The 57,671-nt window shown below is 75.9% G+C and carries 33 protein-coding genes and 2 pseudogenes (2 of these 35 only partly in view); 18 read left to right on the forward strand and 17 right to left on the reverse strand.

Translation table 11 applies throughout. The features are described from left to right. The 3 genes from ACN20G_RS36185 to ACN20G_RS36195 form a co-directional block, all read right to left on the reverse strand. Positions 1-324, reverse strand: partial view of an FAD-binding oxidoreductase gene (locus ACN20G_RS36185; protein ID WP_424217612.1) — the 5' end (the start) only. 1,359 nt of this gene lie to the left of the window's left edge; only the first 324 of its 1,683 coding nucleotides appear in the window; its start codon is at positions 322-324; its stop codon lies beyond the left edge, outside the window. Positions 325-440: 116 nt separating this feature from the next. Beyond that, the gene (locus ACN20G_RS36190; protein WP_424217613.1) at positions 441-2,120 is read right to left on the reverse strand and encodes an FAD-binding oxidoreductase; all 1,680 of its coding nucleotides are present in this window, start codon (positions 2,118-2,120) and stop codon (positions 441-443) included. A gap of 185 nt (positions 2,121-2,305) precedes the next feature. After that, complete coding sequence (locus ACN20G_RS36195) at positions 2,306-2,968, reverse strand: class I SAM-dependent methyltransferase (protein ID WP_424217614.1); 663 nt, start codon at positions 2,966-2,968, stop codon at positions 2,306-2,308. A 227-nt stretch (positions 2,969-3,195) separates the two neighbouring features. Here ACN20G_RS36195 and ACN20G_RS36200 point away from each other — a divergent pair, with 227 nt between their 5' ends. Both ACN20G_RS36200 and ACN20G_RS36205 read left to right on the forward strand, forming a co-directional pair. After that, the gene (locus ACN20G_RS36200; RefSeq protein ID WP_424217615.1) at positions 3,196-3,780 is read left to right on the forward strand and encodes a flavin reductase family protein; all 585 of its coding nucleotides are present in this window, start codon (positions 3,196-3,198) and stop codon (positions 3,778-3,780) included. Between the two features lie 13 nt (positions 3,781-3,793). Continuing rightward, positions 3,794-5,377 (forward strand): 4-hydroxyphenylacetate 3-hydroxylase family protein, encoded by a 1,584-nt coding sequence (locus ACN20G_RS36205; RefSeq protein WP_424217616.1) that lies wholly within the window; start codon positions 3,794-3,796, stop codon positions 5,375-5,377. Positions 5,378-5,548: 171 nt separating this feature from the next. Here the strand turns inward: ACN20G_RS36205 and ACN20G_RS36210 are convergent, their stop codons facing one another. The 4 genes from ACN20G_RS36210 to ACN20G_RS36225 all read right to left on the reverse strand — a co-directional run bounded on the left by ACN20G_RS36210 (position 5,549) and on the right by ACN20G_RS36225 (position 9,898). Next, positions 5,549-6,466, reverse strand: a complete 918-nt coding sequence (locus ACN20G_RS36210) for a bifunctional transcriptional activator/DNA repair enzyme AdaA (protein WP_424217617.1) — start codon at positions 6,464-6,466, stop codon at positions 5,549-5,551. Further along, the gene (locus ACN20G_RS36215) at positions 6,463-7,890 is read right to left on the reverse strand and encodes a class I adenylate-forming enzyme family protein (protein ID WP_424217618.1); all 1,428 of its coding nucleotides are present in this window, start codon (positions 7,888-7,890) and stop codon (positions 6,463-6,465) included. Before ACN20G_RS36215 ends, ACN20G_RS36210 begins: the two co-directional genes overlap by 4 nt. 95 nt (positions 7,891-7,985) lie before the next feature. Continuing rightward, positions 7,986-9,095, reverse strand: coding sequence for a 3-dehydroquinate synthase II family protein (locus ACN20G_RS36220; RefSeq protein WP_424217619.1), 1,110 nt, complete (start codon positions 9,093-9,095; stop codon positions 7,986-7,988). Next, positions 9,092-9,898: a 2-amino-3,7-dideoxy-D-threo-hept-6-ulosonate synthase gene (locus tag ACN20G_RS36225; RefSeq protein ID WP_424217713.1), complete on the reverse strand. Its 807-nt coding sequence runs from the start codon at positions 9,896-9,898 to the stop codon at positions 9,092-9,094. Before ACN20G_RS36225 ends, ACN20G_RS36220 begins: the two co-directional genes overlap by 4 nt. Before the next feature lie 167 nt (positions 9,899-10,065). Here ACN20G_RS36225 and ACN20G_RS36230 point away from each other — a divergent pair, with 167 nt between their 5' ends. Then, positions 10,066-11,634 (forward strand): FAD-dependent monooxygenase, encoded by a 1,569-nt coding sequence (locus ACN20G_RS36230; protein ID WP_424217620.1) that lies wholly within the window; start codon positions 10,066-10,068, stop codon positions 11,632-11,634. A gap of 551 nt (positions 11,635-12,185) precedes the next feature. Here the strand turns inward: ACN20G_RS36230 and ACN20G_RS36235 are convergent. From ACN20G_RS36235 to ACN20G_RS36260, 6 genes and pseudogenes are all read right to left on the reverse strand, one after another. Then, positions 12,186-12,443: pseudogene (locus ACN20G_RS36235) on the reverse strand (Ada metal-binding domain-containing protein); the annotation flags it as partial. Then, positions 12,440-13,186, reverse strand: coding sequence for a 2OG-Fe(II) oxygenase (locus tag ACN20G_RS36240; protein ID WP_424217621.1), 747 nt, complete (start codon positions 13,184-13,186; stop codon positions 12,440-12,442). The pseudogene ACN20G_RS36235 and the gene ACN20G_RS36240, both read right to left, overlap by 4 nt. Positions 13,187-13,280: 94 nt before the next feature. After that, positions 13,281-14,474, reverse strand: a complete 1,194-nt coding sequence (locus tag ACN20G_RS36245) for a methylmalonyl-CoA mutase family protein (RefSeq protein ID WP_424217622.1) — start codon at positions 14,472-14,474, stop codon at positions 13,281-13,283. A gap of 43 nt (positions 14,475-14,517) precedes the next feature. Next, a complete protein-coding gene (locus ACN20G_RS36250; RefSeq protein WP_424217623.1) occupies positions 14,518-14,739 on the reverse strand; it encodes a ferredoxin in 222 nt (73 codons plus the stop codon). After that, entirely contained in the window at positions 14,736-15,965 is a 1,230-nt protein-coding gene (locus ACN20G_RS36255) for a cytochrome P450 (protein ID WP_424217714.1), read from the reverse strand. The genes ACN20G_RS36250 and ACN20G_RS36255 overlap by 4 nt, the downstream gene beginning before the upstream one ends. A 71-nt stretch (positions 15,966-16,036) precedes the next feature. Further along, entirely contained in the window at positions 16,037-17,278 is a 1,242-nt protein-coding gene (locus ACN20G_RS36260) for a cytochrome P450 (RefSeq protein ID WP_424217624.1), read from the reverse strand. Positions 17,279-17,633: 355 nt separating this feature from the next. Between ACN20G_RS36260 and ACN20G_RS36265 the strand changes: the two genes are divergently transcribed. The 10 genes and pseudogenes from ACN20G_RS36265 to ACN20G_RS36310 all read left to right on the forward strand — a co-directional run bounded on the left by ACN20G_RS36265 (position 17,634) and on the right by ACN20G_RS36310 (position 26,810). After that, entirely contained in the window at positions 17,634-18,530 is an 897-nt protein-coding gene (locus tag ACN20G_RS36265) for a proline iminopeptidase-family hydrolase (RefSeq protein WP_424217625.1), read from the forward strand. 46 nt (positions 18,531-18,576) lie between these two features. Next, on the forward strand, positions 18,577-19,524 hold the full coding sequence (locus ACN20G_RS36270) for an ACP S-malonyltransferase (RefSeq protein ID WP_424217626.1): 948 nt from the start codon (positions 18,577-18,579) through the stop codon (positions 19,522-19,524). 61 nt (positions 19,525-19,585) lie between these two features. Further along, positions 19,586-19,837: a phosphopantetheine-binding protein gene (locus tag ACN20G_RS36275; protein WP_424217627.1), complete on the forward strand. Its 252-nt coding sequence runs from the start codon at positions 19,586-19,588 to the stop codon at positions 19,835-19,837. A gap of 4 nt (positions 19,838-19,841) precedes the next feature. Beyond that, positions 19,842-21,467, forward strand: coding sequence for an AMP-binding protein (locus tag ACN20G_RS36280; RefSeq protein ID WP_424217628.1), 1,626 nt, complete (start codon positions 19,842-19,844; stop codon positions 21,465-21,467). A 98-nt stretch (positions 21,468-21,565) separates the two neighbouring features. Continuing rightward, on the forward strand, positions 21,566-23,053 hold the full coding sequence (locus ACN20G_RS36285; protein WP_424217715.1) for an AMP-binding protein: 1,488 nt from the start codon (positions 21,566-21,568) through the stop codon (positions 23,051-23,053). Beyond that, positions 23,050-24,351 (forward strand): type III PLP-dependent enzyme, encoded by a 1,302-nt coding sequence (locus ACN20G_RS36290; protein ID WP_424217629.1) that lies wholly within the window; start codon positions 23,050-23,052, stop codon positions 24,349-24,351. The genes ACN20G_RS36285 and ACN20G_RS36290 overlap by 4 nt, the downstream gene beginning before the upstream one ends. Then, the gene (locus ACN20G_RS36295) at positions 24,348-24,779 is read left to right on the forward strand and encodes a cobalamin B12-binding domain-containing protein (RefSeq protein ID WP_424217630.1); all 432 of its coding nucleotides are present in this window, start codon (positions 24,348-24,350) and stop codon (positions 24,777-24,779) included. Before ACN20G_RS36290 ends, ACN20G_RS36295 begins: the two co-directional genes overlap by 4 nt. After that, on the forward strand, positions 24,776-26,029 hold the full coding sequence (locus ACN20G_RS36300) for a methylaspartate mutase (RefSeq protein WP_424217631.1): 1,254 nt from the start codon (positions 24,776-24,778) through the stop codon (positions 26,027-26,029). Before ACN20G_RS36295 ends, ACN20G_RS36300 begins: the two co-directional genes overlap by 4 nt. 108 nt (positions 26,030-26,137) lie before the next feature. Further along, positions 26,138-26,449 (forward strand): annotated as a pseudogene (locus ACN20G_RS36305) (PIG-L deacetylase family protein); the annotation flags it as partial. Between the two features lie 46 nt (positions 26,450-26,495). Next, positions 26,496-26,810 carry a hypothetical protein gene (locus tag ACN20G_RS36310; protein WP_424217632.1) on the forward strand — a complete coding sequence of 105 codons (315 nt, stop codon included), beginning with the start codon at positions 26,496-26,498 and terminating at the stop codon, positions 26,808-26,810. Here ACN20G_RS36310 and ACN20G_RS36315 read toward each other — a convergent pair. From ACN20G_RS36315 to ACN20G_RS36325, 3 genes are all read right to left on the reverse strand, one after another. Next, positions 26,800-28,506 (reverse strand): proline--tRNA ligase, encoded by a 1,707-nt coding sequence (locus tag ACN20G_RS36315; protein ID WP_424217633.1) that lies wholly within the window; start codon positions 28,504-28,506, stop codon positions 26,800-26,802. The two genes, ACN20G_RS36310 and ACN20G_RS36315, sit on opposite strands and share 11 nt — an antisense overlap. A 132-nt stretch (positions 28,507-28,638) precedes the next feature. After that, entirely contained in the window at positions 28,639-29,208 is a 570-nt protein-coding gene (locus ACN20G_RS36320) for a Uma2 family endonuclease (RefSeq protein ID WP_424217634.1), read from the reverse strand. A 373-nt stretch (positions 29,209-29,581) separates the two neighbouring features. Beyond that, positions 29,582-29,830: a hypothetical protein gene (locus tag ACN20G_RS36325; protein ID WP_424217635.1), complete on the reverse strand. Its 249-nt coding sequence runs from the start codon at positions 29,828-29,830 to the stop codon at positions 29,582-29,584. Positions 29,831-29,909: 79 nt separating this feature from the next. On the opposite strand from ACN20G_RS36325, the gene ACN20G_RS36330 reads away from it, so the two are divergent. From ACN20G_RS36330 to ACN20G_RS36345, 4 genes are all read left to right on the forward strand, one after another. Continuing rightward, complete coding sequence (locus ACN20G_RS36330) at positions 29,910-30,503, forward strand: TetR/AcrR family transcriptional regulator (protein WP_424217636.1); 594 nt, start codon at positions 29,910-29,912, stop codon at positions 30,501-30,503. A 151-nt stretch (positions 30,504-30,654) separates the two neighbouring features. Beyond that, entirely contained in the window at positions 30,655-33,735 is a 3,081-nt protein-coding gene (locus tag ACN20G_RS36335) for a type I polyketide synthase (RefSeq protein ID WP_424217637.1), read from the forward strand. After that, positions 33,711-41,597: a type I polyketide synthase gene (locus ACN20G_RS36340; RefSeq protein WP_424217638.1), complete on the forward strand. Its 7,887-nt coding sequence runs from the start codon at positions 33,711-33,713 to the stop codon at positions 41,595-41,597. Before ACN20G_RS36335 ends, ACN20G_RS36340 begins: the two co-directional genes overlap by 25 nt. A gap of 81 nt (positions 41,598-41,678) precedes the next feature. After that, entirely contained in the window at positions 41,679-52,304 is a 10,626-nt protein-coding gene (locus ACN20G_RS36345) for an SDR family NAD(P)-dependent oxidoreductase (protein WP_424217639.1), read from the forward strand. 62 nt (positions 52,305-52,366) lie between these two features. Here ACN20G_RS36345 and ACN20G_RS36350 read toward each other — a convergent pair whose 3' ends face one another. Further along, on the reverse strand, positions 52,367-55,168 hold the full coding sequence (locus ACN20G_RS36350; RefSeq protein ID WP_424217640.1) for an AAA family ATPase: 2,802 nt from the start codon (positions 55,166-55,168) through the stop codon (positions 52,367-52,369). Positions 55,169-55,906: 738 nt separating this feature from the next. On the opposite strand from ACN20G_RS36350, the gene ACN20G_RS36355 reads away from it, so the two are divergent. Beyond that, a protein-coding gene (locus ACN20G_RS36355) for an SDR family NAD(P)-dependent oxidoreductase (RefSeq protein ID WP_424217641.1) crosses the window boundary here: on the forward strand, positions 55,907-57,671 show its 5' portion. Its footprint extends 3,689 nt past the window's final position; the window shows 1,765 of its 5,454 coding nt (coding positions 1-1,765); it begins with the start codon at positions 55,907-55,909; the stop codon falls past the right edge of the window.

The following is a 57,671-nucleotide window of genomic DNA, read 5'->3' on the forward strand; positions in this document are numbered from 1 at the left end:
CCAGCAGTGGCCGCCGCCGCGCACGGTCAGCCGCTTGCCGGCCCGGACGGACTCCTGCACCACCTGCTGGACCTGGGCGGTGGTCTCGGCCAGGTAGATCCCGTCCGGGTTGGCCACCCAACGCTGGTTCCAGCCGCGCACCAGGTCCTTGTAGCGCTTGTCCCCGGGGGTCACCACGGTCAGCGGCTCGGCCGTCGTGGTGGTGTCCCCGGCCGCCGAGGCCGGCGCCGTCAGGCCCGTCCCGGTGAGCAGCGCCGCCCCCGAGGCGGCCGCGCCGCCCGTCAGGAACCTCCGCCTGCCCACGCCCCCCGTGTTCTCGCCCATCGTCCCCGTCCCTTTCACGATCACCGATTCGACGTGTTCACGCTAGGGAAGGGGGCGGGGTCGGGGCACTCAGCCGCTTGCCCTCGTACTCGGGGCGGGCCGGTCCGGGCCGGGGCTCAGGGCAGGCGGACGGACTGCGCGTGGCGGAAGAAGTCGCGCGGGTCGTACTTCTTCTTGACCTGCTGGAGCCGGGGGTAGTTGCCCTTGTAGTACAGGTCGTGCCACGGGGTGGTCGAGGTGTTGTGCTGCGGGCTGTTGAGGTCGGCGTCCGGGTAGTTGACGTAGCAGCCGTCGGTCACCGCGTTGGGGACGGGCACGCCGCCGGTGTCGGCGTAGGTCTCCGCGTAGCTCTGGCGGGTCCAGCCGATGTACTTCGCGTCGTCGGCCGGGTCGTTCCACAGCACGGACCACAGCATCTTGAAGGCCGCGCCCCGGTGCGCGCAGGCGGTGTCGCCGTCGGCCACCGCGTTGACCCGGCCGCCGTACGGGGTGAGCTGGATGTTGATCTTCGGGTTGTCGATGTCGGTGCGGGTGAGGTGCTTGTACAGGGCCTCGGCCTGGGCCGTCGGGAAGTCGGCCTTCATGTACGCGGACTTGTACTCGGCGCGCAGGGTCGGGTCGTTGAGCAGCGGGTTGGTGGTGCCGGTGAAGCGGGTGGCCTGGAGCCACGGCAGGCGGTTGGGCTCGGCGAACTGCGGCATCGGACCCATCTCGCCCATGGCCGCGGTCAGCGCCCCGGTCTCGGTGTCGATGCCGGTGCTCATGTGGGCCAGGTAGGCGTCGAGCAGGGCGCGGGCGTTCGGCGCGTTGGCGTCGACCTGGGTGACCATGCCGATCTGCCCGTTGGAGCGGTGGTTGAGCAGCAGGAAGCTGGTGACGAACCGGTTGGGGTTGGTCGCGCCGATGTTCGCCACGTGCCAGGAGGCGTAGTTGCGTATCAGGCGGACGAACTCCTCCTTGGTGAGGTCCTGCCAGGACCAGGAGACGGCGCTGATCAGCACTTCGGCGGGGGGCTTGGGCAGCAGGGCGCGCGGGTTGGTGCCGGTGGCGCCGGGGGAGCGGAAGAAGTAGCGGGTGACCACGCCGAAGTTGCCGCCGCCGCCCCCGGTGTGCGCCCACCACAGTTCGCGGTGGGGGTCGTTGGGCTCGCGGGTGGCGGTGACGGTCCGCACGGCGCCGTCGGCGCCCACGGTGACCACCTCGACGGCGTACAGGTGGTCGACGACCAGGCCGTCACGGCGCACGAGCATGCCCCAGCCGCCGCCCGCGACGTGCCCGCCGACGCCCACGGAGTAGCAGATGCCGCCGGGGATGGTGACCCCGTAGCAGGAGTAGAGCTTCTCGTACACGTCCAGCAGCCGGGCGCCGGCCTCCACGGCCACCGCGTTGAGCGGGGCGTGGTAGTACACGGCGTTCATCTTCGACATGTCGAGGACGATCTGCGTCTCGGCGTTGTAGACGAAGTCCTCCAGGCAGTGCCCGCCGCTGCGGACGGTCAGGCGCTTGCCGGCGATGACCGCCTCCACGACGATCGGCGCGACCTGCGACGGGGCGTCGACCACGCGCACCGACTCGGGGCTCGCGGTGTACCGCGCGTTCATCGCCCGCACCAAGTCGCGGTACTGCTGGTCGGCGGGGGTCACGGTGACCGCCCCGACCGAGGAGGTGGTCGTCGCGCCGGCCGCGGACTCGGCCGCGGAGGCGGTCCCCCGCAGCCCGAGCGCCGCCGCTCCGCCGGCACCGGCCGCTCCGACGAGGAAGCGGCGCCGGTGCATCCCGGATCTGTTCTCGGCCATGGTCATACCTTTTCGAGGACGTGGACCCTGAGGGTCCGGGACCCGTCGCGGTCGCGCGGACCGGGGGTCGGTGGACGGTGGGTGGACACGGGCCTCGGGGGCGGCCCGCGCGCGGGGGGAGGTGGGGGGTGCGGGGGTGTGGGGCGGGCGGGGCGGCCGTGGGGGAGCGGCCCCGCCCCGGCGGGTCAGAGCTTGACGGCGAAGGTGAGGCCGTCGGCGAAGGGCAGCACGCTCAGGGCCACCCGCTCGTCGTCGCGGACCTTCGCGTTGAAGGCGCGCAGGGCGGTGGTCTCGGAGTCGACGGCCTCGGGGTCGAGCACCGCGCCGTGCCACAGCACGTTGTCGACCACGACGAGCCCGCCCGGACGCAGCAGCTCCAGGGCGGCCTCGTAGTACGCCGCGTAGTTCTCCTTGTCGGCGTCGATGAAGACGAAGTCGTAGCTGCCGGTCTCGGCCTCGTCGGTCAGCAGCTCCGCGAGGGAGGCGCGGGCGTCGCCGACGCGCAGGTCGATCCGGTCGGCGACCCCGGCCCGCTCGGCGTGCTCGCGGGCGATGGCGGTCCACTCCTCGCTGATGTCCAGCGCGGTCACGGTGCCGCCCTCGGGCAGCGCGAGCGCCGTGGCGATGAGGCTGTAGCCGGTGAAGACCCCGACCTCCAATGCCTTCCGGGCGCCGATCGCCTTTATCAGGAGGGAAATGAACTGGCCCTGCTCGGGGGAGATCTGCATGAGCGAGAGCGGGAGTTTCGAGGTGGTCTCGCGCAGTTCCGCGAGAATCTTGGGTTCGCGCAGGGAAATGCTCGCGACGTAGTCCTGAAGCTGTTCGTTCACGTCAACCTGAATGCGCATGAGAGGCCCCTCGTGTGGACTGACTGCTCGGATGAACTGCGACGACTCGGAAAATTAGATCAGTCGGAGCCGGTGGGTCAAGTCATTCGAAGACCTCTTTCACGCCCTGTACCGGTTCTTCAGAACCCCCTGGAACAATGACTGTGCGAGGTCGTCGAACCGATCTCCCGCCAGTGAATTCAGGCACGCCATTGTGCGGGTTGTATTTCCCGTCGAGGAGGACCGGAATGGGATTTGATCAGCGTGCCCTGCGCGATTGCCTGGGGCAGTTCGCCTCGGGGGTCACGGTGGTCACGACGGGGGACGGGCGGACCGTGCGCGGCGCCACCGTCAGCTCGTTCACCTCCGTCTCCCTCGACCCCCCGCTGGTCCTGGTGAGTCTCGACCGCCGCAGCCGCAGCGCCGAACGGCTCACCGGAGCCCGCTTCGGCGTCAACGTCCTCGCGGCCGACCAGGGCGAACTCGCCCTGCTGTTCGCCGGTCGCGGCGGGTCGGCGGACGAGGCGCACGGGCACCCGGCGCACCCGGGCGTCCGCTGGGAGGGGGATCCGGCGGCCCCCCGGCTCGCCGGCGCCGTCGCCCACTTCGACTGCGCCCCCTGGGCGGCGTACGACGGCGGCGACCACGTGCTGCACGTGGGCGAGATCCGCTCCTTCACGGCGCCCGGCGGCGCCCCCCTGGTCTTCCACTCCGGCGTCCTGGGCGGCTTCGGCCGTCCCCTCGCCCCCGCCGCCTGGCCCGGCTCCCTGGACGACCCCGCCCACGGCTGGGTGCCCGACTTCGGCGCGCTCACCGGCGCCCCCACCACATGAGGAAGAAGAGGACATGACGCTCACCCACGACGAGGCGGGCCGGCCCGCCTCCGACGCACCCGTGACCCGCCCGCTGACCGGCGACGAGTACCTGGAGAGCCTGCGCGACGACCGCGAGATCTTCCTCCACGGGGAGCGCGTCAAGGACGTCACCGCCCACCCCGCCTTCCGCAACTCGGCGCTGATGACGGCCCGCCTCTACAACGCCCTGCACGACCCGGCGAAGAGGGACGTGCTGACCACCCGCACCGACACCGGCAGCGACGGGTGGACCCACAAGTTCTTCCGCACCCCCCGCAGCGTCCAGGACCTCGTGGAGGACCGCGAGGCCATCGCCGAGTGGGCCAGGATGACCTACGGCTGGATGGGTCGCAGCCCCGACTACAAGGCCGCGTTCCTCGGCACCCTGGGGGCCAACACCGAGTACTACGCGCCCTTCGAGGACAACGCCCGTCGCTGGTACAAGGAGTCCCAGGAGAAGGTCCTCTTCTGGAACCACGCGATCATCCACCCGCCCGTCGACCGGCACCTGCCCACCGAGCAGGTCCAGGACGTGTTCGTGCACGTGGAGAAGGAGACCGACGCCGGGCTGGTGGTCTCCGGCGCGAAGGTGGTGGCCACCGGTTCGGCCATCACCCACTTCAACTTCATCTCGCACTACGGCCTGCCGCTGCGCGACAAGAAGTTCGCCCTGGTCGCCACCGTCCCCATGGGCAGCCCCGGGCTGAAGCTGATCTGCCGGCCCTCCTACGCGGCCAACGCCGCCGCCACCGGCAGCCCCTTCGACTACCCCCTCTCCAGCCGGCTCGACGAGAACGACACCATCTTCGTGATGGACAAGGTCCTCATCCCCTGGGAGAACGTCTTCCTCTACGGGGACGTCGACAAGGTCAACGGCTTCGCCCCCCAGTCGGGCTTCCTGGAGCGGCTCACCTTCCACGGCGCGATCCGACTCGCCGTCAAGATCGACTTCATCGCGGGGTTGCTCCTCAAGGCCGTGGACATGACCGGCTCCAAGGACTTCCGCGGCATCCAGGCCCGGGTCGGCGAGGTGCTGGCCTGGCGCAACATGTTCTGGGCGCTCAGCGACGCCGCCGCCCGCAACCCGCAGGAATGGAAGAACGGGGCCCTGCTGCCCAACCTCGACTACGGCATGGCCTACCGCTGGTTCATGACCATCGGCTACCCGCGCATCAAGGAGATCATCCAGCAGGACGTGGCCAGCGGCCTGATCTACGTCAACTCCAGCGCGGAGGACTTCGCCAACCCCGAGATCCGCCCCTACCTCGACAAGTACGTCCGCGGCTCCAACGGATACGACTCGGTCAGCCGCGTCAAGCTCATGAAGCTCCTGTGGGACGCGGTCGGCAGCGAGTTCGGCGGACGCCACGAACTGTACGAGCGCAACTACTCCGGCAACCACGAACAGGTCCGCACCGACATCCTGCACGCGCAGGCCGCCAGCGGACAGCTCGACCAGTACCGCGGCTTCGCCGAACGCTGCCTGGAGGAGTACGACCTCGACGGCTGGACCGTGCCCGACCTCGACTCCTTCAAGGGCATCCGCGAACAGCGCAAGAGCCTGTGGACCGCCTGACCCACCACCGCCCGACCGCCCCACCGGCCCGGCCCGGCCCCGACCCGCGAACCCGCGGGCCGGGGCCGGGCCGGTGCTGCGCCCGGCCGCCGGCCCCGCACAGCACGAAACCCCGTGCCGCGCGCCCTTCGGCGGCGCGGCACGGGGCCGGACGAGGACACGGGCACCGGGTCAACCCGCCCGCAGATCGGGGACACCGGCGAGCACACCGGGCACGGCCCCCGCCGACCGCACCAACCGCTCCTGCACCCCCTGCCGGACGCGTTCGTGCAGGCACACCCGCAACACCTCGGCCGGCAGCGCCGCCGGCGCCGCCCCGGACGCCTCCGCCCCGGCCACGACCCCCTCGACCAGATCCGCCAACCGGGGCCCGGCCGGACGGTGCACGGCCCGCGGGAACAGGGCGGCCAACCGTTGCCGCGCCGCCCCGACCCCGGGACCCTCGCTCAGCACCGCGCACACCCCCTTGTCGGCCGTCGCCACCAGAATCCGGCCCAGCGACGTCACCGCGACCGCCGAACGCACCTCGACCCCGGCCCCACCGGCCCGGAACGCCTGCGGGGTCATGCCCAGGATCCCCGGGGACACCGCGTAGAACTGCCCGTTGGTGTTGAACCCGGCCCGATAGATCGCGTCGGACACGGTCCGGGCCCCGCGCAGCTCGGCCCGCACCCGGGCGGCCCGCACCGCCGTCCAATAGGCGTACGGGGTCACCCCGGTCAGGGACCGGAACAGGCGGTGGAAGTGGAAACGGCTGTACCCCGCCTCCTGGGCCAACTCGTCCAGGTTCGGCGGGGCGACCGCGGCGTCCATCAGCCGGCAGGCCCGGGCCACGGTGTCCGCGTACGCCCGCCGCGGGTCCGACTCACCCGGCCGGCAGCGCCGACAGGGCCGGTAGCCCCGGGCCCGCAACTCCCCGACCGAGGTGTGGAACTCCACGTTCTCCCGGCGCGCCAACCGCGCCGCGCACGAGGGCCGGCTGTAGATCCCGGTGGTGGTCACCGCGTAGTAGAACGCGCCGTCGGCGGCCCCGTCCCGCGCCACCACGGCCCGCCACCGCTCCTCGTCGGTGCCGTACCCGCCCGTCACCGGACCCGCCCCGCCGCGCTCGGACCGGGCCGCGGGGCCCAACCGCGCCCCTGCAACCGCGCCCGGTCCCGCAGCGCCTTGCCCCCGGCGACCCGGGCCAGCTCGGACACCACGTGGATGCGGCGCGGCGCCCCGCGCTCGCCCAGGTACCGCCGGCACCAGTCCGACAGCTCCGCCGGCCGCAGCTCGGCCGTCCCCACCACGTGCGCCTCCACCGGATCGGGCCCCAACACCACCGCGTCCCGCACGTGCCGGTGGGCGCGCACCACCTCCTCCACGTCCACCAGGTCGGCCCCCGACACGCACAGCCCGGAGGCCCGCCCGCGCAGCCGCAACAGCCCGGTCACCGGGTCCCGCGTCACCAGGTCGTGGGTGGCCAGCCAACCCGCCGGTCGCACCGGACCCGGCTCCGCCGTCCCCGGCGGATCACCGCACGGCGGGTGCTCGGCCGCGCCGAACACCTGAAGGGCCCCGCCCACCACCCGGGTACGGACCCCCGGCACCGGCACCCCGAGCGCGTCCGGCCCGTGCCCGCCCGTGAGGTCGGTGGCCACGATCCCGGTCTCCGTGGTGCCGTACGCCTGCCCGACCAACACCCCGAACCGACGCGCGAACGCGCCCGCCGTGTCCGGCGACAGCCGGTCCCCGCCCGACACCGCCAACCGCAGGCGCGGCAACCGCACCCCGGCCGGGGCGCCCGCGAGCACGTCGAAGTGCCCGGGCCGGCCCAGCACCACCTCGGCGGCCGCCGCGGCCTCCACCACGTCCGCCGGGGCCCCCGAACGCGGCAGGACCACGGTCGCCCCCACCGCCCCCGCGTGCAGCACCCCACCGATCAGGGCGAAGGAACGGGCCACCGGCTCCAACACCGCCACCCGCTCGCCCGCCCCCGGCATCGAGGCCACGGCACCCAGCCGCCGCACCTCCGTCACCAGGGCCGCCGGCGTGCGGCCCACCGGCCTGGGCCGGCCCGTGGTGCCCGAGGAGAACTGCACCAGGGCGTGGTCCGTGACCGCCCGCCGGCCCCCGGGCCGACGCCGCACCAACACCTCGCACTCGGCGACGAACCTCTCCTCGTCCCCGTACCGCGCGCCCAACGTCACCACGAACCGGGGGCGCGCCAGATCCCACAGCGCCTCCCGTTCGATCCGGCTCAGCGCCGGCTCCACCAACACCACCTGCGCGCCCACCGACCACAGCGCGAACACCGACCACACATGGGTGAACCCGGGGCTCCCGTGCAGCGCGACCGTCGCGCCCGGCCCGATGCCGTGGGCCTCGAACGTGCGCGCCAACCCTGCGGTCCGCGCGCGGAGCTCCCCGAACGTCACCGACCGCGCGCCGTCCGCCGTCCGCGCCCACACGGCCCGCGGATCGACGGCGGTCGACGGCCACGCCGCGCTCCACCAGCCTTCGTCGCTCATCTTCTCTCCGGATGTGCGGGGTCCGTCCCGAGCGGCGGGCCGGCGCCGCCACGCGCCGTGTCGGGCGGCGGCGGCACCGGCCCCGCGGGTCGGGCCTACTTCTCGACGCAGAACTCGCCGACCGGCCAGCCCACGTGCCGCTTGTCCGTCGCGACGTGGCCCAGGACCTGGTCGCCCTTCTTCAGCTCCGTCACGTTCAGCACCGCCGCACCCGGGCCCAGGACCCGCACGTGCCAGTCGTCCTGCACGATCAGGTTGACCCGCACGCCCTCCGGGGACGTGGCGTGGATCGACAGCAGCGGACGGGACTCCAACTTGATCCGGCCCACGGTGATCCGCCGCGTGCGGCCGTCGGCGCCGACCGCCAGGACCGCGCTGCCGGCCTTGAGCTCGCTCAGGTAGTTCGTGCGGTTGTCCTGACCGAACACGTAGGAGTGCAGGGCGCCCGCGTTGATCCGGAACGGCCGGGTCGGCATGTAGGGCAGCGGGTGCGTCTCGCTGACGCACAGGATGAACCCGTGCGCGTACGAGCCGATGAGCATGCCCTCGTCCTTCTCGAAGTGCGAGGTCGTGTCGATGCACACCCGGTCGCCCAGACCGAGGTGCTCGATCCGGTCCACCGTGAGCGTGGTCAGGTCCAGGTCCGGGGTCTTCACCCGCAGCGCCTCGACCAGCTCGAACACGTCGTTCGCGGTCCGGGGGGCGATCATGATGCCCTCGGAGCCCTTCTCCAGCACGTCGATGACGACCTTGGCCTCCTCCAGGTCGTCGGCCCGGCAGATCAACTGCCCCGGCGAACGGTCCGCCGCCGCGATGACGATCTCCAGCGGGATCTTCGTCGGGTCCTTGAACTCGACGAGGGTGTAGGGGAGGGCGACGGCCGTCTCACAGGCCAGCGTCAGCGTCGGGTCGTCGACCACGTTCACGCGGCCCGCGAGCTGCTTGTCCCCGGCGCCGTGCCGGGCGCGGAGCTCGGCCAGCGCGTCCGGGCCCGTCACGTCGTGCAGCACGATCAGATCGTCCAGACCCCGGTCCTCGGGGGGCAGCGACCCCACCAGGACCCGCTTGACCGTGGCCGGGAGGGTGGCCAGCAGCTCCGGGTCGTGCGAGACGATGGCGTCCACCCGGGCGTGGACGGCGGCGTCGACGACGGCCTCGCGCTGCTCGGCGGAGACGGAACGGATGTCGATCCAGGCGAATTTCACAGGGCACCTGCCAGTTCGGGACGGGTCACGGACTCCACGGAGAGCCCGTGACCGTGGATGATCGCGGCCAGCTTCTGGACCGCTTGCTTGGGGGAAGAGCTGGTGAACACGCGCCGGCCGACGGCGAGACCCGCACAGCCGTTGGCCATGGCCGACACGGCGAAGGCCGTGAGGCTCTCCTCCGACCCGCCGCCACCCGCCACGATGATGGGGATCGGAGAGCTGGCCACGACCTCGGCCATCCGCTCGGGCGGAGCGGCCAGCACGGTCTTGACGATGTCGACGCCGAGATCGGCGGCGATGCTCACCACGTGCGCGATGAGCTCCGGACGGGTCGGGTCGTCGACCCGGGGCCCGCGCGGATAGATCATGGCGATCAACGGCATGCCCCAGCGCTCACAGGCCGCCGCCACCGCCCCGAGGTCGCTCAACTGCGCGGCCTCGGTGTCGGAACCGATGTTGACGTGGACACTGACCGCGTCGGCGCCCAGACGCACACACTCCTCGACGTCACCGACGAGGACCTTCGCGTTCGCGTCCGGCGCGTGGTTCGTGCTCGCGCTCAGGTGCACCACGAGCCCGGTGGAGGTGAGCACGGTCGGGGGGATCATCCGGGCCCGGCCCTTGTGCACCACCACCGCGTCCGCGCCGCCCGCCGCGATGTCCGCCACCAGATCGGTGAACCCCGCCGCGGGCACGATCGGACCGTCGGACACCGAGTGATCGAGCGGGACGAACAGGTACCGGCCGTCACCCCCGCGGGACAACCGTGTCAGGCGCAATGCCTTCCCGGACAGCGGCATGGTCGTCATGGCGCACCCCTTCGTTTGGGACAGCTCCGTCTCATGGCTGCAGCGTGGCAAAGCGGTCTGAAGAAACGGGCCAAGGCGGCGGGCGGCCCCGCACGGCAACCGCCCGGTCCCCACCGGTGTTGGAAAAAGGAGCACCGGCGACGAAGGAGACCACCACCATGACGGACACGCACCCCGGCACCGACGGGGACCGCACGGCAGGCACGGGCCGCGCGGACGGCCCCGACACCGAGGTCACGGTGGTCGGCGCGGGCCCGGTGGGCACCCTCCTCGCCCGCGAACTGGCCCTGCTCGGCGTCGACGTCGTCGTCCTGGAGAAACTCGCCCGCCCCGACGGCGTCTCCAAGGCCGGCACCCTGCACGCCCGCACCGCCCAGACCCTCGACCGGCGGGGCCTGCTGGAGGCCGTGCAACCCGGCCGGTACGTCGCCCCCCGCACGGTGCGCGGGCCCGTGCCCTTCCACTTCGGCGCCATGTTCGACCTGGACCTGTCCCTCGTGGTGGACGAGGGCCCCGCCCTGGTCGGCAGCCCCCAGGCCCACGCCCAGGAGGTCTTCGCCGCCGAGGCGGTGCGCCTGGGCGCCCGGGTCCGCCGCGACGCCGAGGTCGTCGGCCTCGAACAGCACCCGGACCACGTGGTCCTGCGCACCCGCTCCGGCGACGGCACCGAACGCTCCTTCACCTCCGGCTGGGTCGTCGGCGCCGACGGCGCCCGCAGCGCGGTCCGCGCCCTCGCCGGCATCCGCTTCGTCGGCGACGGCCCCACCGTCGCCGCCCTCATGGGCGAGGCCCGACTCCTCGACCCCGCCGGCGCCCCCTCCGGCTGGCAACGCACCCCGCGCGGCTGGACCCTGCTGTGGACCAACCCGCACGGACTCAGCCGCATCTGCACCTACGACTTCCGCGGCCCCCACCGGGACCGGCACACCCCCGTCACCATCGAGGAACTGCGCGCCGAGGTCGAACGCATCGCCGGCCGGCCCGTCCCCATGGACCGACCGGCGTGGATCTCCCGGTTCAGCGACGCCTCACTGCGCGCCGAGCACTACCGCCGCGGCCGGGTCCTCCTCGCCGGCGACGCCGCCCACGTGCACTTCCCCGCCGGCGGTCAGGGCGTCAACCTGGGCCTCCAGGACGCCGTCAACCTCGGCTGGAAACTCGCCGCCGAGATCCGCGGCCACGCCCCCGCCGGACTCCTCGACACCTACGAGAGCGAACGCGGCCCCGTCGCCGACGCCGTCCTCCACAACGTCCGCGCCCAGGTCGCCCTCATGGACCCCGCGCCCCGCACCGACGCCCTGCGCGAACTCTTCTCCGACCTGATGCGCTTCGACCAGGTCAACGCCCTGCTCGGCACCATGGTCAGCGGCGTCGGCGTGGCCTACCGGGTCGGCGCCCGCCCCGGCGACCCGCTCGCGGGCCGGCTCGTCCCCGACCTCCCGCTCAAGACCGCCGACGGCCCCACCCGCCTCGCCGAACTCCTCCACCCCGCCCGCCCCCTGCTCCTGGACACCACCGGCCGCGCCGACCTGCGGACCCTGGCCGCCCCCTGGGGCGACCGGGTCGACACCGTCCGCGCGACCGCCCCCGAGGGCACCGATCCCTGGGGCACCGACGCCGTCCTCGTCCGCCCCGACGGCTACGCCCTGTGGTCGGCACGGAACACCACGACCGACCCCGAGGCCCTCCGCACCGCCCTCCACCACTGGTTCGGCCCCCCGGCCTAGGCCGGCCCGTTCGGCGCCGGGCGCAGGAGCCAGTCGCCGCGGACCTCCCAGACGCCGCCGTCCGCGGCCGCGCCCCGCAGCCCGTGCAGGACGCCCGGACCCGCCAGCCCCGGCACCCGGGAGTCGCCGAGGGCGCCGAACGCGTAGGTGCGCGCCGGATCCCATCCGGTGTCCCGCCGCAGCCGGCGGGCCAGCCGCACGAAACCCGCCCCCGACGCGGCCACCACCCACGCGTCGGGGGCCGCCTCGGTCAACCGGCGCGCCGGGCGCAGCCACGAGGCCGCCGACTCGGGCCAGTCCACCACCGCCTCCACCACCCCGCCGCGCGCCTCCCACGCCGCGACGAACGCGCGGGCCGCGGCCACCGAGGCCGCGTCCCGGCCCCGCCCCACCGTCACCCGGCGGATCCGGTCGCCGGAGGCCGCCAACAGGCCGATCAGCGCGGCGAGTTCGGCCTCGGTGTGCGGGGTGGGGGTGGGCGGCTCACCGAACGAGGCCACCTCCCGCGGCGTCGGCAGTGGCGACACCGGCGGCTCCTCGGGCCCCGGCGCCGGCGGCCGGCCGGCCTTCCAGTCCTCGTAGCGCGCGGGCAGGCACACCGCGCACGGCCGGTACCCGGCCGCCACGGCGGTCGCCTCGTCGGCGAAGAACACCCGCTCCCGCACGTACCCGCCGCGCGCCAGTGCCCGCAGGGCCGAGGGGCAGTCCAGCCGGCCGTACAACCGGCCCCGCCGGTGCCCGCCCCAGGCCCCCGGATCGGGGCTGCGGTAGGGCTCGCCGTCCGCGCCGAGCAGCGTGTACCCGCTCACGCGGCATCGTGGAAGACCAGGCCCAACGCGCGCCGCCGGCCCGAGCGCACCGTGCTCACCCCGTGCCGCACCGCGCCCGCCGACCAGCCGCGCCGCGAGGCCACCGGCCGGTCCCGGGTGGTGAACACCAACCCGTGCCCCCGGCGCAGCACGCTCGTCGTGCCCCGCGACTGGGCCCGGGGTCGCTGCTCCACCAGCAGGAACTCGCCGCCGGTGTAGTCGGTGCCGTGCTCGTCCAGGCCGATCACCACCTGGAGCGGGAAGACCAGCTCCCCGAACAGGTCCCGGTGCAGCGCGTTCCAGTCCCCGGGCCCGTAGGAGAGCAGGATCTGCGCCGATCGCCCCTGCCCGCCGGCCCGGCACGCCTCCAACCAGGCGTCCAATTCGTCCGGCCACGGCGCCGGCCGGCCCAACCGGGCCGCCCAGTCCCGCGCGATCGGCAGCAGCCGCGGGTACAGCGCGGCGCGCAACGCCGCCACCGGCTCGGGCGGCTCGTGCGTGAAGTACCGGTACTCGCCCGAACCGAACCGATGCCGGGCCATGTCGACCGTGGTGCGGAACAACTCGGGCCGCTCGTACAGGGCGGCCAGCTCCGCGCACTCGTCCGGCGACAGCAGGGGCCGGTCCGTGCCGGCGCACCCCGCCGCGTCCAGTTCCGCGGCGACGGCGGCCCAGTCACAGCCGGCGACCCGCTCCCCGATGGCGTCCCGGAGCTCGGGCCCGGTGGTGCGTCCTGAGTTCATCGTCGACAGTCCTCTCGTCCGCCCCAGCCTCCCCGGGACGGGCCCCGCCCGCCGGCGGGTTTCGGACCTCGTGTTCCCGGGACCTCCGGGCGGGTCAGGGCCAGGTCGTGCGCAGTACGGCGCAGGTTTCGGCGAGGGTGGCGCCGGCGGCCAGGGCGGTCCGCATCGGCGGGAGGACGTTGCGTCCGGCGCCGGCCGCCGCGCCGAGACCGGCCAGGGCCAGGGCCACCCGGTCCCCGTCCCGCCAGGCCCGCAGCTTCGCGAGCCGCTCGGCCTGCCGGACCTCGATCGGTGGCCGGGCCGCGCCGGCGCCCGGTGCGGTGGGGAGGGTGGGGGTTCCCGGTGTGGCCGGCGCCGGGCCCAGTTCGGCGGCCGGCAGGCCCGCCTCGATCGCGGCCACCGCACCGCCCGCCGCCTCGATCCGGGCCAGCAGGGTGCCCGCCGCCGCCTCGACCGCCGCCGGTCGCGCATCGGCGCGCGGACCCGGACCGGGGCCGGGGCGCGGGTCGCGCAGCGGGTGCACGCGGAACCGGGGCGCCGGCACCCCGGCCGCCTCGGCCCCGAAGGCGTCCCGCAGCAGCCGGGGCCACAGGCGCGCGGCCGTGCGGGCGTGCGCGGGGGCCGACAGGCACAGGCTCACCCGGGGCGCGAACGCCACGAGCGGGTACCCGCCCGCGAGCGCCGTCCGGGTGTACTCCAGGGCGTTGGCCAGGGTGAACGCGATCTCCTGCGCCGGGCTCGCGCCGGCCCGGGCCTGCGGCCGGCCGCACAGGGCGAGGGTCCGCCAGCGCGGCAGCTCGGCGCGGGCGTGGTCGAACAGGTCGCCGGCCAGCCGCAGCCCGGCCCGCGCGGGCAGCAATCGGGGCCCGGGCAGCAGGTGTTCGCGCAGCGGGTCGTTGTGCACGGTCCCGACCAGCTCGGCCCCCTCGAAGCCCTGCTCCTCGGCCACCAGCTGGTGCAGCAGGAGCAGGACGGCGGCCGGGGCGTCGGCGGCCAGCGCCACCTCGACCCGGCCCAGCGGGATCCCCGCGAACAGGACCCGCATGTCGTCGAGGGAGTCGATCGCGACCCCGGCCGCGCCGACCCGACCGGCGGCGGCCGGGTCGTCGGAGTCCTGCCCGGCCCGGGTCGGCAGGTCCAGGACCACGGACAGGGCGCCGACCCCGGCCGCCGTCAGCTCCCGCAGGTGCGCGTTGACCTCCACCACCCCGCCCGCCCCGGGCCGGCGCCCCGGCGTCGGGGGCGCGGCGGCCGGGCGGGAGTCGACGGAGCGAGCGGCGTTCGGCACCTGTGGTCCCCCGGGGGCGTCGGTGGTGGGTGTCGGTGGGGTGTCAGTCGTGGACGCGGACGGCGCGCGCCGGGCAGAGGTCCTCGGCCCGGTTCACGTCGGCGCGCAGGTCCGGATCGGGCTCCGGGGCGAGGACCAGGACCAGCCCGTCCTCGTCCTGGTCGAAGACCTCGGGGCTCCACAGGACGCACTGGCCGGAGCCCACGCACAGCTCCCGGTCGGCGGTGACGCGCAGGGTCCGCGTCCCGCCCGGGTCGGCGCTCACCAGGTGACCGGCAGTTCGTGGACGCCGTACACCATCGCCTCGTCCTTGAAGCGCAGCTCGTCGACGGGCCGGGCCAGGCGCAGGTCGGGGATCCGGCGCAGCAGGGTGCCGTAGACCACCTCCAGCTCCACCCGGGCCAGGTTGGCGCCGATGCACTGGTGCACGCCGAAACCGAAGGCCAGGTGGTTGCGGGCCTCGGCGCGGTGGATGTCGAGGCGGCCGGGGTCGGGGAAGACGCTCTCGTCGTGGTCGGCGGCGTTGTTCAGGGCGATGACGCCCTCGCCGGCGCGGATGGTGGTCCCGCCCACCTCCAGGTCGGCGACCGCGACCCGCGCGGTGCCCGAGTCGGAGATGGAGAACACCCGCAGCAGCTCCTCCACCGCCTGCGGCAACAGACCCGGATCGGCGAGCAACTCGGCCTTCTGCTCGGGGTGTTCGAGGAGGGCGAGGACGCCGAGCGCGATCATGTTGGCGGTGGTCTCGTGCCCGCCGACCAGCATCAGGCGGGCCATCGTCACCACGTCCGCGTGGTCGGCGACCGGATCGGCCCGGTTCTTCTCCAGGAAGCGGCTGATCAGGTCGTCGCCGGGTTCCTTCTCCTTGCGGGTGACCAGCTCGTCCAGGTACCCGTCCAGGCCCTGCACGGCGGCCCCGTACTCCTGCGGGCTCAGGTCGTGGTTCATCAGCGCCGCCGACCAGTCCTCGAACCGGTCGTGGTCCTCGTAGGGCACGCCGAGCAGTTCGCAGATCACCAGCGAGGGCACCGGCAGGGCCAGCGCCGTCACGAGGTCCACCGGGCCGCCGGCCGCGAGCATCGCGTCGATCCGCTCGTCGGTGATCCGCTGGATCCGGGGCCGCAGCTCGCGGACCCGGCGGGCGGTGAACTCCGGGATCAGCATCCGGCGCTGCGCGGTGTGGTCCGGCGGGTCCATGGACAGCAGCATCAGCCGCACCTCGGCCAGCATCTCCTCCGGGATGTGGAACTGGTGCGGGTAGCCGGGCAGCTTCAGGTTGGAGCTGACCCGGGGGTCGCCGAGGACCTGCCGCACGTCGGCGTGCCGGGTCACGAGCCAGGTCGGCTTGCCGTTCACCTTCAACGTGGCCTTGGCCACCGGCCGTTCGGCGCGCAGCCCGGCGTACTCGGCGGGCTCGCTGAACGGGCAGGTGCGGCGCAGCGGGAACGCCAGATCGGGGGAGTCGGGTGCGGGGGAGACGGGCTCGGGCACGGGGGCGGCCTCTCGGACGGGGTCCACTACGGGGGTGCGCTCGGGACCGGCCCCGGGGCCGGCGGGGCGGGTCACCAGGTCACCGGCAGTTCGTACAGGCCGTACACCATCGCGTCGTCCTTGAACCGCAGCTCCTCCACCGGCGCCGCCAACCGCAGCCCCGGGATCCGGCGCAGCAGGGTGGTGTACACGACGTCCAGCTCCAGCCGGGCCAGGTTCTGCCCCAGGCACTGGTGCACCCCGTACCCGAAGGCCACGTGACTGCGGGACTCGCGGCGCACGTCGAGCCGGTCCGGGTCGGGGAAGACCGCCGGGTCGTGGTTGGCGGCGTTGTTCAGCGGCAGGATCCCCTCGCCGGCCCGGATCACCACCCCGCCCAGCTCGATGTCCTCCATCGCGACCCGCGCCGTGCCCGCGTCGGAGATGGAGAAGAACCGCAGCAGCTCCTCCACCGCGCGCGGCATCAGCTCCGGCTCGGCCCGCAGCGCGGCCAGCTCCTCCGGGTGCTCCAGCAGCGCCAGCACGCCCAGCGCGATCATGTTGGCGGTGGTCTCGTGCCCGGTGACGAGCATCAGCCGGGCCATGCTGACGATGTCGGCGTGCTCGACCGCGCCGGTCTCCCGGTTGGTCGCCACCAGCCGGCTGATCATGTCGTCGCCGGGCTCGGCCTCCTTCGCGGTGACCAGCCCGTCCACGTACCGGTCCAGCTCGTAGTGGGCGACGCCCCGGTCCTCGTCGCTGATGTCGTGGTTCATGATGGCCCAGGCCCAGTGCTCGAACCGGGCGTGGTCCTCGTAGGGCACGCCCAGCAGCTCGCAGATCACCAGCGAGGGCACGGGCAGCGCGAACTCCGACACCAGGTCCACCGGGCCCTCGGCGCCCTTGGCGAGCAGCCGGTCCACGTGGACGTCCACGATCCGCTGCACCATCTCCCGCAGCACCCGCATCCGGCGCACGCTGAACTCGGGCGCCAGCATCCGGCGCTGCACCGAGTGGTCCGGCGGGTCCATGGACAGGAAGGTCAACGGCACCGCCTGGAGCATCTCCTCCGGCACCGGCACCTGCAGCGGGTAGCCCGGCAGCTTCAGGTTGGCGCTCACGCGCGGGTCCCCGAGCAGCTTCTTGTACAGGTCGTGCCGGGTGACCAGCCAGGTCGGCTTGCCGTTCACCGACAGTCGGGCCCGGGACACCGGCTCCGCCTCCCGGGCCTCGGCGTACTCGGCGGGCGGCGAGAAGGGGCAGGCCCGGCGCATCGGGAACGCGGGGACGCCGTCCCCGGAGGCGGCTTCGGCGGCTTCGGCGGCTGCGGTCATCAGGGGTCCTCTTCGCACGGGGGAGGGGGGCGCGCCCGCTCGTCGGACACGGGGACCGGCCGGCGCGGCACCGTGCCGACGCGGTCGACCCCGCCCCGCACGCTAGGCAGCGCCCCCCACGCCCCCACACCCCTACGCGCCCCTACCCCCGAGCCGGGTACGAGTCGGGTGCGGGTCGGGTACGAGCACGCTTCGAGGCGGGCGCGGCCCGGACGTGACTAGGGGCGGCTAGGGGTCCGGCGGCGGGGAGGGGGCCGTTAGCGTCGGCTGCGGACGGCGAGGGGGTTCGGTGGCCCGCGCCGTCCCCTTCCGGCGCCCGACGCGCCACGCCCCGCAGTCGATAGAGGTGATCAGCGTGTCCCCGGATCCCAGCGCGAAGGGAACCGTGCCCTTCGGGGAGTACCGGACCTGGTACCGGGTCACCGGCGACCCGCACGCCGGCCCGCCGCCGCTCGTCGTCGTGCACGGCGGCCCCGGCAGCACCCACGACTACCTGCTGGCCCTCGCCGAGCTCGCCTCGGACGGCCGGGCCGTCGTCCACTACGACCAGCTCGGCAACGGCGGCTCCACCCACCTGCCCGACAAGGGCGTCGAGTTCTGGACCCCGGAACTCTTCCTCGCCGAACTCGACAACCTGCTCGTCGCGCTCGGCATCGCCGACCGGTACACGCTCTTCGGGCAGTCCTGGGGCGGCCCCCTGTGCGCCCTGCACGCGGCCCGCCGGCCCGCCGGGCTGCGCGGCCTCGTCCTCGCCAACGCCCCGGCCGCCTACCCCGACTGGCTGCGCGAGATGGACCGGCTGCGGGCCGACCTGCCGCCCGGCACGCAGGAGGCGCTGCTGCGGCACGAGGCGGTCGGCACCTACGACTCCGACGAGTACCTGGCCGCGATGCGCGTGTTCTACGAGCGGCACGTGTGCCGGCTCACGCCCTGGCCCCGGGACTTCCTGTCCTCCTTCATGGAGATCCACAACGACCCGACCGTGTACCACGCGATGAACGGGCCCAACGAGTTCCACGTGATCGGCTCGCTCAAGGACTGGTCGGTCGTGGACGAACTCGGCGAGATCGACACCCCGACCCTGCTGATCAGCGGCCGGTACGACGAGGCCACCCCGGCCGTGGTCCGCCCCTTCCACGAGGGGATCAAGGGGGCCCGCTGGGAGATCTTCGAGGACTCCAGCCACCTGCCGCACCTGGAGGAACCCGAGCGGTTCCGCGCCGTGCTGAGCGAGTTCCTCAACAGCCTCTGACCCCGTGACCCCGTGACCCCGTGAGCGAAAGGGGCGGACGACCGCCATGGCCCAGCACACCGCACTGGCCTTCCCCGGCATGGGACCCGTCCCCTTCGCCGAGGTCGGCCGGTTCATGGTCGCCAACCGGTACGCGCGCGAACTCGTCGCCGAGGCCGACGAGGCCCTCGGGCACTCCCTCGTGGACGCCTTCCGGGAGGCCGAGGGCGACTACTCCGAGGCCGCCCAGGTCGCGTTCCTGATCAACTGCCTGGCCGCCGCCCGCTGGGCCCGCGACCACCTCGACGTGGACCCCGACCTCGTCACCGGCGCCAGCTTCGGCGAGAAGGCCGTCCTCGCCCACACCGGCTCCCTCGGCGTCGCCGACACCGTCCTGCTGACCGCCGGGATCGCCCGCTGCCTGGAGGAGTACTTCGCGGAGGAGCACCGCGACATCGTCACCCTCTCCTTCGTCCGCGCCCCCGACGAGGGCCTCGCCGAACTGCGCGCCGAACTCGACGCGGCCGGCGCCTGGCACGAGATCTCCTGCCGCATCGACGACGGCTTCCACATGATCTCCCTGCCCGAGGACCGCCTGGAGTGGACCCGGGAGCGGCTGCGCGCCATCGGCTCCCTGCCGCTGTACACGATGCGCCCGCCCATGCACGCCTCGATCTTCGGACCGCTGCGCGCCAAGGCCGAACGCGAGGTGCTGAGCCGTTTCACCTTCGCCGACCCGAGCCTGCCGGTGGTCGCCGACCAGGACGGGCGGATCCTGCGGACCGGCGAGGAACTGCGCACGATGATCCTCGACGGTTTCACCCGCCCCCTGGACTGGCCCAGCGTCACCACCGCCCTCGCCGACGCGGGGATCCGGCGGCTGTGCGTGGCCGGCCCCGACAGCCTCTTCGGCCGGGTGCCGCGCACCCTGCGCACCTTCGAGGTGATCGCCGCGCATCCGCGTCTGGCGCTCACCCCCCGGCGCCCCGTCGCCGCCGCCCCGGCCGCCGCCTGACCGATCCGACCCGTGCCCGACCGTGCCCGACCGACCGTCCTCGACCCGTTGGAGACACCCCGTGTGGGACGCCCAGTTCGAAGAGACCCTGCGCACCATGCTGCCCTTCCTGCCGCCGGGGGAGGCCCTGGACCCCGACCGCGAGCTGAAGGACCTCGGCCTGGACTCGCTGGGCACCGTGCAGCTGCTGGCCGTCCTGGAGGACGCCTACCAGGTCCGGTTCCGCGACAGCGACCTCACCATGGAGACCTTCCGCACCCCGCGCGTGCTGTGGGACACGCTGGAGAGCATGCTCCAGCGCGCCGCGAGCTGATCGCGTGGACGCCGCCCCGCCCCCGGTCGGGCCCCTCGCGACCGGCACCCTGACCGCCCGCTTCCTGCGCGGCCTGGCCCGCTCGCCCGACCGGCCCGCGGTACGGGCGGCCGGCGAGGTCCGCACCTACCGCGAACTGCACGAACGGGCCCTGCTGCTGGCCGGTTCGCTGCTCGCCGCGACCCCGGCCGCAGCCGAAGCCGGAGCCGACCCCGCGTCCGGCTCCGCACCCGGCCCGGCCGCGATCGGGGTGCTGGCCGGCTCCGGTCCCTCCGCGTACGCCGCGCTGCTCGCGGGCCTGTACACCGGGACCACCATCGTCCCCCTGCAACCCGCGTTCCCGGCCGCCCGCACCGCCCGCATGATCGAGGCGGCCGGGGTGGGCGCCCTGATCGCCGGCGACGACACCGGCCCCGCGCTCACCGCCCTGCACGAGCACGGCGTGCGCCTGCCCACCCTGCACCCGCCGGGCGGCTCGCCGCAGCCCCCCGTGCCCGTGGACCCCGACAGCGCGCTGAAGGAGCCGCTGCCGGTCCGGCCGGACGCCGTCGAGTACGTGCTGTTCACCTCCGGCTCCACCGGCCGGCCCAAGGGGGTGCCGGTCACCCACGCCAACACCGCGCACTACTTCGGGCTCCTCGACGCGCGCTACGACTTCGGGCCCGAGGACGTGTTCTCGCAGACCTTCGACCTGAACTTCGACTGCGCCGTCTTCGACCTGTTCTGCGCCTGGGGCGCCGGCGCCCGCCTCGTCGCGCCCCCGGCCCGCGCCTACGCGCGGCTGCCGGAGTTCATCGCGGACGAGGGCCTCACCGTGTGGTTCTCCACCCCCAGCGCCATCGCCCTGGTCCGCCGCACCGGCCGGCTCACCCCCGGCGCCCTGCCCTCCCTGCGCTGGAGCCTGTTCGCGGGCGAGGCCCTCACCCGCCGCGACGCCGAGGACTGGGCCGCCGCCGCCCCCGCCGCGCGCCTGGAGAACCTGTACGGGCCCACCGAACTCACCATCACCGTCGCCGCGCACCCCCTGCGCCCCGAGGACGCCGCGCACCCCACCGTGCCCATCGGCACCGTCCACCCCGGGCACGAGGTGCTGCTCCTCGACGCCGACGGCGCCCCCACCGGCGGCGACGAGGGCGAACTGTGCGTGGCCGGCCCCCAGGCCACCCCCGGCTACCTGGACCCCGCCGACGACACCGGCCGCTTCCTCGACCACGCCGGACACCGCCACTACCGCACCGGCGACCGGGTCCGCCGACTGCCCGACGGGGCCCTGCTCTACCTCGGCCGGCAGGACTCCCAGGTGCAGGTGCGCGGGGTGCGGGTGGAACTCGGCGAGGTGGACGCGGCCGTGCGCGGCTGCGCGGGCGTGGAGGACGCCGTCACCGTCGCCGTGCCCGCCGGGGACACCGTCGACCTCGCCGTCTTCCACACCGGCGCCCCCGTGCCGGCCGCGGACCTGGCCCGCGCGCTGCGGGCCGTGCTGCCCGCCGCCGTCGTGCCCCGCGCCTACCACCACCTCGACACCTTCCCCCTCAACCCCAACCGCAAGATCGACCGCCGGCTGCTCGCGGCCCGCGCCGTCGACCTCGCCCGACCCACCGGCGCGCCGGCCCGCCAGGAGTCGCAGTGAACCCTCCGACCGTCACACCCCCCACCGAGGCCCCGGACGCGGCCCCGGCCCCGGACGCGGCATCGGACGCGGCCCCCGCGGCCCGTACCGACGCCCTCGTGCACGACCTGCTCGACGAGGCCGCCCGCCGCGACCCCGACGCGCGGGCCGTCGCCGACGCCGACGGCCACTGGACCTACCGCGAACTCCTCGCGCACAGCCACGCCGCCGACGCCTGGCTGGAATCCCGGGGCATCGGCCACGGCGACCGGGTCCTGACCCAACTGCCCAGCACCCGCGCGCTCGTCGCCCTGCTGTACGGGGCCTCGCGGCGCGGCGCGATCCTCGTGCCCGTCAACACCGGCATGAAGGACTACCACCTGCGGGCGGTCGCGGCCAACGCCGAACCCGCCCTCGTGCTCGTCCCCGACGAGGCCGTCGACCGGGTCGCCGCCCTCGCCCCCGACGCGCCCGTCCTCGGCCTGAACCCCACCTGGGCGGAGATCACCGCGCTCCGCGCCCGGGAGGCCCGCTCCGGCGGGGCCCGCGTCACCCCCGAGGACATCGCCGTCCTCGTCTACACCTCCGGCTCCACCGCCACCCCCAAGGCCGTGATCTGCCCGCACGGCCGGATGGTCTTCGCCACCGAGGCCATCAACCTCGAACTCGGCTACCGCCCCGACGACGTGGTCTTCTGCCGCTTCCCGATCTCCTGGGACTACGGCCTGTACAAGGTGCTGCTCACGGCCGCCGGCGGCAGCGAACTCGTCCTCGCCGACGGCGAGTCCGACCTCCTGCTGCTGCGCCGGATCCGCGAGACCGGCGCCACCGTCGTGCCCGTCGTGCCCTCCCTGGCCACCATGATCCAGTCCCTGGCGGCCCGCGAACCCCGCCGCGAGTCCTCCGTGCGCATGTTCACCAACACCGGCGCCGCCCTGCCCAAGACCACCGCCGACGCCCTGCGCACCGCGTTCCCCGGCGCCGAGGTGATCCTCCAGTTCGGGCAGACCGAGTGCAAACGCGTCTCCGTGCTCCCCGTCTCCCACCAGGACGCCAAACCGCGCTCGGTGGGCCGCCCGCTGCCCGGCACCCGCGCCTTCGCCGTCGACGAGGACGGCCGGCGCCTGCCGCCCGGGGTCACCGGCGAACTCGTCGTGGAGGGCCCGCACGTCATGCCCGGCTACTGGCGGGCCCCCGAACAGACCGCCCGCGCCTTCCGCCGCACCCCCGACGGCACCCTGCGCCTGCACACCGGCGACTACGGGCACGTCGACGAGGACGGCTTCCTCTACTACGAGGGCCGCCGCGACGACGTGTTCAAACACAAGGGCGTCCGCACCAGCACCACCGAGATCGAGGCCGCCGCCTGCGACGTGCCCGGGGTCCGGGCCGCCGCCGCCCTGCCGCCCGCCGAGGGCCGGCCGACCCTCGCCGTGTTCGTCGAGGGCGAGATCACCCCGCACGAACTGCTGCGCGAACTGTCGCTGCGCCTGGAACCCGCCAAGGTCCCCGGCCGCGCCCACGTCCTGCCCGAGCTGCCGCTCACCGCGCACGGCAAACACGACCGCAAGCGGCTCGTGGAACTCCTGGAAGGAACCGCCCCGTGACCGCGCCCGCCCGCCCCGGCACCTCGTTCACCACCGAGGTCGCCGCCCGCTACGGCACCCCCGCCTACGTGTACGACCTCGACCGGGTCACGGCCGCCCGCGCCGACCTGTTCGCGGCCCTCCCCGAGGGCTTCGAGGTGTTCTACGCCGCCAAGGCCAACCCGCACCCCGAGATCCTGCGGGCCGTGCGCACCGGCCCCGGCCCCGGCTGCCGCGCCGAGATCAGCTCCACCGGCGAACTAGACGCCGCCCTCGAAGCCGGGTTCGCCGGCGCCGACATCCTCTACACCGGGCCCGGCAAGACCGCCGAGGAGATCGGCGAGGCCCTCACCCGGGGCGTGCGCGTGTTCTCCGTGGAATCCCTCGGCGACCTGCGGCGCGTCGGCGAGATCGCGAACACCCTCGGCGTGCGCGCCGACTGCCTGCTGCGGATCAACAACGCCACCGGCGCCACCGCCACCGGCATCCGCATGACCGGCGTGCCCTCCCAGTTCGGCTTCGACCTCGAAACCCTCCCCGAACTCGCTGCCGAGCTGCGCTCCGTGCCCGGCACCACCGTCGTCGGCCTGCACTTCTTCCCGCTCAGCAACGCCAAGGACGAGGCCGGGCTGATCGCCGAGTTCCGGCACACCATCGCCACCGCCGCCGCCCTGCGCGACACCCTCGGCCTCGACCTGCGGCTCCTCGACATCGGCGGCGGCTTCGCGGCCCCCTACGTCGTCCAGGGCGACCGCCCCGTCTACCGGGAACTGCGGGCCGCCCTCACCGAGACCCTCGACGAGCACCTGCCCGAGTGGCGCGCGGGCGCGCCCCGGGTGGCCGTGGAATCCGGCCGCTACCTCGTCGCCGACAGCGGCACCCTGGTCACCGGCGTCGTCAACGTCAAGGACAGCCGGGGCCGGCGCTTCGCGATCGTCGACGCGGGCATCAACACCCTCGGCGGCATGTCGGGCCTGGGCCGGATCCTCCCGGTCTCCGTCGAACCCCACGAAGCGCGAGGGCCCCACGCGGCGCACGGGATCCCGGCGGAGCCCGACGCGGCGGACCCGGCGCGCGTCACCCTCGCCGGCCCCCTGTGCACCCCCGGCGACGTCCTCGGCCGCGAGGTCCCGCTGCCCGACCCCGCCCCCGGCGACCTCCTCAGCGTCCCCAACGCCGGCGCCTACGGACCCACCGCCAGCCTGCTCATGTTCCTCGGCCGGCCCGCGCCCGCCGAGATCGTCACCCGCGGCGACACCGTGCACTCCGTCTCCCGCATCCACCACACCCGCGCCTACGAACACGGAGCCCCCCGATGAGCAGCACCCTCCGACCCGTCATCGTGGCGGGCGGGATCTCCGACTCCCACACCTGGAACCTCGTCTACCTGCAACTGCTGCTGGAGGAGAACGGCCGGCGCGTCGTCAACCTCGGCCCCTGCGTCCCCGAGGACCTCCTCGTCGGCGAGGCCCTCCACCACCGGCCCGCCCTCATCGTCGTCAGCAGCGTCAACGGCCACGGCTACCAGGACGGCATGCGCACCGTCACCCGGCTGCGCGAACACCCCGAACTGCGCGACACCCCCGCCGTCATCGGCGGCAAACTCGGCATCAACGGCGCCACCACCCCCGCCGAGACCGCCGCCCTGCGCACCGCCGGCTACGACGAGGTCTTCGACGACAGCCCCGCCGGCGTCGACCGCTTCCTGCGCCTGCTCGCCGGGCTCCCGCAGCAGGCCCTGGTGTGACCGGCGTCGGGTTCGGCGCGTTCGTGCGCCGGGCTCACGCGGCCGGCCGACTCGTCGTACAGCCCCGCATGGGCATGAGCGACCCGCAGCTGATGCGCTCCGGGCTGCGGGCCACCCGCGAGGCCCGCGCCACCACCGTCGGCACCCTCACCCTGGACAGCTACACCAGGGTGGGGGACCTCGAAGCGGCCGCGCTGGCCCTCCTCGACGGCGTCGCCCTCAACGGCTACCCCATCGCCAACCACGACCCCGCCACCACCCTCGGCGTCCTCGACGGCCTGCACGGACCCGAGTTCCCCGTGCAGGTCCGGCACGGCTCGGCCGCCCCCGAGCACATCTTCAAGGCCCTCATGGCCGTCGGCCTCGACGCCACCGAAGGCGGCCCCGTCTCCTACTGCCTGCCCTACGGGCGCGTCCCGCTGCGCGAATCCGTCGCCCACTGGACCCGCTCCTGCGAACTCTTCGCCACCCTCCGCGACACCGGCGCCGAACCCCACATCGAGACCTTCGGCGGCTGCGTCCTGGGCCAGCTCTGCCCGCCCTCCCTGCTCGTCGCCGTCAGCGTCCTCGAAGCGCTCTTCTTCCGCCGGCACGGCATCCGCAGCGTCTCCGTCAGCTACGCCCAACAGACCCACCCCGACCAGGACGCCGAAGCCCTCGCCGCGCTGCGCCGGCTGTGCGCCGAACTCCTTCCCGACACCGACTGGCACGTGGTCGTCTACGCCTACATGGGCCTCTTCCCGCAGACCGAGACCGGCGTCCACAGCATCCTCGGCCAGGCCGCCCGCCTCGCCGCCGCCGGCGGCGCCGAACGCCTCATCGTCAAGACCGTCGCCGAATCCGTGCGCATCCCCACCGTCGCCGAGAACGTCGCCGCGCTGGAACACGCCGCCCGCGTCGCCGCCGACACCCCCCGCACCCCGCCCGGCCCCGCCGACACCCAGACCTACGCGGAGGCCGCCGCTCTCGTCCACACCGTCCTCGACCTCCACGAGGACCTCGGCACGGCCCTCCTCACGGCCTTTGCCCGCGGCCTCCTCGACGTCCCCTACTGCCTCCACCCCGACAACGCCGGCCGCACCCGCAGCTACATCGACCCCACCGGCCGCCTCCGCTGGGCCGACACCGGCGCCCTCCCCCTGCGGGGCATCGCGGAGGTCCACGCGAAACAATCGGTCACCTCGAAGGACCTCCTCCACGCCCTCTCCCACATCCGCCGCGAACACGACGACTGGGGCCCCGGGGCGTGAGCAGGTCCCGTACGGGATCGTGGTGAGGGACCGGGGCGAACGGGCCGAGGGCGGCGCGTGCCCCGGACCGCTCTCCACGGAGGTGCCCGCGTGACGCCGATCGACCTGATGACCGTGCTGCCCCACCCCGAGGACGAGACCCTGTTCTGCGGGGGGCTCCTGCACGGGACGGCCGTCGGCGGCGGGGGCACCGCCGTCGTCACCCTGGCCCGGGGCGGGGCCGGCCCCACCGGGGGCCTGTGCGCCCCCGCCGAACTGCCCGCCGTCCGCGAGGCCGAACCGCGGGCCGCGGCCGACGCGCTCGGGGTCGGGACCGTCGAGGTCCACGACCTGCCCGACGGGCGGCTGCGCGAGCACCGGGCCCGGGCCGTCGCCCTGGTCCGGGCGGCCCTGGACCGCCACCGGCCCCGACTGGTGGTCACGTTCCCCGCCCAACGGCTTCAACGGCCACCCCGACCACGCCGCCGTGCACCACGTGGTCCTCGACGCCCTGGCCGGGCCCGGCGCCCACCGGCCGGCGGAGGTGTGGCTGATCGCGCACGCCCGCCCGCACCGCGAACCCGCCCGCCCCGGCTTCCCGCACCCCGGGACCGTCGAGGCGTCCCGGCTGCCCGTCACCCATACCGCGGACGCGGCCGGATCCCCGCCGGCGAAGCGGCGGGCTCTCGACCCGCACGCGACCCAGGCCGCCGCCACCGCCGAGATCCTGCGCAGCCACCCCGAGACCCTGACCCGGGAGGGCTTCCACCGCCTCCCGGAACCGGGGCCCGTCAGAGGGTGACGGACAGAACCTCACGGACCCGGTCCGGGGCCTCGGCGAGGGGGACGCGTTCGGTGGTCGGGTTCGTGCGCGTGGTCACCTCCACCACGCCCTCCGCCAGCCCCCGCGCCCCGACGGTCACCCGCAGCGGGATCCCCACCAGCTCCACGTCCCGGAACTTCACCCCGGGCCGCTCGTCCCGATCGTCCAGCACCACATCCACGCCCGCGTCCCGCAGCCGCCGGTACAGGGCCTCCGCGGCCTCCACGACGGCGGGGTCCTTCGCGCTCAGCGCCACGACGGCCACCGTGAACGGGGCGATCGCCGCCGGCCACACGATGCCCCGCTCGTCGTGGTGCGCCTCCACCACCGCCGCCATCGCCCGCTCCACCCCGATCCCGTAGCAGCCCATGAGCGGCACGACCGGCTTGCCGTCCGGTCCGAGCACCGACACCCCCAGGGCCTCGGTGTACTTGCGGCCCAGCTTGAAGACGTGCCCGACCTCGATCGTGCGCACCACCTCCAGCTCCCCGTCGCACCGCGCGCACGCCTCGCCCGCGCCCACCTCGCGCAGATCGGCCCACCGCTCGACGACGACGTCCCGCGACAGGTCCACGTGCCGCAGGTGCACGCCGTCCCGGTTCGCGCCGGTGGTCATCCCGACCCGGCCCTTCAACGCCTCGTCCGCGATCACGGGCACATCGGCGACGCCGACCGCGCCGAGACTGCCCGGGGACGCGCCCAGCAGGACGACGATCTCCTCGGCGGTCGCCGGGCGGACGTGGTGCGCGCCGAGGGCGTCCAGCAGCTTCTGCTCCATCAGGGTGTGGTCGCCGCGCAGCAGGACGAGACGGGGCCGGTCGTCGACGACCAGGGCCAGGGTCTTGACCTGCCGGTCGGCCGGTACCCCGTGGAGGCGGGCCAGCTCCTCGATGGTGCGCACGTCCGGGGTGTCGAAGGGCTCCGGCGCGGCCCCGCCGACGTGGTCGGTGACTGCGGGCAGGGCGGAGACGGCCTTCTCCTGATTGGCGGCGTACCCGCACCCGAGGCAGCGGATCACGAGGTCCTCGCCGGCCTCCGCCGGACTCATGAACTCCACCGAGGAACCCCCGCCCATGCTCCCGCTGGACGCCTCCACCCCGATCGCCGGCAGCCCCAGCCGGGCGAAGATCCGGCCGTACGCCTCCCGGTGCGCCTCGAAGACCCGGTCCAGGCCCGCCTGGTCCACGTCGAAGGAGTAGGCGTCCTTCATCGTGAACTCGCGGACCCGCAGCAGCCCGGACTTCGGGCGGGCCTCGTCCCGGAACTTGGTGTGGATCTGGAACCAGGTCTGCGGCAGCGTCCTGTAGGAGGCCAGTTCGCGGGCGAGGTCGGTCACGATCTCCTCGTGGGTCATGCCCAGCGCGAGATCGGCGCCCTTGCGGTCCCTCAGGCGGAACATCTCCTCGCCCATCGTCTCCCAGCGCCCGGAACGCTGCCAGAGCTCGGCCGGATGCAGGGAGGGCAGGGCGATCTCCTGGCCGCCGATGGCGGTCATCTCCTCGCGGATGACCTCCGTGACCTTCGCCCGCACCCGGACCGCGAGCGGCAGCAGCGAGTAGTGGCCCGCCATCAACTGCCGCACGAACCCGGCCCGCAGCAACAGCCGGTGACTGACCGCCTCCGCGTCGGCCGGATCCTCCCGCAGGGTGGGCACGTACAGATGGGACCAGCGCACGACGATCGTCCTCTCGACAAGGGCAAGGAACCGCGCACACCACCCGCGAAACACGTCCCGAACGGCGCGACGGAGCTCGAATCGTATGCCTGTGCCCCGTCTTGTCCCACCCGTTTTCGGGGGAGGAGCGGACTACTCCTCGCGGAGGCGGGCCGGGTCGAAGGTGATGGGGAAGGGCTCGTCGAAGGCGGCGGCGACGCCGGAGAGGTGTTCGCGTTCGAGGTATCCGCCGCCGCCCGCGGTGAGGGTGCCGGCGAGGAGGCGGGGAGCGGGTTCGAGTTCGACGCGCCAGTAGAAGGGGATGCCGGCCGCCGCGTACAGCACCGGCTTGAGCTTGCGATCGGTGACCCGGGTCGACGCGGAGGCGATCTCGACCGCCAGGACGACGTCGTGGGCGTGGACGGTGGCGGCGCCGGTGTCCACGCGGGTCCTGTCGACGACGACGAGGTCGGGGATCGCGAGACCGTCCGGCAGGAGCACGTTCACCGCCTCGTACACCTTCCACCGGCGCGGGTCCGCGGCGCGGGCGGCCCGGTGGAGGATCGAGGCCAAAAGGAAGGAGGCCTCTTGGTGGGCCAGGTTCGGGGCGGGACTCATCATGAGCTGCCCACCGACCAGCTCGACCCGCCGACTGGGGTCCTCGGGCATGGCCAGGACGTCCTCGACGGTCCAAGGGCCTTGATGCTCGTGCGCGACACTCACGATTCCTCTCCTCCTCGGTCTTCCTCCAGTGTGCCCCCCGGGCTCCGTCCGAGGTGGGCCGGTCGGTGTTCTCGTGTCGGTGGCGTCGGGGGTCGGCCTGCTCGTCGACACACCGGGCGAGGACGCGCCGCAAGCGGCGGAACACCGGCGAGCTGCCGGATCGGCACGGCTCGTGGACGGGGCGGTCCGCGCATGGCGCCGTTGTCCCGTGGCCCTCCTGCTCACGCCGGGGCGGCGGCGGCACGGTGCACCGTTCCTGTGCCAACCGCCGCCACCTGCGAAGACGCCGTATCCGGCACGCGATCCCGGAACCCGGGGACCCCGACGAGGCCGAACGGACCGTCGAACGGTCCCCCCGTTCGCTCGCGCCGAGTCAGTCGCCGGTCGGCTTGCGGGCGTTGTGGGCTCGCCCCGCGATGACCGCGCCGATGGCGGCGGCCAGGGCGTACACGGTGATGCTCGCCGCGAAGCCGCCCGGGAGCCAGTCCAGCAGGCCGGCGTTGTCGTGGTCGACGAGCTGCCGTATCGCGCCCTGGGCGCCGATGACGAGCAGCGCCATGCCGAGTACCTGGTAGAAGCCGTACTTCATGGGGCCCTCCTCGGGCTGATCACGGTTTACCATGCACTTGCACTGTAAACGCGCGGTGCCGGGTTTTGCAATGCGATCGCATGGTGAAAGTGCGAAGGAAGGCGGCGACGCCGTGCCGAAGATCGTGGATCACGAGGCGCGCAGGGCGCGGCTCGTCGAGGCCGTCTGGTCACTGACCGTGCGCGGCGGCATCGAGCAGGTGTCGTTGCGCAAGGTGGCCGAGGAGGCGGGTGTCTCGATGGGCCAGGTCCAGCACTACTACCCGTCGATGCAGGCCCTGATCCGCGACGCCCTCGACCGTGCCGTACGGGCCGTCAACGGCACCATCGAGAACGCGGTCGCCGCCGCCGACACGACCAGTCCGGAGGCCGTTCTCCGCGCCTGCCTGTACGCCCTGATCAGCCCGGCCCGGGAGGGCGCGCGGCTGATGCGCTTCGCGCTGGCGGTCGCGGGCCGGGCGGTCTCCGATCCGACGATGGCCAAGGTCCTGGCGCCGGGCGACGACGAGCTGCTCACCTTCACCGCCGGCCTCATCACGGCGGCCCGGGAGGAGCGGGGCAGCGAGCCGCGCCGCGAGGAACGCACCGACGCCGACATCTGCTGGTCCCTGGCCACCAGCCTCGGCGTGGACGTCGCCCTCGGCTACCGCACCCCGGAAGCCGCCGGACACCTCCTCGACCACCACCTCGAACAAGTCCTTCGCTGAGGGCCCGGCGAGCTCGCGGCACCGCCCCCTGCTCGCGGACAGGATCCGCCGACGGCCCCTAGGGGTGCGTAAGGGTGTGGGGGGTGGGGTGGGGGTCGTTAGCTTGGCCGGAGCTGGGGTATCGCCGTCGGTCGAGACTGGAGTTGCGTGGATGAACGGGTCCGGAACCGATTCGGCGCTGGCACTGCTGTTGGCCCAGACCGCGCCCGCCCGGCGGCGCAAGCTCGTGGTGGACCTCGTGCGGGTCGCCGTGACCGAGGCCGTCGAGTCCGTGCGGCCCGGGACCGTGACCGGGCTGGATCCGGCCGCGCCGCTGGTGGCCGTCGGGCTGGATTCGCTGGCCGCCGTGGACCTGCACCGGCGGCTGGTGGAGCGGACCGGGCTGGAGCTGCCCGTGGGCGTCGCCTACGACCGGCCCACCGTGCTCGACCTCGCCGCGCACCTGCTGGACCTGGCCCTCGACGGGGCCGCCGACGGGCCGGCCGAGGTCGCCGCGCGGGTCCGGGACGACGAGCCCATCGCCATCGTCGGCATCGGCTGTCGCTTCCCCGGCGGGGTGACCTCGCCGGACGCGCTGTGGCGGCTGCTCGACGAGGGCGGGGAGGTGCTGTCCGCGTTCCCCGAGGACCGCGGCTGGGACCTCGACGCGCTGTACGACGAGGACCCCGAGGTCCCCGGCAGCGCCTACGTCCGCACCGGCGGGTTCCTGGAGAGCGCCGCCGAGTTCGACGCCGCGTTCTTCGGCATCGGCCCCCGCGAGGCCCTCGGCATGGACCCGCAGCAGCGGCTCGTGCTGGAGACCTCCTGGCACGCCCTGGAGGACGCCGGCATCGACCCGGGCGCCCTGCGCGGCTCCGCCGCCGGCGTGTTCGTCGGCGCCGAGGTGCAGGAGTACGGGCCCCGGCTGCACCAGGCCCCCGACGGGCTCGACGCGCACCTGCTCGCCGGGAACGCGGCCAGCGTCATCTCCGGCCGCGTCGCCTACGTGCTCGGCGCCGAGGGTCCCGCCGTCACCGTCGACACCGCCTGCTCCTCCTCCCTCGTCGCCCTGCACCTGGCCTGCCGGTCCCTGCGCGAGGGGGAGTCCTCCCTCGCCCTCGCGGGCGGGGTCGCCGTCATGGGCGGGCCCGGGGTGTTCACGGCGTTCAGCCGGCAGCGCGGCCTGGCCCCCGACGGCCGCTGCAAGCCCTTCGCCGCCGCCGCCGACGGCACCGGCTTCGCCGAGGGCGTCGGCGTCCTCGTGCTGGAGCGGCTCTCCGACGCCCGCCGGGCCGGTCGGCGGGTGCTGGCCCTCGTGCGCGGCTCCGCCGTCAACCAGGACGGCGCCTCCAACGGGCTCACCGCCCCCAACGGCGCCTCCCAACAGCGCCTCATACACAGCGCGTTGGCGGACGCCGGGCTCTCGGCCGGCGAGGTCGACGCGGTCGAGGCGCACGGCACCGGCACCACCCTCGGCGACCCCATCGAGGCGAGCGCCCTGCTCGCCACCTACGGCCGGGGCCGCGCCCCCGAGGACCCCCTGCTGCTGGGCTCCGTCAAGTCCAACCTGGGCCACACGCAGGCCGCCGCCGGCGTCGCCGGGGTCATCAAGACGGTGCTCGCGATGCGGCACGGGGTGCTGCCCCGCACCCTGCACGTGGACGCGCCCACCCCGCACGTGGACTGGTCCACCGGCCACGTCGACCTGGTCACGGAGGCCCGGCCCTGGCCCGAACGCGACCGGCCGCGCCGCGCCGGCGTCTCCTCCTTCGGCGTCAGCGGCACCAACGCCCACGTCATCCTCGAAGCCCCCGCCGAAGCCGCCGAAGCCCCCGCCGCCCCCGGCGAAGAGACCACCGCCGGGCCGTTGCTCTTCCCGCTGTCCGCCCGCGGCGAGACCGCCCTGCGGGCCCGGGCCCGGGACCTGCTCGCCCCCGCCGCCGACCCGGCCCTCGCCCCCGCCGACCTGGCCCGCGCCCTGGCCGGCGGCCGCGCCGTGCTGCGCGACCGCGCCGTGCTCGTGGCCGCCGACCGCGCCGAACTCCTCGTCGAACTGGCCGCCCTCGCCGACGGCACCACCCCCCTGACCGCGCCCGCGCCCGGGGACCTGGCCCTCCTGTTCACCGGGCAGGGCGCCCAACGCCCCGGCATGGGCCGCGAACTCGCCGCCGAACAGCCCGTGTTCGCCGCCGCCCTCGCCGAGGTCGCCGGCCACCTCGACCTGCACCTGCCGCGCCCCCTGACCGAGGTCGTGTTCGCCGATCCCGGCACCCCCGAGGCCGAACTCCTGCACCGCACCGAGTACGCCCAACCCGCCCTGTTCGCCCTCGAAGTGGCCCTCTACCGGCTCCTGGAGAGCCGCGGGATCACCCCCGACCACCTCGCCGGGCACTCCATCGGGGAGATCGCCGCCGCGCACGTCGCCGGGGTGCTCACCCTCCAGGACGCGAGCATCCTCGTCACCGCCCGGGGCCGGCTCATGCAGGCCCTGCCCGAGGACGGCGCCATGCTCGCCGTGCGCGCCACCCCCGAGGAGGTGACGCCGCTGCTCACCGCCCGCACCGCGATCGCCGCCGTCAACGGCCCCCGCAACCTGGTCCTCTCCGGGGACCGCGCCGAACTCGCCGGCCTCGCCGACACCCTCGCCGCCCGGGGCCACGACACCAAGCGGCTCACCGTCAGCCACGCCTTCCACTCCCCGCTGATGCGGCCCATGGTGGAGGAGTTCCGCCGGGTCGCCCGGGTCCTGGACTACGGCCCGGCCACCCTGCCCGTGCACTCCACCGTCACCGGCCGGCCCGTCACCACCGAGATGTCCGACCCCGAGTACTGGGTCCGGCACGTCCTCGACCCGGTCCGCTTCCACGAGGCCGTCACCGGGCTCGTCGACGCGGGCGTGCGCACCTTCCTCGAACTGGGCCCCGACCCCGTGCTCAGCGCGCTCGCCCCCGAGGGCCTGGACCCCGAGCGCGCCGCCGACACCGCCTTCCTGCCCGTGCTGCGCCGCTCCCGCCCCGAGAGCCGGCAGGTGCTGGCCGCGCTGGCCGAGGCGCACGCCCGGGGCGTGCCCGTGGACTGGCGGGTCGCGGGCGGCCCGCGACCCACGTCGACCTGCCCGGGTACCCCTTCGACCGGCGCCGGTTCTGGCTCGAACAGGGCGCCCCCACCGACGCCGCCGACCTCGGCCAACTGCCCGCCGGGCACCCGCTGCTCGCGGCGGCCGTCGCGGTGGGCGCCGAGGGCGTCGTGCTGACGGGCCGGATCTCGCCGCGCACCCACCCCTGGCTCACGGACCACGTCGTCGGCGACCGGATCCTCTTCCCCGGCACCGCGTTCGTGGAACTGGCCCTGCGCGCCGGCGACCAGGTCGGCGCGGGCGCGCTGGAGGAACTCACCCTGGCCGCCCCGCTGGAGCTGCGGCCGGACGCCGAGGTCGCCGTGCAGATCGCCGTCGGCGAACCCGACGCGGAGGGCCGGCGCGCCCTCACCGTGCACTCCCGGCCCGACGCCGACACCCCCTGGACCCGGCACGCCGCCGGCACCCTCGCCGGCCAGGCCCCGAACGCCGCGACCGCGACCCCGACCGGCGCCGACGCGGGCTCCTGGCCGCCGGCCGGCGCCGAGGCCCTCGACACCACCGACACCTACCGCGAGCTCGCCGCCCAGGGCTACGGCTACGGCCCCGCCTTCCGCGGCCTGCGGGCCGCCTGGCGGCGCGGCGAGGAGCTGTACGCCGAGGTCGCGCTGCCCGAACCGGCCCGCGCCGACGCCGCCGGCTACGGGCTGCACCCCGCGCTCCTCGACGCCGCCCTGCACGCCGAGGCCCTCACCGCCCCGGACCGCGCCGAGACCCTGCTGCCCTTCGCGTGGAGCGGGGTGACCCTGCACGCGGCCGGCGCGAGCGTGCTGCGGGTCCGGATCACCCGCACCGGCCCCGACACCATCGCCCTGGACCTCGCCGACGCCGAGGGCGCCCCCGTGGCCACGATCGGGGCCCTCACCTCCCGGCCCGTGACCCGGCACGACACCCTGTACGCGATCACCGCCCTCCCGCACCCCCGGCCCGCCGACGCCCCCGCCCTACGCCTCGTGGACCTGCCGGCCGCCGCCGCCCCCGCCGCGCTGCCCGCGCTCCTCGACGGGCCCGCCCCCGACGCCGTCACCTGGCGGCCCGGCGGCGACGCGCACCGCCCCGGCCCCGACGCCGCGAGCGCCCGCGCACTCGCCCACGAGACCCTGGACCTGCTGCGCGCCTGGCACGCCGACCCCCGCACGGCCGGCGTCCGGCTCCTCGTCCTCACCCCGCCCGACAGCCCCGCCCACGCCGCCGCGCGCGGCCTGCTCCGCTCCGCGCAGGCCGAACACCCCGGCAGCGTGCTCCTCGTCGAACACCCGACGCGGCCCACCGACGCCGAACTGCGCCAGGCCCTCGCCGCCGGCGAACCCGAACTCGTGCTCACCGACGGCCGCTTCGACGCGCCCCGACTCACCCCCCGCGCCGTCACCGCGCCCACCGGCCCGGGCCGGCCCTGGGGCACCACCCTGATCACCGGCGGCACCGGCGGGCTCGGCGCCGAGGTGGCCCGGCACCTGGCGCGCGCCCACGGGGTGCGCCGGCTGCTGCTGGTGTCCCGGACCGGCCGGGCCCCCGAACTCGCCGCCGAACTCGCCGCGCTCGGCGCCGAGGTCACCGTCGCCGCCTGCGACACCGGCGACCGCGAGGCCCTGCGGACCCTGCTCGCCGCCCACCCCGTCGACTCGGTCGTGCACACCGCCGGCGCCGTCCGCGACGGACTGGTCACCACCCTCACCGACGCGATGCTCGACGAGGTCCTCGACGGCAAGGCCGCCGGCGCCTGGCACCTGCACGAACTGACCCGCGACCGCGACCTCGCCCACTTCGTGCTGTTCTCCTCCCTCGCCGCCGTCCTCGACGGCCCCGGCCAGGGCAACTACGCCGCCGCCAACGCCTACCTCGACGCCCTCGCCGCCCACCGCCACGCCCTCGGCCTGCCCGCGACCTCGCTGGGCTGGAGCCTGTGGCACGGGGCCGGCATGGGCGCCGCCCTCGACCCGGCCGCCCTGGCCCGGGTCGCCGCCAACGGCGTCCCCGGCCTCGCCCCGGCCCGCGCCCTGGAACTCCTCGACGCGGCCCTGCGCGCTGACGCCCCGCACCTGCTGCCCGTGGAGGTCGACGCCGCCGCCGTGCGCCGCCGGCCCGGCGGGGTGCCCCCGCTGCTGTCCGCCCTGGTCCGGCCCGCCGTCCGGCGCCGCGAGGCCAGCGCGAACGCCGCCGCCGGCGGACCGCTGGACCGGCTGGCCGCCGCCGACCGGCCGCGCGCCCTGCTGGAGCTGGTGCGCGCCGAGGTCGCCGGGGTCCTCGGGCACGACGGCCCCGCCGCCGTGGACCCGGCCCGCGCCTTCACCGACATCGGCTTCGACTCGCTGGCCGCCGTGGAACTGCGCAACCGGCTCGGCGCCGCCGTCGGCCTGCGCCTGCCCGCCACCCTCGTCTTCGACCACCCCAACCCCCGCGCCCTGGCCGCGCACGTCCACGACACCCTCTTCGGCGCCGCCGACCCGGCCGCCGACCCCGCGCCCGGCACCTCCGCCACCGGCCCGGACGGTCGCACCGGCACCGCCACCGCCACCGACACCGAGAGCGACCCGATCGTCATCGTCGGCATGGGCTGCCGCTACCCCGGCGGGGTCGGCTCCCCGGAGGACCTGTGGCGCCTGGTCGCGGACGGGGTGGACGCGGTCGGCGCGTTCCCCGTGAACCGGGGCTGGGACACCGACGCCCTCTACGACCCCGAACCGGGGGTCCCGGGCCGCACCTACACCCGCGAGGGCGCGTTCCTGCACGAGGCCGACGCCTTCGACGCCGCCTTCTTCGGCATCGGCCCCCGCGAGGCCACCGCCATGGACCCGCAGCAGCGGCTGCTGCTGGAGGTGTCCTGGGAGGCGCTGGAACGTTCCGCCATCGACCCCGACAGCCTGCGCGGCTCCCGCACCGGCGTGTTCGCCGGCGTGATGTACCACGACTACGGCAGTTGGCTCACCGAGGTCCCCGAGGACCTCGCCGGGTACGTCGGCAACGGCAGCCTCGGCAGCGTCGTCTCCGGCCGCGTCGCCTACGCGCTCGGGCTGGAGGGCCCGGCCGTCACCGTGGACACCGCCTGCTCCTCCTCCCTGGTCACCCTGCACCTGGCCGCCCAGGCCCTGCGCCAGGGCGAATGCGATCTCGCGCTCGTCGGCGGGGTCACCGTCATGTCCACCCCCGACACCTTCGTCGACTTCGCCCGCCAGCGCGGTCTCGCCGCCGACGGCCGCTGCAAGTCCTTCGCGGCCGGCGCCGACGGCACCGGCTGGGGCGAGGGCGTCGGCGTCCTCGTCGTGGAACGCCTCTCCGACGCCCGCCGGCACGGACACCGGGTGCTGGCCGTCGTGCGCGGCTCCGCCGTCAACTCCGACGGCGCCAGCAACGGGCTGACCGCCCCCAACGGCCCCTCCCAGCAGCGCGTCATCCGCGCCGCCCTCGCCGCCGCCGGCCTCGGCCCGACCGACGTGGACGCCGTCGAGGCCCACGGCACCGGCACCACCCTCGGCGACCCCATCGAGGCCGGCGCCCTCCTCGCCACCTACGGCCGGGGCCGCGCCGCCGACGACCCGCTCTGGCTGGGCTCGGTGAAGTCCAACATGGGCCACACGCAGGCCGCCGCCGGCGTCGCCGGGGTCATCAAGACGGTGCTCGCGATGCGGCACGGGGTGCTGCCCCGCACCCTGCACGTGGACGAGCCCTCGCACCAGGTCGACTGGACCACCGGCGCCGTCGCCCTCCTCACCGAGGCCCGGCCCTGGCCCGAACGCGACCGGCCGCGCCGCGCCGGCGTCTCCTCCTTCGGCATCTCCGGCACCAACGCCCACGTCATCCTCGAAGCCCCCGCCGAGGCCCCCGCCGAACACCCGACCCAGCACCCGGCCCAGGACGCCGGCGAGCCCGCCGAGGGTCCCGCCGGGCGGGTGTACGCCCTGCCCGTCTCCGCCCGCTCCGCCGCCGCCCTGCGCGGCCAGGCCGCCCGGCTGCGGCCCCTCGCCGACACCCACCCCGCCGACCTCGCCCGCGCCCTCGCCGACACCCGCGCCCACCACCCCCACCGGGCCGTGCTCCTGAGCACCGGACCCGCCGACACCGCCGCCGGCCTCGACGCCCTCGCCCAGGGCGCCCCGGCCCCCGAGCTGTTGGTCACCGGCCCCGCCGGCGACGGCGAACGGGCCTGGCTGTTCTCCGGCCAGGGCTCCCAACGCCCCGGCATGGGCGCCGAGTTGCGCGCCGCGCACCCCGTCTACGCCGAACACTTCGACCGGATCGCCGCCCTCTTCGACAAGCACCTCGAACGCCCCCTCGCCGAGGTGATCCTCGGCACCGACGCCGGCACCGACGCCGAGGCCGACGCCGAACTGCTGAACCGCACCGACTACGCCCAGGCCGCCCTGTTCACCACCCAGGTCGCCCTGTACCGGCTGCTGGAATCCCTCGGCGCCCGCCCCGACCGGCTGGCCGGGCACTCCGTCGGCGAGTTCGCCGCCGCCCACGTGGCCGGCGTGTGGTCCCTGGAGGACGCCGTCACCGTCGTCGCCGCCCGCGGCCGGCTCATGCGGGCCCTGCCCGCCGGCGGCGCCATGATCGCCCTGCCGGCCACGGCGGAGGAGGTGACGCCGCTGCTCGACGCGGACGCGGCCCTCGCCGCCGTCAACGGCCCCCGCGCCGTGGTGGTCTCCGGCACCGAGGCCGCCGTCACCCGGATCGCCGACCGCTTCCCCGGCGCCCGCCGGCTGCGCGTCGGCCACGCCTTCCACTCCCCGCTGATGGACCCCGTCCTCGAACCCTTCCGCCGGGTCCTGGCCGAGGTCACCACCGCCGAGCCCGTCCTCCCGATCGTCTCCACCCTCACCGGCCGGGCCGCCGACCCGACCGAACTCGCCGACCCCGACTACTGGGTGCGGCACGTGCGCGAGACCGTCCGCTTCGCCGACGCCGTCCGCACCCTCGTCGCCCTCGGCGCCGACACCTTCCTCGAACTCGGCCCCGGCCCCGTCCTGAGCACCCTGGGCCCCGACGCCGTCGCCGACGGCCCGCGCGCCGAGGAACTCCTCTTCCTGCCCACCGCCCGCAAGGACACCGACCCCGTCCGGGCCCTGCTCGCCGCGCTCGCCGCCCTGCACGTGCGGGGCGTCCCCGTGAACCTCACCGCCGCGCACGGCGGCCCGCGCGCCGGCGCCGGCGCACCCGTCGAACTGCCCACCTACGCCTTCGAGCACCACCCCTACTGGCTGCCCGCGGCCGCCCCCGACACCGGGGCCGCCACCGGGCACGGCCTGGCCGCCGCCGACCACCCCCTGGTCAGCGCCCGCCTCGACCTGCCGGGCGAGGCCGGACTGCTGCTCACCGGCCGGATCTCCACCGCCACCCACCCCGTCCTCGCCGACCACGCCGTGCTCGGCACCGTGCTCCTGCCGGGCGCCGCCCTCGTGGACCTCGCCCTGCACGCCGGGCACCTCACCGGCCGGCCCGCCCTGGAGGAACTCACCCTCCAGGCCCCACTGGTGCTGCCCCCCGACACCGCCGTCCACCTGCGGGTGGGCGCCCGCCCCGACGGCACCGTCGAGATCCACTCCCGGCCCGAGGACGCCGCCCCCGACACCGACTGGACCCGGCACGCCACCGGCACCCTGACCGCCGCCGACCCGGCCCCCGCCGCGCCCGCCGACCCGGCCCCCGCCGCCTGGCCGCCGCCCGGCGCCGTGCCCCTCGACGTCACCGACCTCTACCCCGGCCTGCACCGCGAGGGCTACGACCACGGCCCCGCCTTCCAAGGCGTGCGCGCCGCCTGGCGCCTGGGCGAGAGCGTGCTGGCCGAACTCGACCTGCCCGCCGCGCTCGCCGCCGACGCCGCCCGCCACCACCTGCACCCGGCCCTCCTCGACTCGGCCCTGCACACCACCGCCCTCCTCGACGCCCTCGACGGCCGCCCCGACCGGGACCCGACCGGCCCGGCCCTGCCCTTCGCGTGGACCGGGGTCACCGCCCACGCCCGGGGCCCGCTCACCGCCCGCGTCACCGCCCGCCGCGACGCGACCGGCACCCGCCTGGAACTCACCGACACCACCGGCGCGCCCGTGGCCACGATCGCCTCCTTCGTCACCCGGCCCGTCACCGCCGACGGCCTCACCGGCCGCCCCCGCGCCCTGTACGCCCCGGGCACCGAGCCGCTGCCCGAGCCCACCGGCCGCCCCGACCACCGCAGCTGGGCCGTCCTGCACACCCCCGGCACCGACCCGGCCGGCACCGACCCGGGCGTGGCGGGCATCACGGCCCGGTTCACCCCGGAGGACGCCGACACCCCCGACGCGGTCGTGCTGCCGGTCCGGGCCGGCGACACCACCGACCTCCCGGCCGCCGTCCGCACCGCGCTGGCCGAGACCCTGGCCGCCGTCCGGCACTGGAGCACCGACGAACGCCGCGCCCGCGCCGTCCTCGTCGTCCTCACCGACGCCGCCCTGGCCACCGCCCCCGTCCACGGGCTGGTGCGGGCCGCGCAGGCCGAGGAACCGGGCCGGATCGTGCTGGTCGCCCGCGCCGACACCACCGGCCCCGGCCCCGACCGGGCCGCGCTGGCCGCCGTCCTCGACTCCGGGGAACCCGAGGTCCTGTGGCAGGCCGGCCGGGCCCACGCCCCCCGCCTCGAACCCGCCCCCGAACCCGCCCCCGACCGGGCCCCCGACCCGGCCGCCCCGCGCCGGCCCTGGGGCACCGTCCTGGTCACCGGCGGCACCGGCGGACTCGGCGCGCTCGTCGCCCGCCGGCTCGTCGAACGCCACGGGGTCACCGACCTCGTGCTGCTGTCCCGACGCGGCCCCGAGGCCCCCGGCGCCGACCGGCTGCGCGCCGAACTCGCCGCCGCCGGCGCCCGCGCCGAGATCCTCGCCGTCGACGTCGCCGACCGCGCCGCGCTCGCCGCCGTCCTCACCGCCCACCCCGCGGACTCCGTCGTGCACACCGCCGGCGTCCTCGACGACGGACTCGTCACCGCCCTCACCCCCGAACGCCTCGACACCGTGCTGCGCCCCAAGGCCGACGCCGCCTGGCACCTGCACGAACTCACCGCCGACCGCGACCTCGCCCACTTCGTGCTGTTCTCCTCGGCCGCCGGCACCCTCGACGCCTCCGGCCAGGGCAACTACGCCGCCGCCAACGTCTTCCTCGACGCCCTCGCCCGGCACCGCCGCGCCGCCGGCCGGCCCGCCACCTCCCTGGCCTGGGGCCTGTGGAACGGCGCCGGCATGGGGGCGGGCCTGGACGCCGAGGCCGGCGCCCGCGTCGCCCGCTCCGGGATCGGCGCCCTCGACCCCGACGAGGCCCTGGCCCTGTTCGACGCCGCCGTCGCCACCGACCTGCCCGTCCTCGCCCCGGTCCGTCTCGACCCGGGCGCCCTGCGCCGCCGGGGCGCCGACCTGCCCGCCGTCCTGCGCCGCCTGGCCGGCGTCCGCCCCACCACCGCCCCCGCCGCCGGGCCCCGCACCCTCGCCGAGGTCCTCGCCGAACTCCCCGAGGCCGACCACGAGCACACCGTGCTCCAGGCTGTGCGCACCGAGGTCGCCGGCGTCCTCGGCCACAGCGGCCCCGGCGCCGTCGAACCCCGCCGCGCCTTCACCGACATCGGCTTCGACTCACTGGCCGCCGTCGAACTGCGCAACCGCCTCAAGACAGCCACCGGGCTGCGCCTGAGCTCCACCCTGATCTTCGACCACCCCACCCCCACCGCCCTCGCCGCGCACCTCCTCACCCGCCTCGCCCCCGCCCCCCGGAGCCCGCAGACGGCCCCGGCCGCGCACCCCGCGCCCCGGGACGAGACCGAGGTGCGGGCCCTCCTCGCCCGCGTGCCCCTCGACCGGCTGCGCGCCGACGGCCTCCTGGACCGGCTGCTGGCCCTGGCCGGCCCCGAACCGGCCACGCCCGCGCCCGCGCCCGAACCGGCCGCGCCCGCCGGGGACCTCAGGTCCATGGACGTGGCCGACCTGGTCCGCGCCGCCCTCGGCCGCACCACGAACTGAGCCCCACCCCGCCCCACCCCGCCCGTCACCCCGTCACACCGCCACCGCAGCGCCGCCGACCAGCAGGGAGCGACACCGACCGTGGACACATCCGTCGAGCAGATCGTCGAGGCGCTGCGCGAGTCAATGCTCGAGAACGAGCGGCTGCGCCGGCAGAACGAGCGGATCACCGAGGCCGCCCACGAGCCCGTCGCCATCGTCGCCATGAGCTGCCGCTACCCCGGCGGGGTCGGCAGCCCCGAGGACCTGTGGCGGCTCGTCGCCGACGAGGTGGACGCCGTCGGCGAGTTCCCCGCCGACCGCGACTGGGACGTGGACGGCATCTACGACCCCGACCCCGACGCCCCGGGCCGCACCCACGTCCGCGAGGGCGGCTTCCTGCACGACGCGCCCCTGTTCGACCCCGCGTTCTTCGGCATCAGCCCCCGCGAGGCCCTCGCCATGGACCCCCAGCAGCGGCTGCTGCTGGAGACCTCCTGGGAGGCGTTCGAACGCGCCGGCATCGACCCGCACGCCCTGCGCGGCTCCCGCACCGGCGTGTACGCGGGCGTCATGTACCACGACTACGGCAGTTGGCTCACCACCGTCCCCGAGGGCGTCGAGGGGCACCTCGGCAACGGCAACCTGGGCAGCGTCGCCTCCGGCCGGGTCTCCTACACCCTCGGCCTCGAAGGCCCCGCCGTCACCGTGGACACCGCCTGCTCCTCCTCCCTCGTGGCCCTGCACACGGCGGTGCGGGCCCTGCGCGCCGGCGAGGTCTCCCTCGCGCTGGCCGGCGGGGTCACCGTCATGTCCACCCCCGACACCTTCATCGACTTCTCCCGCCAGCGCGGCCTCGCCCTCGACGGCCGCTGCAAGTCCTTCGCCGAGGGCGCCGACGGCACCGGCTGGGGCGAGGGCGTCGGCATGCTGCTCCTCGAACGCCTCTCCGACGCCCACCGCAACGGCCGCCGCGTCCTCGCCGTGATCCGAGGCAGCGCCCTCAACCAGGACGGCGCCAGCAACGGCCTCACCGCCCCCAACGGCCCCTCCCAGCAGCGGGTCATCCAGGCCGCCCTCGCCGACGCCCGCCTCGCCCCCCACCAGGTGCACGCCGTCGAGGCGCACGGCACCGGCACCCCCCTCGGCGACCCCATCGAGGCCCAGGCCCTCCTCGCCACCTACGGCCAGGGCCGCGAGCACGCCGAACCCCTCTGGCTGGGCTCCGTGAAGTCCAACATCGGCCACACGCAGGCCGCCGCCGGCGTCGCCGGAGTGATCAAGATGGTCATGGCCATCCGCCACGGCCGGCTCCCGCGCACCCTGCACGCCGACCGGCCCACCTCCCGCGTGGACTGGGAGGACGGGGCCGTCGAACTGCTCCGCGAGGCCCGCGACTGGCCCGCCGGCCCCGAACCCCGACGCGCCGCCGTCTCCTCCTTCGGGATCTCCGGCACCAACGCCCACGTCATCGTCGAGGCCGCCCCCGAACCCCCCGAACCCGCCGCGGCCCTCCCGCACCTCGCCGGCCCGCTGCCGGTGGTCCTGACCGGCAAGGACCCCCGGGGCCTGGCCGCCCACGCCGCCCTCCTCCTCGACCACCTGCGCACCACCGGCGACCCGCTGCCCGAGGTGGCCCACGCCCTGGCGACCACCCGCGCCGCCCTCGACGAACGGGCCGTGGTCGTCGGCGCCGACCTGCCCGCCCTCACCGCCGGCCTGACCGCGCTCGCCGAGGGCTCGGACGCCGCCCACGTGGTGCGCGGCGCGCCCGCCGGCGAGTCCCGGGTCGCGTTCGTCTTCCCCGGCCAGGGCTCCCAGTGGCCCGGCATGGCCGCCGACCTCCTCGACTCCTCGCCCGTGTTCGCCCGCGCGATGGCCGACTGCGCCGCCGCCCTCGCCCCCTACACCGACCGCGACCTCCTCGACGTGATCCGCTCCCGCGAGCCGCTGGAACGCGTGGACGTGGTGCAACCCGCGCTGTGGGCGATCATGGTCTCCCTCGCCGAGCTGTGGCGCGCCCACGGGGTGCGCCCCGGCGCCGTCATCGGCCACTCGCAGGGCGAGATCGCCGCCGCCTGCGTCGCCGGCGCCCTCAGCCTGGCGGACGGCGCCCGCGTCGTCGCCCTGCGCTCGCGCGCCATCGCCGAGGTGCTGTCCACCGGGCGCGGCGGCATGATGTCGGTGGCCCTGCCCGAGGCCCGGGTCCGCGAACTCCTCGCCGAGCACGCCGAACACGGCGCCGGCGTCTCGATCGCCGCCGTCAACGGCGCCTCCTCCACCGTCCTGTCCGGGGACGCCGACGCCCTCGACGCCCTGCGCGAGCGGATCCTCGCCGACGGGGGCCGCGCCAAGCGCCTCCCCGTGGACTACGCCTCGCACTGCGCGCACGTGGAGGAGATCCGGGACCGGCTGCGCGTCGACCTCGCCGGCATCGAGGGCCGGCCCGCGAGCGTGCCCTTCTACTCCACCGTCACCGGCGCCCCCTTCGACACCACCGGCCTCGACGGCGCGTACTGGTACACCAACCTGCGTCAGGCCGTGCTCTTCGAACCCACCGTGCGCGCCCTCCAGGGCGCCGGCTACGGGGTGTTCGTCGAATGCTCCCCGCACCCCGTGCTGCTGCACGCCATCGCCGAGACCGCCGACGCCGACGGCCGCGACCTGACCACCCTGGGCTCCCTGCGCCGCGAGGACGGCGGCCCCGACCGGGTCCTCACCTCCCTCGGCGAGGCGTTCGTCGCCGGCCTGCCGGTGGACTGGACCACGGTGTTCGGCGGCCCCGCCCGCCCCCTGGACCTGCCCACCCACCCCTTCCGCCGCGACCGCTACTGGCTCGGCCGTTCCCCCGAGACCGGGGACGTGGGCGCCGCCGGCCTGACCGCCGCCGCCCACCCGCTGCTCGGCGCGGCCCTCACCCTCGCCGACAGCGACACCGTGCTGCACACCGGCCGGCTCACCCGCGCCGGCGCCCCCTGGACCGCCGACCACGCCGTGCACGGCACCACCCTGCTGCCCGGCACCGCCTTCGTGGACCTCGCGCTGAGCGTCGGCCACGGACTCGGCTGCGGCCGGCTCGCCGAACTCACCCTGCGCGCCCCCCTCGTGCTGTCCGCGCGGGGCGCCGTCCTCCTCCAGGTCCGGGCCGCCGCCCCCGACGCCGACGGGGCCCGCGCCCTCACCGTGCACTCCCGGCCCGAGGAGCCCGCCGACGGGCCCTGGACCGAACACGCCGTCGGCCTGCTCGTCCCGAGCGGCGCCGCCCCGGAGTTCGACCTGAGCGCGTGGCCGCCGGCGGGCGCCGAGGCGGTGCCCGTCGAGCGGGCCCACGAGCACCTGGCCGCCCTCGGGCACGCGTACGGGCCGGCGTTCCGGGGACTGCGCGCCGTGTGGCGGCGCGGGGACGAGACCTTCGCCGAGGTGGAACTGCCCGAGGAGGCCGGCCCCGCGAGCGGCTTCGGCCTGCACCCGGCCCTGTTCGACGCCGCCCTGCACGCCGACGCCCGCCCCGAGGAGACGGGCGCCGGCGAGGCCCCCGCGCGGCTGCCGTTCGCGTGGACCGGCGTCAGCCTGTACGCGGCCGGCGCCACCGCGCTGCGCGTGCGGATCGGGGGCGGCGGCGCCTCCGACACCCTCAGCCTGCACCTGGCCGACCCCACCGGCGCCCCCGTGGCCGCCGTCGAGGCCCTGGTCTCGCTGCCCGCCGACCCCGCCGCGCTCACCGCCCCCACCCCGGCGGCCCGGGACCTGTACCGGCTGGACTGGCCCACCGTGCCCGCCCCCGGCCCCACGCACCCGGTCCCCGCGCACACCGTGCTGGGCGCGCGGGACCTCGCCGAACTCGCCGAGATCCCCGCCTGGGTGGTGCTGGACGCCGTCGGCGACCCGGCCGACCCGATCGGCTCGGTCCACGCGCTCACCGCCCGGGTCCTGGACCTGCTGCGGGACTGGCTCGCCGACCCGCGCACCGCCGACGCCCGCCTGTTGGTCCGCACCCGGGGCGCGGTGCCCGCCGCCGGCGGCCCCGTCACCGACCTCGCGGCCGCCGCCGTGCACGGCCTGGTCCGCGCCGCGCAGGGCGAGCACCCCGACCGCTTCGTCCTCGTCGACACCGACCCCACCGCCGACCCGGCCGAGGTCGAGGCCGTCGTGCGCGCCGCCGCCGGCACCGGCGAGCCGCAACTCGCCGCGCGCGCCGCCGCCCTGCACGTCCCCCGCCTGGGCCGCGCCCACCCCGCGCCCGGCGCCCGCCCCGCCCTCGACCCCACCGGCACCGTCCTGATCACCGGCGGCACCGGGGTCCTCGGCGGACTCGTCGCCCGCCGCCTGGTCACCGAACACGGCGTGCGCCGGCTCGTCCTCGCCGGCCGCTCCGGCACCACCGCCGCCGACCTCTCCGACCTCGCCGAACTCGGCGCCGAGATCCACCTCGCCCGCTGCGACGCCGCCGACCGCGAACAACTCGCCCGGCTCCTGGACGAGATCCCCGACACCCACCCCCTGACCGCCGTCGTCCACCTCGCCGGCGCCCTCGACGACGGGCTGATCACCGACCAGGACCCGGCCCGCGTCTCCGCCGTGCTGCGCCCCAAGGCCGACGCGGCCTGGCACCTGCACGAACTCACCCGCGACCGCCCCGAGCTGCCGCTGGTGCTGTTCTCCTCCGCCGCCGGCACCGTCGACGGCGCCGGCCAGGCCGGCTACGCCGCCGCCAACGCCTTCCTCGACGCCCTCGCCGCCCACCGCGCCGACCTCGGCCTGCCCGCCCTCTCCCTGGCCTGGGGCTTCTGGGAACAGCGCACCGGACTCACCGCCCACCTCACCGAGGTCGACGTGGCCCGCATGGCCCGCGCCGGCGTCCGCCCGCTGAGCACCGAGGACGCCCTGGGCCTGTTCGACACCGCCCTCACCGGCGCGGCCGAACCCCTGCTGGTCCCCATCGGCCTCGACCTGCCCGCGCTGCGCCGCGCCGGCGAGGTCCCCGCCGTGCTGCGCGCCCTCGTGCCCGCCGCCCTGCGCACCGCCGCCGCCCGCACCGCCCCCGCCTCCCAGGTCGAACGCTGGGCCGCCCTCGACCGGGCCGGCCGGGACGCCGCCCTCGCCGAACTCGTCCGCGGGCACGTCGCGGCCGTCCTCGGCCACGGCGCCGACATGACCCTCGACCCGCGCCGCTCCTTCCGCGAGGTCGGCTTCGACTCCCTCACCGCCGTCGAACTGCGCAACCGGCTCGGCGCCGCCGTCGGCCTGCGGCTGCCCGCCACCCTCGTCTTCGACCACCCCGACGCCGGCGCCCTCGTCGCCCACCTGCGCACCGAACTCTTCGGCGACGCGACCCCCGACACCGGCACCGACGCCGACACCGTTCGGGCCGCCGGCGCCGCCCGCGACGGGGCCGACGAACCCATCGCCATCGTCGCGATGGCCTGCCGCTTCCCCGGCGAGGTCCGCACCCCCGAGGACCTGTGGCGGCTGCTCGCCGACGGCCGCGACGCCATCGGCCCCTTCCCCGAGGACCGCGGCTGGGACCTCGACGGGCTCTACCACCCCGAACCCGGCACCCTGGGCCGCACCAGCACCCTCGAAGGCGGGTTCCTCTACGACGCCGCCGAGTTCGACCCCGAGTTCTTCGGCATCGGCCCCAAGGAGGCCCTCGCCATGGACCCCCAGCAGCGGCTGCTGCTGGAGACCTCCTGGGAGGCCCTGGAACGCGCCGGCATCGACCCGCACGCCGTGCGCGGCACCGCCACCGGCGTGTACGCGGGGATCATGTACCACGACTACGGCAGCCGGCTGCGGCGCGTCCCCGACGCCGTCCGCGACCACCTCGGCAACGGCAGCCTCGGCAGCGTCGCCTCCGGCCGGGTCTCCTACACCCTCGGCCTCGAAGGCCCCGCCGTCACCGTGGACACCGCCTGCTCCTCCTCGCTGGTGGCCCTGCACCTGGCCGCGCAGGCCCTGCGGGCCGGGGAGTGCTCGCTGGCCCTGGCCGGCGGCGTCAGCGTCATGTCCACCCCCGACACGTTCACGGACTTCAGCAGGCAGCGCAATCTCGCCGCCGACGGCCGCGCCAAGTCCTTCGCCGACGGCGCCGACGGCACCGCCCTGTCCGAGGGCGCCGGTGTCCTCGTCCTCGAACGCCTCTCCGACGCCGTGCGCGCCGGGCACCCCGTGCTCGCCGTGGTGCGCGGCTCCGCCGTCAACCAGGACGGCGCCTCCAACGGCCTGACCGCCCCCAACGGCCCCTCCCAACAGCGCGTCATCCGCGCCGCGTGGGCCGCCTCCGGGATCACCGGCGCCGACGTGGACGTGGTCGAGGCCCACGGCACCGGCACCGCGCTCGGCGACCCCATCGAGGCGCAGGCCGTCCTCGCCACCTACGGCCAGGGCCGCGAACACGGCGAACCCCTGCGCCTGGGCTCGATCAAGTCCAACCTGGGGCACACGCAGGCCGCCGCCGGCGTCGCCGGGGTCATGAAGACCGTCCTCGCCCTGCGTCACGGCCTGCTGCCCCGCACCCTGCACGCCGACACCCCCAGCACCCGCGTGGACTGGACCGCCGGCCGGGTGGACCTCGCCGCCGCCGACACCCCCTGGGAGCCCTCCGGCCGGCCGCGCCGCGCCGGCGTCTCCTCCTTCGGGATCTCCGGCACCAACGCCCACGTCATCATCGAGGAAGCCCCCGCCCCGGCCCCGGCACCCGAACCCGCCGACGACCCCGCGCCCGCCGGCCCCCTGCTGCCCGTGCTGCTGTCCGCCGCCGACCCCGAGGCCCTCGCCGCCCAGGCCGAACGCCTCGCCGCCGTCGCCGCCGACCACCCCCTGCCCGACCTCGCCCGCTCCCTGGCCACCGGCCGCGCCGCCCTCGGCCACCGCGCCGCGATCACCGCCCGCGACACCGACACCCTGCGCACCGCCCTGACCGCCCTGGCCGCCGGCGCCGGCGCCGAGGGCCTGCTGCGCGGCCGGCCCGTCGGCGGCGGCCTCGCCGTCCACTTCTCCGGCCAGGGCGCCCAACGCCCCGGCATGGGCCGCGCCCTGTACGCCGCGCACCCCGTCTTCGCCCGCGCCCTCGACGAACTCTGCGCCGCCCTCGACCCGCACCTGGACCGGCCGCTGCGCGCCGTCATGTGGGCCGAACCCGGCACCGAGGACGCCGCCCTCCTCGACGACACCCTCTACACCCAGAGCGCCCTGTTCGCCGTCGAGGTCGCCCTGCACCGCCTGATCGAATCCTTCGGGATCCGCGCCGACTGGCTCGCCGGCCACTCCATCGGCGAACTCACCGCCGCCCACCTCGCCGGGGTCTGGGACCTGCCCGACGCCGCCCGCCTGGTCACCGCCCGGGGCCGCGCCCTGGCCGAACTGCCCGACGGCGGCGCCATGCTCGCCCTGGAGGCCGAGGAACACGAACTGGCCCCGCACCTGGGCCCCGAGGTGTCGATCGCCGCCGTCAACGGCCCCCGCGCCCTGGTCGTCTCCGGCGCCGAGCACGCCGTGGACACCATCGCCGCCGCCTTCCCCGACCGGCGCGCCAAACGCCTTCGGGTCCACCACGCCTTCCACTCCCCGCTCACCGAACCCGCCCTCGCCGTGTTCGAGAAGACCGCCCGCGACGTGCGTCACAACCCGCCCACCCGCGCCGTGCTCTCCCTGCTCACCGGGGCCCGCGCCGCGGACGAGGAGCTGACCTCTCCCGAGTACTGGGTCCGGCACGTGCGCGAAGCGGTCCGCTTCGGCGACGGCGTGCGCACCCTGGAGGCCGCCGGGGTCCGCACCCACCTCGAACTCGGCCCCGACGCCGTGCTCTGCCCCATCGGCACCGGGGCCCTCGCCGACCCCGACGCCTCGCTCTTCCTGCCCGCCCTGCGCCGCGACCGGGACGAGGAGGAGAGCCTCGCCGCCCTGCTCGCCGCCCTCCACGTGCGCGGCGTGCCCATGGACCGCGCCCGGGTCTTCGCCGGCGCCGGCGCCCGCACCGTCGACCTGCCCACCTACCCCTTCCGGCGTCGCCGGCTGTGGCTGACCGACACCCCCGGCGGCGCCGGCGACGCCCGCGACCTGGGCCAGAGCCCCGCCGGCCACCCCCTGCTCGGCGCGAGCCTCGCCCCCGCCGACACCGACACCCTCACCCTCACCGGCCGGCTCGCCCCCGACACCCACCCCTGGCTCGCCGACCACGCGGTCGCGGGCACCGTCCTCGTGCCCGGCAGCGCCTTCGTGGAACTGGCCGTCGCCGCCGGCGACCGGGTGGGCCTGGGCCGGCTCGCCGAACTCACCCTGGAACGCCCCCTGACCCTGCCCCCGCACGGCGCCGTCCACCTCCAGGTCGGCGTCGGCGCCCCCGACGCCGAAGGCCGCCGCGCCCTGACCGTGCACGCCCGACCCGAGGGCGACGAGGGCCCCTGGACCCGGCACGCGGGCGGCCTCCTGGCCGTCGCCGAGGCCCCCGAACCCGAGCCCCTGCCCACCTGGCCGCCCACCGGCGCGACCCCGGTGGACGTCTCCGGGCTCTACGAGCACCTCGCCGACCAGGGCTACGCCTACGGCCCCGCCTTCCGCTGCCTGCGCGCCGCCTGGCGGCTCGGCCCCGAGGTGTGGGCCGAACTGGCCCTGCCCGAGACCGCGTCCGCCGAGGGCCACACCCTGCACCCGGCGCTGCTGGACTCCGCCCTGCACGCCCTGGACCTGCTCGACGGGCAGGACCCGACGGTGATGACCCTGCCGTTCTCCTGGTCCGGGGTCACCGCGCACGCCGCCGGCGCCGCCGCCCTGCGGCTGCGCCTGACCCCCCTGGGCCCCGACGCGGCGGCCCTGCGCCTGTACGACGAGACCGGCGCGCCCGTCGCCGAGGTCGCGGACCTGCGGATCCGGCAGGTCACCGCCGAACAGCTCGGCGCCGCCCGGGCCGAGGCCGGGGAGCTGTACGCCGTGGACTGGGTCCCCGCCGACCTGCCCGCGGCCACCGGGACGACGCCCGCCCCGCGCGTGTTCACCGTGCCCGTCGACCCGACCGGGCAGCCGCCGGCGCGGGCCCGCGAGGCCCTCGGGCACGTGCTGGACGCGCTGCGCGAACACCTCGCCGGACCCGCCGAGCCGGCCGGGCCGCTCGTGGTCCTCACCCGCTCCGCGCTCGCCCCGGCCGGGCCGCCCGACCCGGCGCAGGCCGCCGTCTGGGGCCTGGTGCGGGCCGCCGCCGTCGAACACCCCGGCGCCGTCGCCCTCGTGGACACCGACGGGCACCCCGACTCCGTCCTCGCCCTGCCGGCCGCCCTCGCGAGCGGCGCCCCCGAACTCGCCCTGCGCGCCGGGACCGCGCACCGGCCCGTGCTCACCCCCCGGCCCGCCCCCGCCGAACCGCCCGCCCCGGCCGGCCTCGACCCGGAGGGCACGGTGCTGATCACCGGCGGCACCGGCGCCCTGGGCCGGCTGCTGGCCCGACACCTGGTCACCCGGCACGGCGCCCGCCGGCTGCTGCTGACCGGCCGCACCGGCCGCGTCGACCCCGCCTTCACGACGGAACTCGCCGCCCTCGGCGCCGAGGTCACCGTCGCGGCCTGCGACGCCGCCGACCGCGAGGCCCTGGCCGCGCTGCTGGCCGCCGTGCCCGCCACGCACCCGCTGACCGCCGTGGTGCACGCGGCGGGGGTCCTCGACGACGGGCTCGTGACCGAACTGACCGACGAACGCCTGGAGCGGGTGCTGCGGCCCAAGACCCACGCCGCCTGGCACCTGCACGAACTCACCCGGGACGCCGACCTGGCCGCCTTCGTGCTGTTCTCCTCCGCCGCCGGCACCCTCGGCGCGGCCGGCCAGGCCAACTACGCCGCCGGCAACGCCTTCCTCGACGCCCTCGCCGAACTGCGCCGCTCCGAGGGCCTGCCCGCCCTCGCCCTGGCCTGGGGCCTGTGGGACACCGGCACCGACACCGGCATGGGAGCCGGCCTGGACGCCACCGCCCTGCGCCGGCTGGCCCGCGACGGAATCCTGCCGCTGCCCGCCGACCGCGCCCTGGCCCTGTTCGACCGGGCCCTGACCGAGGACCGCGCCGCCCTGCTGCCCGTGCACGTGCGCAGCACCCCCGACGCGCCCGCCCTCGTGCGCGCCCTGGCCCCGGCCCGCCCGCAGGCCCCGGCCCGCCGCCTCGCCCAAGGGGCGGGACCCGCGCCGGAGGCCGACCCGGCGGCCCGCTGGAGCGCCCTGGCCGCCGGCGCGCGCCGCACGGCCCTGGCCGAGCTGGTGCGCGGGCACGTGGCCGACGTGCTCGGACACGAGAGCGCCGAGGCCGTGGACCCGCAACGGCCCCTCGGCGACCTCGGCGTGGACTCGCTGGCCGCCCTCGACCTGCGCAACCGGCTGGTCGCCGACACCGGCCTGCGCCTGTCCAGCACCCTCACCTTCGACCACCCCACCGCCGACGCGCTGGCCGCGCACCTCTTCGAGGAACTGCCCGGCGGCGAGGAGGACGGCACGCCGGCGGTGGACGCCGAGGCGGAGGTGGTGCGGCTGGAGGCCCTGCTCGCCGAGGCCCTGGCCCGGGCGGCCGTGGACGCCGAACAGCGGGCCCGGGTCGGGGCCCGACTGCGGGCCCTCAGCGCCCGCTGGGAAGGGACCGGGGACGCGGGAGCGCCCGCCCCGGGCCCGGCCGAGGCGGGCCCCGGCACCCTGGAATCGGCCACGGCCGACGAACTGTTCGACATCCTCGACGGCGAACTCGGCGCCCTCGGGTGACCGGCACCCGCGCCCGCGCCCGGGACGCCGCCCACGGGCGGGGCCCCGGGCGCGGGCCGGGCTCAGCCCGCCGAGGGGTGGGTGTCGGCCCAGCGGTCGGAGAGCTTGGGGATGTGCCGGTCCAGCATCTTGGACGGCAGCTCGGCCCGGCTGGCCACGTCGAGCTTGCGGTACACGCGGGTCAGGTGCTGCTCCACCGTGCTGACCGTGACGTGCAGCCGGCCCGCGATCTCGCGGTTGGTGTAGCCCAGGGCGGCCAGGCCGGCCACCCGCACCTCGGCGTCGCTGAGGATCGGCGCCCCGGCCGGCGCCCCGTCGGGCTCGGGCCGGCCGGGCTCGGCCAGCAGGTGCGCGTCCACGGGGGACTCGACGCCGCACGCCTCGGCCTCCCGGGCCGCCTTGCGGGCCACCAGCCGGGCCCGGTCGTACTCGCCGAGCTCGTAGTGGGCGGCGGACAGGTCGGCGTAGCACTGGGCGAGGGAGTGCCGGTCCCCGCACGCCTTGAACAGGTCGGCGGCCTCGCGCAGCAGGGCCGTGCGCCGGTGCGGCCGGCCGGTCGCGGCGAGCATCCGCAGCGCCATGGCGCGGGCGCGTGAGCTGTGCGCGTCGGGCAGCCGCAGCTGTTCCTCGGCCCATTCGCGGGCGGTGCGCGTCTTGCCGATCCGCAGGTTGGCCAGGGCGAGGTCGGAGCGCCAGGGGATGCCCTTCTGGAGGTGCGGATTGCCCTCCCGCATCAACCGGCCGCAGGTCTCGAAGTCGTTCAGGGCGGCGAACGGGCGGTCGGTCGCGAGCCGGTGCCCGCCCCGGGCCCGCAGGTACTGGATGCCGAACACGGTGCGGAACATGGGCTCGGGCACCTCGCGGGCGAGCAGTGCCTCGGCCTCCTCGTGCCGGCCGCGGGCGGTGAGGGCGAACACGGCCGTGGACAGCGGCAGGCCGATCAGCACCCCCCAGCTCTGGGCGTGCATCAGCTCCAGGGCGGCCCGGGACTCGCGGGCGGCGGTCGTCATGTCGCCCTGGAGCAGGGCTATCTCGGCCCGGACGGCGCCCAGCAGGGCCCGCCAGGTGGTGGCGCCCCGGTCGGCGGCGGTCGCGAGCAGGGCCTCGCAGGCGGCGGCGGCGATCGCGGGCCGGTCGCTGTGGGCGATGGCCAGCAGCGCCATCGCGACCATCTCCAGGTCGAGGTGGTCCAGGTGGTGGCCCTGGAACGCCTGGGCGACGGCGGCCACGGCCTCGTCGGTGGCGTCGCCGCCCATCAGCTCGGCCAGCCGGGCCGTCAACCCGGAGGAGGCGCGCGTCACCCCGCGCCGGTCGGCGGCGAGGAGGGAGGCGGACGCGGTCCGGGCCGGCATCGAGGCGCCGTAGAACCACTGGCGGACGAACTCGGCCTCGGCCAGGGCCCGGGTGTCGGCCGGGGTGTGGGCGGGCAGCAGCCCGGCCACGGTCTTCGCGGCGAGTTCGGTGTCGCCCTGCCACAGCAGGTGTCGCAGCACGGTGGCGGTGTCCCGCATGTCGAGTTCACCGGCGAGGGCCGGCTCGCGCAGCGGGTCCAGGTGGGGTCCGGCCGCGGCCGGGTTGGCGCGCCACTCGGCGCGGCCCAGGGCGGCGGCCAGGGAACGTCGTTCGGCCGCGTCGGTGCCGGTGCGCAGCAGCAGCCGCAGGTAGGCGGTGCAGGCGTCCACGTCGTCGGCGGCCAGGGCCTGGTCGGCGGCGTTGCGCAGCAGTTCCGCGCCCCAGCCGGCGGGGACCCGGTCGGCGGCCCGCAGGTGCGGGGCGACCTCGGTGGTGGGCGCGCCGGCCAGGTAGCGGCTCTCGGCGACGCGGGCGTGCAGTCGGGAGCGGGCCTCGGGCGGGGTGTCGGCGAGGACCGCGCCGGCGGCGGCCGGGGTGCGCAGCACGCGGTCGTGGGCGAGGCCGGTGGCGTGCAGCCACTCCAGGGCCGCGTCCACGTCGGCGGGGTCGGCGTCGGCGAGGCGGGCGAGGGTGTCGGTGGGGGCGGGGGCGGCGTTCGCGGCCAGGGCGCGGGCCACCCGCAGGGCGACCGGGCCGCCCCGGTGCAGCAGGGACAGCACGGCCTGCCGGTAGTGGACGCCGGTGGCGGGGCGTCCGGCCTCGACGGCGTGGCAGGCCCGGTCGTCCAGGAGGGCGTGCACCAGCAGCGGGTTGCCGCCGGTGGCCCGGTGGTGGGAGCGCACGAGTTCGGGGTCGGCCGGTCCGCCGGTCTGCGCCGTCAGCAGTTCGCGCAGGCCCTCCGGGGAGAGCGGGGCCAGCCGGACCCGCTGGTGGGGTTGGCGCAGCAGCCGGCCCTGCGCGGGGGAGGCCAGGGCGCCGGGGGAGTCCGGGGAGTCGGACTGCCCGGACAGGGCGCACACCAGCAGCACCCGTTTGAACCGGATGCCGTGCGCCAGGCGCAGCAGGACCTCCAGCGAGCCGGGGTCGGTCAGGTGGGCGTCGTCCACGGCGAGCACCAGGGTGCGCCCGTCGGCGGTCAGGCCCAGCAGGGTGTCGGTGAGGGCGCGCACCCGGTGCGGGGAGACGGGGCGTTCGCGGGGTCCGGCGGGCGGGAGGGGCCCGGGGGAGAGGGATTCGGCCGGCCCGGTGTCGGGCGCGGGTAAGGGGGTTCCCGCCTCGTGCAGGAGGGAGAGGACCACCCCCAGGGGTTGGTCCCGGCCGGCGGGGGAGGCGGTGGCCGGCAGGATGCGTGCGGTGTGGGGGTCGAGCGAGGCGAGGAATTCGTGAACCAGCCGGGTCTTGCCGGATCCGGGGCCCCCGCTGACGAGCACGAGCCGGCCGTTTCCGTCCGCGCTCTCGGTGAAGGCCGCGTGGAGGGCGTCCAGTTCTCTGGCTCTGTCGAAAAGGTGCATCGTTTCCCTCTGATTCATTTTCCCGATGGGTCCGCGCCCCCTGGTGCCGTCCGTGGGGGGAGAGCGGGAGGGTGCGGCGTCCGCAACGGGAAAGTGCCGTGAGGGCCGAGGGACGTCGTCGAGGGACACGGCGATGCGTTGTTTCTCTCTCCCCCCGGTAGGCGTGCGCCGTGCTGCGACGGGACGGCTGTTACCCGCACTCAAGGGAAAGACGAGCGCTTCCCCCTAATGTCGACGTTAGCCGCAGGCGACCGGTGAGAATGGTCGCGGCGTAATAACAGGCCACATTTTGGCGGGAATCCGGTTTGCGGCGAGAGGCTTTTCAAACCTTTTGCGTCGAGTTTCTCGGCGCGCCTCTTGCGGCATATTCTAAAAGCATGTTAACCGGGGCCCGTCGGGGCTGTCAACGACGCCTCGGGGGGTCGAACCCGCGCCCCGGGAACCGTTCGTGAGAGGTTCTCATCTTCCCCGGGAAATTGACGCCCCGTTAAAAGTCCGGAAATCGATGCGGGGTATGTGGCGAAGGTCACGGGAATCCGATCGAACCGTTCGATCGGGCATCCGTGAATGCCCTGACGGTCCCCCGTACCCCGACCGGGGACCCCTGGGGGCGGTAGGGGTATCGACGGCCCGGGCCCGCTCCCTAGCCTCCGTCAACGGGGGAAGCGGCCCGGGATGCGTCCGAGGCAGGCCGCCCGACCAAGGCCCTCGTCTCGACCTCGATCGGATGGCGCACTGGTGAACAAGGAAGAGCAACTGCTCGACTACCTGCGGCGGACCACCGCGGACCTGCGCGAGACCCGCCGCAGGCTGCGCGAGAACGAGGAGCGCGCGCACGGCCCGGTGGCCGTGGTCGGCATCGGCTGCCGCTACCCCGGGGGGATCTCCACCCCCGAGGAACTGTGGGACCTGGTGGCCGCCGGCACCGACGCCACCTCCGGGTTCCCCACCGACCGCGGCTGGGACACCGAGGCCCTGCACGACCCCGACGGCCTGCGCCCCGGCACCTCCGTCGCCCGCACCGGCGGCTTCCTGCACGAGGCCGCCGAGTTCGACCCGGACTTCTTCGGCATCAGCCCCCGCGAGGCCCTCGCCCTGGACCCGCAGCAACGCCTGCTGCTGGAGACCTCCCACGAGGCGTTCGAACGGGCCGGGATCCTCCCGGCCGACCTGCGCGGCAGCCGCACCGGGGTGTTCGCCGGGGTCATGTACAACGACTACGCGAGCCGCCTCGACAGCGTCCCCGAGGACCTCCAGGGCTACGTCTCCAACGGCAGCGCCGCGAGCATCGCCTCCGGCCGTGTCGCCTACACCTTCGGCCTGGAGGGCCCGGTCGTCACCGTCGACACCGCCTGCTCGTCCTCCCTCGTCGCCCTGCACTGGGCCGTGCGCGCCCTCCAGGCCGGCGAGTGCTCCCTCGCCCTGGCCGGCGGGGTCACCGTGATGTCCACCCCGGAGACCTTCGTCGACTTCTCCCGGCAGGGCGGCCTGGCCCGCGACGGCCGCTGCAAGCCCTTCGCCGCCGCCGCCGACGGCACCGGCTGGGGCGAGGGCGCCGGCATGCTGCTCCTGGAACGCCTCTCCGACGCCCGCCGCAACGGCCACCCCGTGCTCGCCGTGATCCGCGGCTCCGCCGTCAACTCCGACGGCGCCAGCAGCCGGCTCACCGCCCCCAACGGCCCCTCCCAACAGCGCGTCATCCGCCAGGCCCTGGCCGGCGCCGGCCTCGCCGCCGCCGACGTGGACGTGGTCGAGGCGCACGGCACCGGCACCGCGCTCGGCGACCCCATCGAGGCCCAGGCCCTCCTCGCCACCTACGGCCAGGGCCGCCCCGAGGACAGGCCCCTGCTCCTCGGCTCGATCAAGTCCAACCTCGGGCACACGCAGGCCGCCGCCGGGGTCGCCGGGGTGATCAAGATGGTCATGGCCCTGCGCCACGCCGAGGTGCCGCCCACCCTGCACGTGGACGAGCCCACCCCCGGCGTGGACTGGTCGGCCGGCGCCGTGGAACTCGCCGTCACCCCCCGCCCCTGGCCCGCCGTCGACCGCCCCCGCCGCGCCGCCGTCTCCTCCTTCGGCATCAGCGGCACCAACACCCACGTCATCCTCGAACAGGCCCCCGAACCCGAGCCCGACACCACCGACGGGGCCACCGACACCGTCGCCGCGACCGCCGCCCGTCCCGAGGCCGTGCTGCCCTGGCTGGTCACCGCCCGCACCCCCGAGGCCCTCACCGCCCAGATCGAGGCCCTGACCGCCTTCACCGACCGCCCCGGCGCCCCCGCCCCCGCCGACGTGGCCCTCACCCTGGCCACCGCCCGCACCCACCACCGGCACCGGGCCCTCGCCGTGGGCCGCGACGCCCCCGCCCTGCGCGCCGCCCTCGCCGCCGCCCGCCCCCTCACCCCCACCCCCGGCCGCGTCGCCTGGACCCTGACCGGCCAGGGCGCCCAACGCCCCGGCATGGGCCGCGCCCTGTACGCCGCGTTCCCCGCCTACGCCG

Source organism: Streptomyces dryopteridis, assembly GCF_049606955.1.
Classification (GTDB): Bacteria; Actinomycetota; Actinomycetes; order Streptomycetales; family Streptomycetaceae; genus Streptomyces.

Excerpts from the sequence above, each read along its gene's own strand:
- ACN20G_RS36260 (WP_424217624.1), bottom strand. The coding sequence starts at position 17,278 with ATGACCGCAGCCGCCGAAGCCGCCGAAGCCGCCTCCGGGGACGGCGTC.
- ACN20G_RS36335 (WP_424217637.1), top strand. The coding sequence starts at position 30,655 with ATGAACGGGTCCGGAACCGATTCGGCGCTGGCACTGCTGTTGGCCCAG.
- ACN20G_RS36205 (WP_424217616.1), top strand. The coding sequence starts at position 3,794 with ATGACGCTCACCCACGACGAGGCGGGCCGGCCCGCCTCCGACGCACCC.
- ACN20G_RS36230 (WP_424217620.1), top strand. The coding sequence starts at position 10,066 with ATGACGGACACGCACCCCGGCACCGACGGGGACCGCACGGCAGGCACG.
- ACN20G_RS36225 (WP_424217713.1), bottom strand. The coding sequence starts at position 9,898 with ATGCCGCTGTCCGGGAAGGCATTGCGCCTGACACGGTTGTCCCGCGGG.
- ACN20G_RS36350 (WP_424217640.1), bottom strand. The coding sequence starts at position 55,168 with ATGCACCTTTTCGACAGAGCCAGAGAACTGGACGCCCTCCACGCGGCC.
- ACN20G_RS36195 (WP_424217614.1), bottom strand. The coding sequence starts at position 2,968 with ATGCGCATTCAGGTTGACGTGAACGAACAGCTTCAGGACTACGTCGCG.
- ACN20G_RS36215 (WP_424217618.1), bottom strand. The coding sequence starts at position 7,890 with ATGAGCGACGAAGGCTGGTGGAGCGCGGCGTGGCCGTCGACCGCCGTC.
- ACN20G_RS36240 (WP_424217621.1), bottom strand. The coding sequence starts at position 13,186 with ATGAACTCAGGACGCACCACCGGGCCCGAGCTCCGGGACGCCATCGGG.
- ACN20G_RS36200 (WP_424217615.1), top strand. The coding sequence starts at position 3,196 with ATGGGATTTGATCAGCGTGCCCTGCGCGATTGCCTGGGGCAGTTCGCC.
- ACN20G_RS36325 (WP_424217635.1), bottom strand. The coding sequence starts at position 29,830 with ATGGTAAACCGTGATCAGCCCGAGGAGGGCCCCATGAAGTACGGCTTC.
- ACN20G_RS36270 (WP_424217626.1), top strand. The coding sequence starts at position 18,577 with ATGGCCCAGCACACCGCACTGGCCTTCCCCGGCATGGGACCCGTCCCC.
- ACN20G_RS36190 (WP_424217613.1), bottom strand. The coding sequence starts at position 2,120 with ATGGCCGAGAACAGATCCGGGATGCACCGGCGCCGCTTCCTCGTCGGA.
- ACN20G_RS36295 (WP_424217630.1), top strand. The coding sequence starts at position 24,348 with ATGAGCAGCACCCTCCGACCCGTCATCGTGGCGGGCGGGATCTCCGAC.